The 57,347-nt window shown below is 72.4% G+C and carries 48 protein-coding genes (1 of these 48 running past the window's edge); 25 read left to right on the forward strand and 23 right to left on the reverse strand.

Annotation, left to right across the window (positions count from 1 at the left end):
* Positions 1 to 21: 21 nt before the first annotated feature.
* On the reverse strand, positions 22 to 1,266 hold the full coding sequence (locus tag AAG827_RS04715; protein WP_341924671.1) for an acyl-CoA desaturase: 1,245 nt from the start codon (positions 1,264 to 1,266) through the stop codon (positions 22 to 24).
* A gap of 45 nt (positions 1,267 to 1,311) precedes the next feature.
* On the reverse strand, positions 1,312 to 2,439 hold the full coding sequence (locus tag AAG827_RS04720) for a ferredoxin reductase (protein ID WP_341924672.1): 1,128 nt from the start codon (positions 2,437 to 2,439) through the stop codon (positions 1,312 to 1,314).
* Between the two features lie 87 nt (positions 2,440 to 2,526).
* Here AAG827_RS04720 and AAG827_RS04725 point away from each other — a divergent pair, with 87 nt between their 5' ends.
* Positions 2,527 to 3,717 (forward strand): helix-turn-helix domain-containing protein, encoded by a 1,191-nt coding sequence (locus tag AAG827_RS04725; protein WP_341924673.1) that lies wholly within the window; start codon positions 2,527 to 2,529, stop codon positions 3,715 to 3,717.
* A gap of 37 nt (positions 3,718 to 3,754) precedes the next feature.
* Positions 3,755 to 4,726 carry an SGNH/GDSL hydrolase family protein gene (locus AAG827_RS04730; RefSeq protein ID WP_341924674.1) on the forward strand — a complete coding sequence of 324 codons (972 nt, stop codon included), beginning with the start codon at positions 3,755 to 3,757 and terminating at the stop codon, positions 4,724 to 4,726.
* A 28-nt stretch (positions 4,727 to 4,754) separates the two neighbouring features.
* Here the strand turns inward: AAG827_RS04730 and AAG827_RS04735 are convergent, their stop codons facing one another.
* Positions 4,755 to 6,251, reverse strand: a complete 1,497-nt coding sequence (locus AAG827_RS04735; protein WP_341924675.1) for an amidohydrolase — start codon at positions 6,249 to 6,251, stop codon at positions 4,755 to 4,757.
* Between the two features lie 59 nt (positions 6,252 to 6,310).
* Here AAG827_RS04735 and AAG827_RS04740 point away from each other — a divergent pair, with 59 nt between their 5' ends.
* On the forward strand, positions 6,311 to 6,961 hold the full coding sequence (locus AAG827_RS04740; protein ID WP_341924676.1) for a hypothetical protein: 651 nt from the start codon (positions 6,311 to 6,313) through the stop codon (positions 6,959 to 6,961).
* 24 nt (positions 6,962 to 6,985) lie between these two features.
* Here the strand turns inward: AAG827_RS04740 and AAG827_RS04745 are convergent, their stop codons facing one another.
* Positions 6,986 to 8,458, reverse strand: coding sequence for a serine/threonine-protein kinase (locus AAG827_RS04745; RefSeq protein ID WP_341924677.1), 1,473 nt, complete (start codon positions 8,456 to 8,458; stop codon positions 6,986 to 6,988).
* A gap of 57 nt (positions 8,459 to 8,515) precedes the next feature.
* On the opposite strand from AAG827_RS04745, the gene AAG827_RS04750 reads away from it, so the two are divergent.
* Genes AAG827_RS04750 through AAG827_RS04760 form a run of 3 tightly spaced genes read left to right on the forward strand, consistent with a single transcriptional unit; the run spans position 8,516 to position 11,574 of the window.
* Positions 8,516 to 9,076 carry an RNA polymerase sigma factor gene (locus AAG827_RS04750; RefSeq protein WP_341924678.1) on the forward strand — a complete coding sequence of 187 codons (561 nt, stop codon included), beginning with the start codon at positions 8,516 to 8,518 and terminating at the stop codon, positions 9,074 to 9,076.
* A 20-nt stretch (positions 9,077 to 9,096) separates the two neighbouring features.
* A complete protein-coding gene (locus AAG827_RS04755) occupies positions 9,097 to 10,542 on the forward strand; it encodes a M1 family metallopeptidase (RefSeq protein WP_341924679.1) in 1,446 nt (481 codons plus the stop codon).
* A 36-nt stretch (positions 10,543 to 10,578) separates the two neighbouring features.
* Entirely contained in the window at positions 10,579 to 11,574 is a 996-nt protein-coding gene (locus AAG827_RS04760; RefSeq protein ID WP_341924680.1) for an NAD-dependent epimerase/dehydratase family protein, read from the forward strand.
* Here the strand turns inward: AAG827_RS04760 and AAG827_RS04765 are convergent.
* Entirely contained in the window at positions 11,549 to 13,066 is a 1,518-nt protein-coding gene (locus AAG827_RS04765; RefSeq protein WP_341924682.1) for an OFA family MFS transporter, read from the reverse strand. The genes AAG827_RS04760 and AAG827_RS04765 overlap by 26 nt on opposite strands.
* 133 nt (positions 13,067 to 13,199) lie before the next feature.
* Here AAG827_RS04765 and AAG827_RS04770 point away from each other — a divergent pair, with 133 nt between their 5' ends.
* Positions 13,200 to 14,012, forward strand: coding sequence for an SDR family oxidoreductase (locus AAG827_RS04770; RefSeq protein WP_341924683.1), 813 nt, complete (start codon positions 13,200 to 13,202; stop codon positions 14,010 to 14,012).
* A gap of 95 nt (positions 14,013 to 14,107) precedes the next feature.
* Here AAG827_RS04770 and AAG827_RS04775 read toward each other — a convergent pair whose 3' ends face one another.
* Genes AAG827_RS04775 through pdhA form a run of 3 tightly spaced genes read right to left on the reverse strand, consistent with a single transcriptional unit; the run spans position 14,108 to position 17,701 of the window.
* Complete coding sequence (locus AAG827_RS04775; RefSeq protein WP_341924684.1) at positions 14,108 to 15,565, reverse strand: dihydrolipoamide acetyltransferase family protein; 1,458 nt, start codon at positions 15,563 to 15,565, stop codon at positions 14,108 to 14,110.
* 13 nt (positions 15,566 to 15,578) lie between these two features.
* A complete protein-coding gene (locus tag AAG827_RS04780) occupies positions 15,579 to 16,562 on the reverse strand; it encodes an alpha-ketoacid dehydrogenase subunit beta (RefSeq protein WP_341924685.1) in 984 nt (327 codons plus the stop codon).
* Positions 16,562 to 17,701: a pyruvate dehydrogenase (acetyl-transferring) E1 component subunit alpha gene (pdhA, locus tag AAG827_RS04785; RefSeq protein ID WP_309647071.1), complete on the reverse strand. Its 1,140-nt coding sequence runs from the start codon at positions 17,699 to 17,701 to the stop codon at positions 16,562 to 16,564. Before pdhA ends, AAG827_RS04780 begins: the two co-directional genes overlap by 1 nt.
* A 233-nt stretch (positions 17,702 to 17,934) precedes the next feature.
* Between pdhA and AAG827_RS04790 the strand changes: the two genes are divergently transcribed.
* Positions 17,935 to 18,384 (forward strand): SRPBCC family protein, encoded by a 450-nt coding sequence (locus AAG827_RS04790; RefSeq protein ID WP_341924686.1) that lies wholly within the window; start codon positions 17,935 to 17,937, stop codon positions 18,382 to 18,384.
* A 19-nt stretch (positions 18,385 to 18,403) separates the two neighbouring features.
* Here the strand turns inward: AAG827_RS04790 and AAG827_RS04795 are convergent, their stop codons facing one another.
* Positions 18,404 to 19,324: a cation diffusion facilitator family transporter gene (locus AAG827_RS04795; protein WP_341924688.1), complete on the reverse strand. Its 921-nt coding sequence runs from the start codon at positions 19,322 to 19,324 to the stop codon at positions 18,404 to 18,406.
* Between the two features lie 154 nt (positions 19,325 to 19,478).
* Here AAG827_RS04795 and AAG827_RS04800 point away from each other — a divergent pair, with 154 nt between their 5' ends.
* Complete coding sequence (locus tag AAG827_RS04800) at positions 19,479 to 20,765, forward strand: family 43 glycosylhydrolase (RefSeq protein WP_341924690.1); 1,287 nt, start codon at positions 19,479 to 19,481, stop codon at positions 20,763 to 20,765.
* Here AAG827_RS04800 and AAG827_RS04805 read toward each other — a convergent pair whose 3' ends face one another.
* Genes AAG827_RS04805 through AAG827_RS04840 form a run of 8 tightly spaced genes read right to left on the reverse strand, consistent with a single transcriptional unit; the run spans position 20,766 to position 31,871 of the window.
* Positions 20,766 to 21,731 (reverse strand): glutathione S-transferase C-terminal domain-containing protein, encoded by a 966-nt coding sequence (locus AAG827_RS04805; RefSeq protein WP_341924691.1) that lies wholly within the window; start codon positions 21,729 to 21,731, stop codon positions 20,766 to 20,768.
* A gap of 25 nt (positions 21,732 to 21,756) precedes the next feature.
* Entirely contained in the window at positions 21,757 to 22,746 is a 990-nt protein-coding gene (locus AAG827_RS04810) for a putative zinc-binding metallopeptidase (protein WP_341924692.1), read from the reverse strand.
* 58 nt (positions 22,747 to 22,804) lie between these two features.
* A complete protein-coding gene (locus tag AAG827_RS04815) occupies positions 22,805 to 23,695 on the reverse strand; it encodes a transglutaminase family protein (protein ID WP_341924694.1) in 891 nt (296 codons plus the stop codon).
* Positions 23,692 to 26,205, reverse strand: a complete 2,514-nt coding sequence (locus AAG827_RS04820) for a circularly permuted type 2 ATP-grasp protein (protein WP_341924696.1) — start codon at positions 26,203 to 26,205, stop codon at positions 23,692 to 23,694. The genes AAG827_RS04815 and AAG827_RS04820 overlap by 4 nt, the downstream gene beginning before the upstream one ends.
* Positions 26,206 to 26,234: 29 nt before the next feature.
* Positions 26,235 to 29,564: a transglutaminase family protein gene (locus AAG827_RS04825; protein ID WP_341924697.1), complete on the reverse strand. Its 3,330-nt coding sequence runs from the start codon at positions 29,562 to 29,564 to the stop codon at positions 26,235 to 26,237.
* Between the two features lie 46 nt (positions 29,565 to 29,610).
* Complete coding sequence (hisC, locus tag AAG827_RS04830) at positions 29,611 to 30,696, reverse strand: histidinol-phosphate transaminase (RefSeq protein ID WP_341924698.1); 1,086 nt, start codon at positions 30,694 to 30,696, stop codon at positions 29,611 to 29,613.
* 10 nt (positions 30,697 to 30,706) lie between these two features.
* Positions 30,707 to 31,255 carry a VanZ family protein gene (locus AAG827_RS04835; protein WP_341924699.1) on the reverse strand — a complete coding sequence of 183 codons (549 nt, stop codon included), beginning with the start codon at positions 31,253 to 31,255 and terminating at the stop codon, positions 30,707 to 30,709.
* Positions 31,256 to 31,265: 10 nt separating this feature from the next.
* Positions 31,266 to 31,871, reverse strand: a complete 606-nt coding sequence (locus tag AAG827_RS04840; protein WP_341924701.1) for a TetR/AcrR family transcriptional regulator — start codon at positions 31,869 to 31,871, stop codon at positions 31,266 to 31,268.
* Positions 31,872 to 31,930: 59 nt separating this feature from the next.
* Between AAG827_RS04840 and AAG827_RS04845 the strand changes: the two genes are divergently transcribed.
* Positions 31,931 to 33,328 (forward strand): carotenoid oxygenase family protein, encoded by a 1,398-nt coding sequence (locus AAG827_RS04845; protein ID WP_341924702.1) that lies wholly within the window; start codon positions 31,931 to 31,933, stop codon positions 33,326 to 33,328.
* 217 nt (positions 33,329 to 33,545) lie between these two features.
* Here the strand turns inward: AAG827_RS04845 and AAG827_RS04850 are convergent, their stop codons facing one another.
* Positions 33,546 to 34,454, reverse strand: a complete 909-nt coding sequence (locus tag AAG827_RS04850; protein WP_341924703.1) for an arginine deiminase-related protein — start codon at positions 34,452 to 34,454, stop codon at positions 33,546 to 33,548.
* Positions 34,455 to 34,543: 89 nt separating this feature from the next.
* On the opposite strand from AAG827_RS04850, the gene AAG827_RS04855 reads away from it, so the two are divergent.
* The 8 genes from AAG827_RS04855 to AAG827_RS04890 all read left to right on the forward strand — a co-directional run bounded on the left by AAG827_RS04855 (position 34,544) and on the right by AAG827_RS04890 (position 41,060).
* A complete protein-coding gene (locus tag AAG827_RS04855) occupies positions 34,544 to 35,215 on the forward strand; it encodes a GntR family transcriptional regulator (RefSeq protein ID WP_341924704.1) in 672 nt (223 codons plus the stop codon).
* A gap of 16 nt (positions 35,216 to 35,231) precedes the next feature.
* Positions 35,232 to 35,630, forward strand: a complete 399-nt coding sequence (locus AAG827_RS04860) for a phage holin family protein (RefSeq protein ID WP_341924705.1) — start codon at positions 35,232 to 35,234, stop codon at positions 35,628 to 35,630.
* On the forward strand, positions 35,627 to 36,181 hold the full coding sequence (locus AAG827_RS04865; RefSeq protein ID WP_341924706.1) for a low molecular weight protein-tyrosine-phosphatase: 555 nt from the start codon (positions 35,627 to 35,629) through the stop codon (positions 36,179 to 36,181). Before AAG827_RS04860 ends, AAG827_RS04865 begins: the two co-directional genes overlap by 4 nt.
* Positions 36,178 to 37,044, forward strand: coding sequence for a fructosamine kinase family protein (locus AAG827_RS04870; RefSeq protein ID WP_341924707.1), 867 nt, complete (start codon positions 36,178 to 36,180; stop codon positions 37,042 to 37,044). Before AAG827_RS04865 ends, AAG827_RS04870 begins: the two co-directional genes overlap by 4 nt.
* A 62-nt stretch (positions 37,045 to 37,106) precedes the next feature.
* Positions 37,107 to 37,808, forward strand: a complete 702-nt coding sequence (locus AAG827_RS04875) for a response regulator transcription factor (RefSeq protein WP_341924708.1) — start codon at positions 37,107 to 37,109, stop codon at positions 37,806 to 37,808.
* Positions 37,805 to 39,265 carry a HAMP domain-containing sensor histidine kinase gene (locus AAG827_RS04880; protein WP_341924709.1) on the forward strand — a complete coding sequence of 487 codons (1,461 nt, stop codon included), beginning with the start codon at positions 37,805 to 37,807 and terminating at the stop codon, positions 39,263 to 39,265. Before AAG827_RS04875 ends, AAG827_RS04880 begins: the two co-directional genes overlap by 4 nt.
* Positions 39,258 to 39,818: a hypothetical protein gene (locus tag AAG827_RS04885; RefSeq protein WP_341924710.1), complete on the forward strand. Its 561-nt coding sequence runs from the start codon at positions 39,258 to 39,260 to the stop codon at positions 39,816 to 39,818. Before AAG827_RS04880 ends, AAG827_RS04885 begins: the two co-directional genes overlap by 8 nt.
* A 105-nt stretch (positions 39,819 to 39,923) precedes the next feature.
* Complete coding sequence (locus AAG827_RS04890; RefSeq protein WP_341924712.1) at positions 39,924 to 41,060, forward strand: hypothetical protein; 1,137 nt, start codon at positions 39,924 to 39,926, stop codon at positions 41,058 to 41,060.
* A 54-nt stretch (positions 41,061 to 41,114) separates the two neighbouring features.
* Here AAG827_RS04890 and AAG827_RS04895 read toward each other — a convergent pair whose 3' ends face one another.
* From AAG827_RS04895 to AAG827_RS04905, 3 genes are read right to left on the reverse strand one after another with little or no spacing between them, the layout of a single operon-like run.
* Positions 41,115 to 42,425 (reverse strand): anthranilate synthase component I family protein, encoded by a 1,311-nt coding sequence (locus tag AAG827_RS04895; protein ID WP_341924713.1) that lies wholly within the window; start codon positions 42,423 to 42,425, stop codon positions 41,115 to 41,117.
* Positions 42,426 to 42,435: 10 nt separating this feature from the next.
* The gene (locus tag AAG827_RS04900) at positions 42,436 to 43,017 is read right to left on the reverse strand and encodes an aminodeoxychorismate/anthranilate synthase component II (protein WP_341924714.1); all 582 of its coding nucleotides are present in this window, start codon (positions 43,015 to 43,017) and stop codon (positions 42,436 to 42,438) included.
* A complete protein-coding gene (locus AAG827_RS04905; protein ID WP_341924715.1) occupies positions 43,017 to 44,954 on the reverse strand; it encodes an anthranilate synthase family protein in 1,938 nt (645 codons plus the stop codon). The genes AAG827_RS04900 and AAG827_RS04905 overlap by 1 nt, the downstream gene beginning before the upstream one ends.
* A 140-nt stretch (positions 44,955 to 45,094) precedes the next feature.
* On the opposite strand from AAG827_RS04905, the gene AAG827_RS04910 reads away from it, so the two are divergent.
* Both AAG827_RS04910 and AAG827_RS04915 read left to right on the forward strand, forming a co-directional pair.
* Positions 45,095 to 47,626, forward strand: a complete 2,532-nt coding sequence (locus AAG827_RS04910) for a helix-turn-helix transcriptional regulator (RefSeq protein WP_341924716.1) — start codon at positions 45,095 to 45,097, stop codon at positions 47,624 to 47,626.
* Positions 47,627 to 47,678: 52 nt separating this feature from the next.
* Positions 47,679 to 48,098 carry a hypothetical protein gene (locus AAG827_RS04915; protein WP_341924717.1) on the forward strand — a complete coding sequence of 140 codons (420 nt, stop codon included), beginning with the start codon at positions 47,679 to 47,681 and terminating at the stop codon, positions 48,096 to 48,098.
* 4 nt (positions 48,099 to 48,102) lie between these two features.
* Here the strand turns inward: AAG827_RS04915 and AAG827_RS04920 are convergent, their stop codons facing one another.
* Positions 48,103 to 50,301 carry a UvrD-helicase domain-containing protein gene (locus AAG827_RS04920; RefSeq protein ID WP_341924718.1) on the reverse strand — a complete coding sequence of 733 codons (2,199 nt, stop codon included), beginning with the start codon at positions 50,299 to 50,301 and terminating at the stop codon, positions 48,103 to 48,105.
* A gap of 395 nt (positions 50,302 to 50,696) precedes the next feature.
* The gene (locus tag AAG827_RS04925; RefSeq protein WP_341924719.1) at positions 50,697 to 51,488 is read right to left on the reverse strand and encodes an enoyl-CoA hydratase family protein; all 792 of its coding nucleotides are present in this window, start codon (positions 51,486 to 51,488) and stop codon (positions 50,697 to 50,699) included.
* 55 nt (positions 51,489 to 51,543) lie between these two features.
* Between AAG827_RS04925 and AAG827_RS04930 the strand changes: the two genes are divergently transcribed.
* The 5 genes from AAG827_RS04930 to AAG827_RS04950 form a co-directional block, all read left to right on the forward strand.
* The gene (locus tag AAG827_RS04930) at positions 51,544 to 53,193 is read left to right on the forward strand and encodes a molybdopterin-dependent oxidoreductase (RefSeq protein WP_341924720.1); all 1,650 of its coding nucleotides are present in this window, start codon (positions 51,544 to 51,546) and stop codon (positions 53,191 to 53,193) included.
* Between the two features lie 116 nt (positions 53,194 to 53,309).
* Positions 53,310 to 53,975: a fasciclin domain-containing protein gene (locus tag AAG827_RS04935; RefSeq protein ID WP_341924721.1), complete on the forward strand. Its 666-nt coding sequence runs from the start codon at positions 53,310 to 53,312 to the stop codon at positions 53,973 to 53,975.
* Between the two features lie 40 nt (positions 53,976 to 54,015).
* Entirely contained in the window at positions 54,016 to 54,618 is a 603-nt protein-coding gene (gene sigK / locus AAG827_RS04940) for an ECF RNA polymerase sigma factor SigK (RefSeq protein ID WP_341924722.1), read from the forward strand.
* Positions 54,615 to 55,337, forward strand: a complete 723-nt coding sequence (locus tag AAG827_RS04945) for an anti-sigma factor (RefSeq protein WP_341924724.1) — start codon at positions 54,615 to 54,617, stop codon at positions 55,335 to 55,337. The genes sigK and AAG827_RS04945 overlap by 4 nt, the downstream gene beginning before the upstream one ends.
* A 3-nt stretch (positions 55,338 to 55,340) precedes the next feature.
* A protein-coding gene (locus tag AAG827_RS04950; protein WP_341924725.1) for a DUF1365 family protein crosses the window boundary here: on the forward strand, positions 55,341 to 57,347 show its 5' portion. Its footprint extends 45 nt past the window's final position; the window shows 2,007 of its 2,052 coding nt (coding positions 1-2,007); the start codon lies at positions 55,341 to 55,343; the stop codon falls past the right edge of the window.

Here is a 57,347-nt window from a genome sequence, read left to right on the forward strand (position 1 = left end):
CCCCGACTCGGCGTACGTCTGTCAGACGGCTGCGGCGATCTTCGCGCGCCGCGCCTGCTGGGTCAGCCGGGCCTGGGCGGCGCGACGGACCTTGGGGCCCTTGGTGGTCATGGCCCAGAGCAGCTTGAGCTGCTGAGGAGCGTTCTTGACCGTGGTCTGCGACAGGAAGTCGTTGGGCAGCGAGAGCCGGACGACCTTGTGCCAGGCGCTCGCGACCTGCTGCGGCAGCGGGGCCATGTGGTAGCTCAGGCCGTAGCGCTGGAAGACGTCCTGCACCTGCGGGGCGATCTCGGCGTAGCGGTTGCTGGGCAGGTCGGGGAAGAGGTGGTGCTCGATCTGGTGCGACAGGTTGCCGGTCATGAAGTGCATGGCCTTGGAGCCGGAGATGTTGGCCGAGCCGAGCATCTGGCGGAGGTACCAGTCGCCGCGGGTCTCGCCCTCGATCGAGGTGCGCTCAAAGGTCTCGACGCCCTCGGGGAAGTGGCCGCACATGATGACCGAGTGGGTCCACAGGTTGCGGACCAGGTTGGCGGTGAAGTTGGCCGCCAGGGTCGGCAGCAGCGAGCCGGTCGGCAGCGACATCAGCGGGTGGACGACGTAGTCCTTGGTCGCCTGGGCGCGGATCTTCTTGAGGGTCTGCTGGTAACGGGCCTTGAACTCCGGGCTCTGGCGACGCTTCTCGCTGGCGAGGTTCTTGCCGAGCTCGAGGTCGTAGGCCGCGATGCCGTACTCGAAGAAGCAGGCGTTGATGAAGTTCCACAGCGGCTGGGCGAGGTACATCGGGATCCAGCGCTGGTCCTCGTCGACGCGCATGATGCCGTAGCCGAGGTCGTTGTCCTTGCCGACGACGTTGGTGTAGGTGTGGTGGAGCTCGTTGTGCGAGTGCTTCCACTGCTCGGCCGGGGAGGCGTTGTCCCACTCCCAGGTGGTCGAGTGGATCTTGGGGTCACGCATCCAGTCCCACTGGCCGTGCATGACGTTGTGCCCGATCTCCATGTTCTCGATGATCTTGGCGACGCTCAGGCCCGCGGTGCCGAGCACCCAGGCCGGCGGGAAGACGCTGGCCAGCAGGACCGCGCGGCTGGCGAGCTCGAGCTTGCGCTGGGCGTCGATGACCTTGCGGATGTAGGCCGCGTCGGCCTCGCCGCGGGTGTCGAGGATCGACTGGCGGATCGCGTCGAGCTCGACGCCGATGCGCTCGATCTCCTCGGGCGTCAGGTGGGCCACCGGGTTCGTGGACTCGGACTTCTTCTGGATGACGGTCATGTCGATCTCCTCAGCGTTCGATCGGGTGGGTAGTCGATCGGGATGTCAGTGGTCGATGTGGCACGCGCCGGCAGCGGCGCTGATGCAGGTCTGGATGGCGACGCCGTCGCCGGGGGCGGCAACGGTGATCGCACCGTTGCGCAGGTCGCGCACGGCGCCCTCGCGCAGCGGGAGGACGCAGCCGAAGCAGACGCCCATGCGGCAGCCGCTGGGCATCAGGACGCCGCCTGCCTCGGCGGCGTCGAGGATCGGGGTGGTGCCGTCGCCCTCGACGGTGATGCCGGACTTCGCGAAGGTGACCGAGCCGCCGCCCTGCCCATCCTCGGCGGTGGCGACGACGGCGGTGCGGAAGCGCTCGATGTTGATCGGCAGCCCGCGCTCGGTGTGGTGCGCCTCGAGGGCGTCGAGCAGGCCCACCGGGCCGCAGGCGTACGTCGTGCGGCCGGCGAGGTCGGGCACGATCTGGTCGAGGTCGGCGACGTCGAGCATCCCGTCGGTGTCGGTGTGCAGCTCGATCAGGCGCAGCCGGCCCTCGGCGGCGTAGCGACGCAGCTCCTCGCCGAAGATCACCTCGGAGCGCGACAGCGCCGAGTGCAGCAGCACGATGTCGGTGGGCAGCGGGGCCGCCTTGGAGAAGAGGTTGCGCAGCATGCCGATCACCGGCGTGACGCCCGAGCCGGCGGTGACGAGGAGCAGCTTGTCGGGCATCGGGTCGCTGAGCACGAAGTCGCCCTCGGCCTGGCCGAGGTGGAGCAGCTGGCCGACCTTGGCGTCGCGGACCAGGTGGTGGGACACCTTGCCGTCCGGGATCGCCTTGACGGTGATCGAGATGCAGCGGTCGGCGCGGGGGCCGTGGGTGAGCGAGTAGGTGCGCCAGAGGCGGACCCCGTCGACGTCGGCACCGACGCGGAGGTACTGCCCGGGCACGTGGCCGGCCCAGTCCTTGCCCGGCTTGATCAGGATCGTCGCGGAGTCGGCGGTCTCGGCGGTGACCGAGACGATGCGGCCGCGCAGGTCGGCACCCGAGCGCAGCGGGTCGAAGATGTCGAGGACGTCGGCCGGCACCAGGGGGGTCACGGCCGCCTCGGCGACGCGCAGCAGGCGGTCCCGCAGCGAGCGGGAGCGGGGCGCGTCGGGGCCACCGGAGGTGCGCATCAGGGCAACGGAGGTCATGACACTTACTCTCCTGCATGACTGGGGGTAAAGTCCTGACCACATGACGTGAACATCCGCGTCACATTTGTTCGCAGGAGACAAAAAGTGCCGCCACGTCCTCGCCAGCCGGTGGAGCGCAAGACCGCCGGCCGCGGGCTGCTGATCCCCGTCGATGCGGTCGCCGAGATCCGCGCCCACCTGCCGGCGGTCGCCGACGAGGTCGTGGCCGCGATCATCGCCGAGGTCCCGAGCTATGAGGACGCCTTCAGCGGTCCCATGGGCGAGACCATCCGCAACGCGGTGCAGATCGCGCTCGGCGGCTTCCTCTCCCTGGCCAGCGGCCGGCGCGGAGCCGACCCGCGCACGCCGGCCGCGCCGGCGGTCGAGGGCGCCTACCAGCTCGGCCGCGGCGAGGCCCGCAGCGGGCGCACGACCGACGCCCTCCTCTCGGCGTACCGGATCGGGGCTCGCGTCTCCTGGCGCGAGATGTCGATGCACGCCGTGCAGAGCGGGCTGTCGGCCGAGACGCTGGTCTCCTTCGCCGAGCTGGTCTTCGCCTACATCGACGAGCTGTCCGCCGCCAGCGTCGCGGGCCACACCGACGAGCTCGCCACCTCGGGCCGCGTGCGGCAGCGCCTGCTCGAGCGGATCTCGCACCACCTGCTCGCCGGCTCGCCCCAGGAGACGGTGCGCAGCGCCGCCGAGCGTGCCGGGTGGCCGACGCCGACGACCCTGACCGCGGTCATCCTGACCGAGTCGCAGGTGCGCCCCGTGCTGGCCGAGGTCTCCCCGCAGACCCTCCAGGCCGAGGGGCCCGACCTCGACGACGGCGCCCTCCTCCTCGTGCCGGACGCGCACGGTCGTCGCCGCGCCGCGCTCCTGCGCACGCTGGAGGGGCGCGGCGCCGTGGCCGGGCCGGCGCGGCCGTGGCTGGAGGCACGGGCGTCCTACGAGCGGGCGCTGCGCACGCGCACGCTGGGTCTCGACGGGGACACCGACACCCATCTGGTGCAGCTGGTCCTCACCGCCGACGCCGACGCGCTGGCCGACCTCCGCACCCAGGCCCTGCTCCCCCTCGCCGGGCTGCGACCGGCGGTCGCGGAGAAGCTCTCCGAGACCCTGCGCGCCTGGCTGCTGCACCAGGGCCGCCGCGAGGACGTCGCCGAGGCGCTCTTCGTGCACCCGCAGACCGTGCGCTACCGGATGGGCCAGCTGCGCGAGCTCTACGGCGAGCGCCTCGACGACCCCGAGACCGTGCTGGCCCTCACGGTGGCCCTCGGCACCCTCGATCGCTGATTCGGGACCGCTGGCCCCGTCTCGTACCGTTGAGAGCATGCTGTCGTCCCGCGCCCTACGAGCGCGCCTGCTCGCAGGTGCCCTCCTTCCCGTCGTGCTCCTGCTCTCCTCCTGCCAGAGCGGTGACGCCTCCCCGGGGACCGAGGAGACGCAGCAGTCGAGCCCGTCGGCCGGGGTGACACCCTCGGAGGGCACCACGGAGGGGACCCCCTCGGAGGAGCCCAGCGAGACGCCCGCCGAGAACCTGTACGTCGCCCTCGGCGACTCCTTCGTCTCCGCCCCGCTGGTGCCGACGACCGACATGAGCACGGGCTGCCTGCGCTCGAGCAACAACTACCCCAACCAGGTCGTCGACGAGCTCGACGACTACGACCTCGTCGACGTCAGCTGCTCGGGCGCCACCAGCACCTCGATGATCGGCGTGCAGATCACCGGCGACACCCAGCAGCTCCCCCAGTTCGACTCGTTGACGCCCGAGACCGACCTGGTCACGCTCGGCATCGGCGGCAACGACTTCAACCTCTTCTCGGGGCTGATGTTCGCCTGCCTCCAGGCCGCCCAGCAGGACCCGGAGGGCTCCCCCTGCAAGGACGCCAACACCGCCGGTGGGCGCGACAAGCTCCTCGAGAGCGCCCGCAAGATCCAGGACCGCGTCGAGGCCATCACCCTCGGCATCCAGGACCGCGCCCCCGAGGCCCGGGTGATCGTCGTCAACTACCCGCAGTTCGTGCCGTCGAAGGGCACCTGCCCCGACCGGCTGCCCCTGGCCACGGGCGACTACCCCTACGCACTGTCGATCAACAAGGCGCTCTCCGACGCGGTCAGCGCCGGGGGCGAGGCCGGAGGCGCGGACGTGATCGACGCCTACACCGCCAGCAAGGGCCACGACATCTGCTCCGACGAGCCGTGGGTCAACGGCATCGAGACGCAGGCCAACGCCGCCCTCGCGCTGCACCCGTTCCTCGCCGAGCAGACCGCCGTCGCCGAGATGATCCTCGAGATCCTCTGAGTCTGGGAGGCTGGGAGGCTGGTCCGGCTCAGAGCGCGTCGTACTGGACGTGGCCGGCCACGACGGTGAGCGCGACCGGCATGCTGCGCAGCGCGCGGGCGACGTCGAGGCTGTCCTCGCCGGGAGCGAGCGGGTCGCGGTCGAGCAGCACCAGGTCGGCGCGGGAGCCGACGCCGACGGTCGGCTGACCGTCGACGGAGGCGCGCAGGGCCTCCTGCGGGGTCAGCGCCTGCTCGGCGTGCCAGGGCTCGCGCTCGTCGTCGCCGCGGTGCACCGCGGCCGCCATCGCCAGCCACGGGTCGAGGGGCGCGACGGGGGCGTCCGAGCCGAGCACGAGCGGCACCCCCTCGTCGAGCATCCAGCGGAAGGCGAAGCAGCGGTCGGTCCACGCCGGCCAGATCTGCTCGGTGAGGTCGCGGTCATCGAGGAGGTGGGCCGGCTGCACGCTGGCGCGGACGGCGACGCCGGCCATCCGGCGTACGTCGGCACGGGTGATGAGCTGGGCGTGCTCGATCGTGCCGTGGGCACCGGTCGCGGCATAGACGTCGAGCGCGTCGCGCACCGCCGCGTCGCCGATCGCGTGGGTCGCGACCTCGAGCCCGTTGCCCCAGGCGCGCTCCACGAGGCGGTGCAGCTCCTCGCGGGTCTGGTTGGCCGCCCCCATCTCGCCGCCGGCATAGCTCTCGCAGCACCAGGCCGTGCGGGTGTTGAGCGAGCCGTCGCTGATGATCTTGAGCGGACCCATCGTCAGGCGGTCGTCGCCGACGAAGAGGCGGTCGCCGGTGCGCAGGCCCATCTCGATGACCTCCTCGAGGCGATCGGCATACATCGCGACGCGGACCCGCAGGATGTCGCAGCCCTCGGTCCAGCGCGCGATCCAGTCGTGGGGCCCGCCGCCGAACTCGAAGTCGACCGTGCCGACGACGCCCTTCTCGGCCGCGCGGTGCAGCGCGTTGCGATAGCCGGCGGGCGAGATCCCGTCGTTGCCGACCAGCCCGGGGAGGCCGTCGTAGGCCGCGAACCACTCGTTCTCGTAGATGTTGTCGTCGCGCACCTCGAGCCCCAGCGCCCGCTGCGCCCAGCTGCTCAGCCAGGCGTGGTGGGCGTCGCCCGCGATCAGCACCACGGGCACGAGCCCCGCGACCCGGTCGAGCTCGTCGACGGTCGGCTGGCGGTCCCACACGGCGGGGCGGTGGCCGAAGCCCACCAGCGGTTGCCCCGGGTGCTCGGCCAGCCACGCGGCGACCAGGTCCAGGGCCGCCTCGGGCGAGTCCGTGCCGCTGAGGTCGAGCCGGGTCGACGTCAGCGCCCACTGGCCGAGGTGGGTGTGCTGGTCCCACAGACCCGGGATCAGCCAGCGCCCGGCCGCGTCGACCTCCTCGACGCCCTCGGGTCGCGGGAGGTCCTGCCCGACGGCGACCACGACGCCGTCCTCGAGCAGGACGTCGACCGGGTGGTCCGGGGTCTGCTGGGTGGGGGTCACGGTCGGGGTCACGGGGACCAGGCGAGCGGCGCGGATCAGCATTCCCACCACGCTAGCGGCTGGCCGCGCGCCGTCGTACGCCGGCAGTTACGGTGCTGGCTATGAACGTGCGGTTGCTCGGGGTCGCGCTGGTGCTCGCCCTGGTCGGGCTCGCCGGCGGCTGGGCGATCGGCCGTGGCGGCGAGGAGACCCCGGCCGTGATCCGCGCCGCCGACCCGGTGACCGGTGAGTCGCCCACCTTCCCCAGCGACCCCGTGGTCGACGTCCTGCCCGACCCGGACACCCGGGCGCTCGAACCGGCGCTGGACCTGCACGACGAGCGGATGGGCTCGAAGACCTTCGGGGTGCGGGTGCCGGTGCCCGACGGGTGGGTGCGCAACGACCGGCTGCTCGAGGAGACTTCCTGGGCGACCGCAGGTGCCCCGCTCAACACGTTCCTCCTGCGGGTCAAGATCATCAGCGGGCAGCGCCTCACCGTCGCCCAGGCGTTGGCCGACCGCCGCGACACCCTGGAGTCGGTGGTGACCGCCTTCGAGCTCGAGTCGCAGACGACCGACACCTTCGTCGCGTCCTACGTCTACGACAACTACCGCCGCCTCACCATGGAGCGCTTCCTCTCACTCGACGGGAGCCCCAGCACGGAGGACCAGGCCTACGTCACGATCGTCGCCATCGGCCGCGAGCGCGACCGGGTCGGCCTCACCGACCTGCTCGAGCGGGTCAGCGCCGGCGCGACGAGATCGACCACCTAGAGGGGAGCCGACGACGTCGTCGCTTCACAGACCGTGGGTCTCCACGCTGTCGAGCACCCGGTTGGCGGTGGCGCGGTCGGCGCTGCGGACCTGCACCCACAGCAGCCGGTTGGCGGCGACCTGCACCACACGCTCGACGGTCACCCCGCCGGGGCAGTCGGCGTGCACGATCGTCGTCGACGGGTCGCCGACCGCCTCGCTGACCGGGCCCTCGGTCTCCTCGCACTCGGGGTGCTGGGGCAGCAGCGTCGGCAGTGCCTCGCCCGGGAAGAGCCCGAGGAAGACGCCCTGGGCGCGTGAGCCCACCGCGGTCCAGGTCGCGCTGGTGCCGACCGACAGGGCCGGGTAGGCGCCGTCGGGGTCGTTGGGCGGCGCCCAGCCACCGTCGGCGACCGCGCCCTCCCACGCGTCGGGCACCGTCACCGACACCGTGCCGGAGGCGTCGCTGACCTCGACGTCGGCCGGCGTGCCCTGCTGGCCGAGCACCAGCCCCGCGCCCGCACCGACCGCGAGGGCGAGGGCGCCCACGAGCACGGCCGGCCAGCGTCGGCGAGCGCTCGGCGTCTGCTGGGACGACTCCTGGCCCACGGGACGGGTCGGCATCGGGACCGGCGAGGGCCGCACCCCCGGCATCGTGAGCTGCGGGTCGAGGGGCAGCCACGGCTCGGCGATCTGCCCCTCGGGGGCGACGTCGTCGCCGAAGGCGTCGGCCAGCGCGGCGGCGAAGTCGGTGACCGACGCGAACCTGTCGTCGCGCTCGAGCGCCAGGGCTCGTCGTACGACGTGGTCGACGGCGTCGGGCACCGGGCGCTCCGGCGTCGACAGGGGCGCCACCTCGCCCGGCGAGGCGGCGGCGGTCAGGTCGGCGTGCGTGTAGGGCGGGCGGCCGGTGATCAGCAGGTAGGCGAGGACGCCCAGGGAGTACTGGTCGGCGCGGGCGTCGAGCGGCTCGGCCTGGGCCTGCTCGGGCGCGACGAAGGACGGTGTGCCGGCGATCATCGTCAGCCGCGACGACACGTCGAGCGCCTTGCCGAGGCCCAGGTCCCCCACCATCGCGCGCAGGTCGTGGTCGACGGTGCGGAAGAGGACGTTGGCCGGCTTGACGTCGCGGTGCAGGATGTCGCGGTCGTGGAGCGCCTGGAGGCCCGCGGCCACCTGCCGCACCACCTCCAGCGCCTGCCGGGTGGTGAGCCCCTCGACCTCGAGCCGGTCGGCGAGCGTGCCCTGGTCGGCGTAGGTCATGACCAGGTAGGGCCGCCCGTCCTCGAGGGTGCCGGCGTCGTAGACCGTCACCACGTGCGGCGACTCGACACGGCGCAGGTAGCGGCCCTCCTCGAGGAAGCGCTGCATGACGTGGTGGTCCTCGGTCCAGTTGTCGGCCAGGACCTTCACCGCGACCGGCGAGTCGAGCTGCTCGTCGTAGGCCAGCCACACCGTGGCGAACCCGCCCGCGCCGATGCGCCGTCTGACGACGTAACGACCGATCCGGCTGGGCATGGACACTGCTGCATTATGTTCGACTCATCCGGGGGCGGCATGGGTAGGAGGGTGGGCATGACGACCGAGGGGCTCACGCCCGACGAGACCGACGAGTTGGCACGCCGTGCGCGTGACGGCGATCGTGACGCGCTCGAGGCCCTGCTGAGCGCCGTGCGACCCCGCACGCTCAACGTCTGCCGTGGCGTCCTGCCGCACTCCTCCGACGCCGAGGACGCCTGCCAGGAGGCGCTGCTCAACGTCGCGACCAAGATCGGTCAGTGGGGCGGGCGCGGGCGCTTCACCACCTGGCTGCACGTCGTCGCGGTCAACTCCGCGCGCACGACCTACCGCCGGCTGAAGAACCAGGCCGTCGCCACCGACACCCCGCAGCTCGAGCGACCCGACCCCCGCACCACCAGCGTCATCGCGGGCACCCGCCTCGACCTGCTCGAGGCGATGGAGACGATCGAGCGCGACCACCCGCAGCTCGTCGAGCCGGTGCTGCTGCGCGACGTCTACGGCATGTCCTACGAGGAGATCGCCCAGCAGGTCGGCGCCCCCCTCGGCACGATCAAGGCCCAGATCCACCACGGTCGCAAGCTGGTCCGACCCCTGCTGCGTGGCGGCACCCCGTGAGACGGCCCGTGAGGCGCCACGTGAGGCGCTCGCTGACCGCGCTCGCCTGCGCCGGCGCGCTCGTCGTCGCCGGGTGCAGCGGCGACGCCGAGCCGGCGTCCTCGCCCCCGGTGGAGAGCTCGGCGAGCCCCGAGGAGGCCACCCCCGACTTCGACGTCGCGCTGAGCGAGCCGGTGGAGGACTCGGTCTACCCCGACGTCGGCGACCCGTCGGTCGACGCGCTGCACTACGACCTCGACCTGACGTGGGACCCCGAGGCGCGCGTGCTGACCGGCGAGCAGGAGCTGACCTTCCGCGCGACCACCACGGGCGGGACCTTCCAGCTCGACCTGGGCGAGCCGCTCGAGGTCACGGAGGTGACGCTCGACGACGAGCCGGTCGACTTCGAGCACGTCGGCAAGGACCTCGTCGTGACCGCGCCGGTGACGGCCGACCAGCGCTACGTGCTCGGCGTCGACTACGCCGGCACCCCCGAAGCCGTGCCCGCACCGACCATGCGCGGCGACTTCAGCGACACCGGCTTCACGATCACCGACACCGGCGAGACCTGGACGATGCAGGAGCCGTTCGGCGCCTACACCTGGTATGCCGTCAACGACCAGCCAGCCGACAAGGCGCTCTACGAGTTCGAGCTGTCCGTGCCCTCGCCCTGGGTGGGGGTGGCCAACGGTGGGCTGACCGAGCGGGTCGACGAGGACGGTCTCACCACGACGACCTGGCACCTGGCCGAGCCGGCGGCGTCCTACCTCACGACCGTCGCCTTCGGTGACTTCGAGATGACCGAGGACGTCTCGCCCAGCGGCGTCCCGATCACCTACTGGGTCCAGCCCGACGCGCCCGCCTACGTGCTGCCCGGGCTGCGCACCACTCCGGCCGCGATCGCGTGGCTGGAGGAGAAGCTCGGGCCCTACCCCTTCGACACGTTCGGCACGGTGGTGGTCGACTCCGAGAGCGGCATGGAGACCCAGACCATGGTGACGCTGGGCGACACCGACTACACGACCTCGCCCGCGGTGGTGCTGCACGAGCTCGCGCACCACTGGTACGGCGACACGGTCACGCCCGACGACTGGCGCGACGTCTGGATGAACGAAGGCATGGCGATGTACCTCCAGGGCATGTGGCAGGCCGACCAGGACCGCCGTCCCGTCGACGAGGTCATGGACGAGTGGGCGCGCTTCGAGGACGAGGAGCGGGCCATCGCCGGGCCGCCCGCGGCCTACGACCCGCAGTCCTTCGGCTCCGGCAACATCTACTACGGCCCGGCGCTGATGTGGCACGAGCTGCGCCAGAAGATCGGGGACGACGAGTTCTTCCGCATCATGCGGGCCTGGCCCGAGGAGCGCACCAACGGCAGTGCCGGCCGCGACGACTACCTGCCGTGGCTCGAGGAGCAGACCGGCGAGGAGCTGTCGGCGTTCTTCGACGCCTGGTTGCTGGGGAAGCGCACTCCTCCTCGGAGCTGATCCGTCCGGCCGACCGGCTGGCCTAGGTTGGGTGCCATGCGGATCCTGGTGCTCGGCGGCACGGCCTTCCTCTCCCACGCGACCGCGGCCGAGGCCGCACGACGGGGCCACGACGTCGTCTGTGCCGCCCGCGGCACCTCGGGGTCGGTGCCCGAGGGCGCACGGCTGGTGGTGTGGGACCGCGACCTGCCGGTGCCGCCCGCAGAGCTGCTCGAGGAGCCCTTCGACGCGGTCGTCGACGTGGCGCGCCACCCGTCGCGGGTGCGGTCGGCCGTGGCCGCCTTCCCCGGCGCCCACTGGGTCTTCGTCTCCACGATCAACGTCTATCCCGACGAGTCCACACCGGGCCTGACCCCCGCGACGAGCGCGCTGCGCGAGGCGCTCCACGACGACGTCGACCTCGGCGTCGACCCCGAGGCCTACGGCCCGATGAAGGTCGCGTGCGAGTCGATCGTCCGCCACGGGACGTCCGGCGCGATGGTCGTGCGTCCCGGCCTGATCGTCGGCCCGGGCGACCCGACCGGTCGGTTCACCTACTGGCCCGCGCGGCTCGCCGACGCCGCGACCGGGGAGCCCGTGCTGGCGCCCGGGTCGGCCGACGACAGCGTGCAGGTGATCGACGTGCGCGACCTCGCCACCTGGATCGTCGACAGCGTGGAGGGCGGTCGGACCGGGGACTTCGACGGCGTCGGGCCGGTCACCCCGATCGGCGAGCTGCTGGCCGCGGTGGCCGCCGGGGTCGGCGCCGAGCCGTCGTGGACGTGGGTCGGCCAGGACGTCCTCGCCGCGGAGGGCGTGGAGCCGTGGTCGGGACCGGGCTCGCTGCCGCTCTGGCTCCCGCGCCCGTCGTACGACGGCATGCTGGCGCACGACCCGACGCCGTCGTTCGCGGCGGGGCTGGTGACGCGGCCGGTCGAGGAGACTGCCCGCGACACGCTCACGTGGCTGCGCGCCACCCCGGACGCCGTGGTGTCCGGGATGACGCGCGAGCGGGAGACCGAGCTGCTCAGCCGAACAGCGCAGACCCCTTGACCACCGTCTCGTAGACGCCCCACAGCAGCGGGACGCCGACCAGCAGCCACGCGATCGGCAGCAGGACCGACGTGGGTGCGGGGGCGTCGTGCCCGGCAACGTCGCCGTGCTCGTCGACCGACGTCGACGTGGCGGCAGCGACCTTCTCCGGCTCGTGGAACCTGTCGGCGACCGGGCGGACGAGCAGGTTGGCGAGCAGGCCGACGACGAGCACGCCGACCATGGTGAACAGCGCCGGGCGGTAGTCGGCCGCGACCAGCTGCGCCGGGTCGCCCTGGCGGTCGAGGATGCCGTTGACGATCAGCGGCCCGGCGACGCCGGCCGCGGACCACGCGGTCAGGAGCCGGCCGTGGATCGCGCCGACCTGGAAGGGACCGAAGAGGTCACGCAGGTAGGCCGGGATCGTGGCGAAGCCGCCGCCGTAGAAGCTGATGATCAGCCCGGCCAGGATCACGAAGACGACCGTGCTGGTCGTGCCGACCGTCGCGAGCAGGAGGTAGAGCCCGATGCCCGCACCGAGGTAGAGCACGTAGATCGGCTTGCGGCCGATGACGTCGGACGTCGAGGACCACACGAAGCGGCCGGCCATGTTGAAGAGCGACAGCACGCCCACGAAACCGGCGGCCGCTGCCACCGTGACCGTGGAGGCGTCGCCGTCGCGGAAGAAGCCCTGGATCATCGGGGAGGCCTGCTCGAGGATGCCGATGCCGGCGGTCACGTTGCAGAAGAGGACCACCCAGAGCAGCCAGAACTGCGGGGTCTTGACGGCGTTGGCCGCCGAGACGCTCGCCGTGGTGACGAGCGCCTTGGTCTTGACCTTGCTCGCGTCGAAGCCGGCCGGCTTCCAGTCCGCGGGCGGCACGCGCACGAGCCAGGCGCCGAACAGCATCACCACCACGTAGATCAGGCCGAGGGTGACGAACAGCTTGGCGACGGAGCTGCCGGCCGCGAGGCCGTCCGAGCCGACGCCGTACAGGTCGAGGAGCTTGGCCGACAGCGGGCTCGCGATCATCGCGCCACCGCCGAAGCCCATGATCGCCATGCCGGTCGCGAGGCCCGGACGGTCGGGGAACCACTTGATGAGCGTGGAGACCGGGGCGATGTAACCCAGGCCGAGGCCGATGCCGCCGATGACGCCGTAGCCGAGGTAGAGCAGCCAGATCTGCTCGGTCGCGATGCCGGCGGCGCCGACCATGAAGCCGGTCGCCCAGCAGGTGGCGGAGGCGACCATCGCCCGGCGCGGGCCGCCGGTGTCGACCCAGGTGCCGAAGACGGCCGCGCTGAGGCCCAGCATCACGATCGCGATGGAGAACACCGCGCCGACCGCGGTCAGCGAGGTGTCGAAGTGGGCGACGAGGGCGTCCTTGTAGACGCTCGTCGCGTAGACCTGGCCGATGCACAGGTGCACGGCGAGGGCGGCCGGCGGGATGAGCCAGCGGTTGAAGCCGGTGCCGGCGACCGTGCGTTCGCGGTCGAGGACGGTGAGTGACATGCGTTTCCCCCTCGAGGGGTTCGGTTCCGAGTGATCCGTCACACCGATTACCCGTTCGTGACCACTTTCAACCACCCCCGTCCGGCAGCCGCGCCGGCACAGGCGGAACTAGAACGCGTTACAGTCCCCGACCATGAAGACGTACGTCGTGAGCGGAGCAGCATCGGGCATCGGGGCGGCGACGACCGCGCTGCTGCGCGAGCAGGGCCACCGGGTGATCACCGTCGACCTCCACGACGCCGACGTGACCGCCGACCTGTCGACCGCGGCGGGGCGCAATGCGGCGGTCGCCGGCGTGCAGGCGCTGACCGACGTGGTGCACGGCGTGGTGCCGTGCGCGGGGATCGCCGGGCTGACCGGGGTCGACTCGGCGCTGCTGGTGAGCGTCAACTACTTCGGGGCGCTGGGTCTCGTGCGCGGGCTCCGGCCGCAGCTGGCTGCCGCGTCAGCAACGGGCGGCGCCGCGGTGGTGCTGCTGGCGTCCAACTCGATCACCGGCATGCCGGGCTGGAACGCCGAGGTCGCCGCGCTCTGCCTCAAGGACGACGAGCAGGGCGCCCGCGAGGCTGCCGCCAAGGTCGACTCGGTGATGGTCTATCCCTCCTCCAAGGCCGCGCTGGCCTGGTGGGCACGCCGCGAGGGCGTGACACCCGAGTGGATCGGCGCGGGCATCCGCATCAACGCCGTGGCACCCGGGCTGATCGAGACGCCGATGACCCAGCAGCTGCGCGACGACCCGACGTTCGGCCCGTTCGCCGACAGCTATCCCACGGCCCTGGGGCGTCCGGGCCGGCCGGAGGAGGTCGCGGCGACGATCTGCTTCCTGCTCTCCGACGCCTCCAGCCTGGTGGTCGGTGTCTGCCTCTTCGTCGACGGCGGCACCGACGCGATCCTGCACCCGATCGCCCCCGAGGGCTGGGAGATCGGTCCGCTCGACCTCACCTGACGCCGCGACGGCGCGCTCGGTCTCCCCGGGCTGGGGATGCCCCGCGCTCACGTCCACGCAGGGCCTCCTACCCCCGGCCCGGGGAGGGTCACGCCTCAGAACAGCAGCGCGGAGGCCGGGTCCTCGAGGATGCCCGCGACGTCGGAGAGGAAGCGCGAGCCCTTCTCGCCGTCGATGTGACGGTGGTCGAAGGACAGCGCCAGCGTCGTGACCTGGCGTACGACGATCTCGTCGACCCCGTCGGTCGTGACGACCCACGGCTGCTTCTTGATCGCGCCGAAGCACAGGATCGCCGACTCGCCCGGGTTGATGATCGGCGTGCCCGCGTCGACGCCGAAGACGCCGACGTTGGTGATCGTGAACGTCCCGCCGCTCATCTCGGCCGGCTGCGTCCGGCCCTCCCGGGCGGTGGCGGTGAGCTGGTTGAGCTCGCCGGCCAGCTCGAGCAGCGTCAGGTCCTGGGCGTCCTTGACGTTGGGCACGACCAGCCCCCGCGGCGTCGCGGCCGCGATGCCGAGGTTGACGTAGTGCTTGAGGACGACCTCCTGGGCCGACTCGTCCCAGAACGAGTTGATCTCCGGCGTACGGCGCATCGCCAGCATCACCGCACGGGCCAGCACCAGCAGCGGGGAGACCTTGACCTCGCGGAACTCGCGGCGCGCCTTGAGCCGCTCCACCAGCTCCGTCGTGCGGGTGACGTCGAGCGTGACCCACTCGGTCACGTGCGGCGCGGAGAACGCCGAGCCCACCATCGCGCCCGCCATCATCTTGCGGACGCCCTTGATGGGCTCCCTGGTCTCGCGCTGCCCCGACTGGACCGACGGACGGCTGGGCTCGACCACCGAGGGGCCTGCGTCGGACGACGCGGCGCCCTCGACGTCGGCGCGGGTGACGGTGCCGCCGGGGCCGGTAGCGGTGAGCAGGGCGAGGTCGACGCCGAGGTCCTTGGCCAGCTTGCGGACGGGCGGCTTGGCGAGCACGCGCACCTCGCCGTTGGACAGCGCCCGGACCGGCACGAACTCGGAGACCGGCTCGGGCTCGACCGCGGGGACGGCGGGCACGGCCGGCTCGTCGGCCGGTGCGACGTCCTGCGACTGGGCGCCGCCGGGGGCGAACGCACCCTGGACCTGCATCTGGGTGTTGGCGGCGGCCTCGGAGGACGGCGTCACCGATCCCTTGCGGGCGCGCCGCTGGGGGCCGCGCTCGGCCTTGTTGCGACCGACCAGGCTCTCGCCCTCGACCCGGCCGCTGGCGGCGGGGTTGGAGAGGTCGATCTCCATCTCGCCAGCGGCAGGACCGGCAGCAGCCCCGGCAGGGGCAGGGGCGCCGATCGCGATGATCGGCGTGCCGACCGAGACGGTGTCACCCTCGGCGACCATCAGGGCGGTGACCTCGCCGGCGAAGGGCGAGGGCAGCTCGACGAGCGACTTGGCGGTCTCGATCTCGACGACGATGTCGTTGATGGCGACGACGTCGCCGACCTTGACCTTCCAGGTGACGATCTCGGCCTCGATCAGGCCCTCGCCGACGTCGGGCAGGAGGAACTCACTCATGTCGGTGCCTCTCTCAGAACTCGAAGGAGCGGTCGACGGCGTCCAGCACCCGGTCGAGGTCGGGGAGGAAGTCCTCCTCGATCCGCGACGGCGGGTAGGGCGTGTCGAAACCACCGACGCGGAGCACCGGCGCCTCGAGGGAGTAGAAGCACTCCTCGGTGATGCGCGCGGAGATCTCGGCGCCCAGGCCCAGGTTGACGTGGGCCTCGTGGGTGACGACCGCACGGCCGGTGCGGCGCACGGACTCGAGCACGGGCGCCATGTCGAGCGGCGAGAGCGTGCGCAGGTCGATGACCTCGATCGAGCGGCCCTCGGTCGCAGCGGCCTCGGCGACCTTCATGGCCGTCTTGACCATCGGGCCGTAGGACAGCAGCGTCAGGTCGGTGCCCTTCTTGACCACCCGTGAGGTGAAGAGCGGCTCGGGCGAGGCGGACTCGTCGAGCTCGGCCTTGTCTGCGTGATATTGCCGCTTGGGCTCGAGGAAGATGACCGGGTCGTCGCAGGCGATGGCCTGCTGGATCATCCAGTAGCCGTCGACCGGGTTGGAGCACGCGACGACCTTGAGGCCGGGGGTGTGGGCGAACTGCGCCTCGGGCGACTCCGAGTGGTGCTCGACCGCGCCGATGCCGCCACCGAAGGGGATCCGGATGACGATCGGCATCTTGACCCGGCCCTGGGAGCGGAAGTGGATCTTGGCGACCTGGCAGACGATCTGGTCGTAGGCGGGGTAGACGAACCCGTCGAACTGGATCTCGACCACGGGTCGGTAGCCGCGCATCGCCATGCCGACCGCGGTGCCGACGATGCCGGACTCGGCGAGCGGGGAGTCGATGACGCGGTCCTCGCCGAAGTCCTTCTGCAGGCCGTCGGTGATGCGGAAGACACCGCCGAGCTTGCCGACGTCCTCGCCCATGAGCAGGACCTTGGGGTCGTCCTCCATCGCCTTGCGCAGCCCCATGTTGAGGCCCTTGGCGAGGGTGATCTTCTGCGTGGCCATCAGTGGTGCCCCCCAGCGGCAGAGCCCTCGAAGGAGTCGAGGTAGGTCGCGAAGCCGTCGCGCTGCGCCTGCAGCTCGGGCGTCATCTCGGCGTAGACGTGGTCGAACATGCTGAGCGGCTGCGGGTCGGGCATCGCCTTGCAGCCCTCGCGCAGCGTGTGGCCGAGCTCGTCGGCCTCCGCCTGGATGGTGGCGAGGAAGTCGTTCTCCACGAGCCCGTTGCGGCGCAGGTAGACCTCCAGCCGGGCGATCGGGTCCTTGAGCTTCCAGCTCTCGACGTCGTCGGAGAGGCGGTAGCGGGTCGGGTCGTCGGTGGTCGTGTGGGCACCCATCCGGTAGGTGTAGGCCTCGACGAACGTCGGGCCCTGGCCGTCGCGGGCACGCTGCAGCGCCGCCTGCGTGACGGCGTACGTCGCGAGGACGTCGTTGCCATCGACGCGGACGCCGGGGAAGCCGAAGCCCAGCGCGCGCTGGTAGAGCGGGATGCGGGTCTGGCGCTCGATGGGCTCGGAGATCGCCCACTGGTTGTTCTGGCAGAAGAAGACGACCGGCGCGTTGTAGGACGCGGCGAAGATGAACGCCTCGTTGACGTCGCCCTGCGAGGACGCGCCGTCGCCGAAGTGGGCGATGACGGCCGCGTCGCGGTCGGGGTCGCCGGTGCCGACGACGCCGTCGCGCTGCATGCCCATCGCATAGCCGGTGGCGTGCAGGGTCTGGGCGCCGATGACGATCGTGTAGAGCGCGAAGTTGTGGGCGTCGGGCTCCCAGCCGCCCTGGTCGACGCCGCGGAAGAGGCCGAGCAGGCGCAGCGGGTCGACGCCCTTGCACCAGGCGACGCCGTGCTCGCGGTAGGTCGGGAAGACGTAGTCCTGCGGTCGCAGCGCGCGGCCGGCGCCGATCTGGGCGGCCTCCTGGCCCAGCAGCTGGGCCCAGATGCCGAGCTCGCCGTGGCGCTGGAGGGCGGTCGCCTCGGTGTCGATGCGCCGGGTCAGCACCATGTCGCGGTAGAAGCCGCGCAGCTCCTCGGCGGAGAAGTCGCGGTCGAACTCCGGGTGGTGGACCCGCTCGCCCTCGGGCGTGAGGAGCTGGATGAGCTCCGGCCCACCGTCCTGCTGCGAGGGTCCGAAGACCTCCGCCAGGTCGGGGCCGAAGCCGGAAGACTGCTGGGTCACGTGGGACTCCTTCTCCTCGCCCGGGGCACGGGGTGGCCGTCGTCCGGGTGGTTGGTCCGGCGCGGGTCGCGATGGGTGGGGCGACCTGTGACCGGGGACACATTCCTGTGCGGCCCAAGTTACCGGGCGTCCGGTCCGTGCCGCCAATCCGACGGACTTGGGGGGCCGACAGGCTTCGAGTGCACCACTACGCTCACCCCATGTCGATCCGCACCCGCACGGCCAGCATCACGACCAGCGCTCCGGCGGAGGTCGTCTTCGCGATCCTCACGGACCCGACCCAGCACCCCCGCATCGACGGCTCGGGCACCGTCAAGGCCAGCCGCGGCAGCGGTCAGCGCCTCGAGCTCGGCTCGACCTTCGGCATGGACATGAAGATGGGCGCGGCCTACAAGATCGGCAACACCGTCGTCGAGTTCGAGCAGGACCGGCTCATCGCCTGGCGGCACAAGGGCCTGCACCGCTGGCGCTACGAGCTCACCCCGACCGCCGACGGCGGCACGGAGATCACCGAGACCTGGGACCTGACCCGCTACGGCCCCGCGGCCGTGGGCTTCAACCTGGCGCTCGGCAAGAAGACCCAGGCCGCGATCGAGGCGACCCTGGTCAAGCTCAAGGCGGCCGCCGAGGCCGACGCCGCCAAGGCCTGACGCACCCCGGGACCCCGCGTCAGTGCAGCTCGCCGAGGTCCTCGTGGGCCTCGTGGGAGAGCGGCTCGACCTGGAAGGTCGCGTGCCGCACCTCGAAGTGCTCGGCGACGCACACGCACAGGTCGTCGAGGATCGCGCCGACCCCGCGCTCGGCCAGGGCCTCGTCGGTGACGGTGACGTGGGCCGAGAGGCTGGGGATGCCGCTGGTGATGGTCCAGGCGTGGAGGTCGTGGACGTCCACGACGCCCGGCACGCCGGCGAGGTGCGCGCGCACGTCGGCCAGGTCGAGCCCGGCCGGGGCGATCTCGAGCAGGACGACCGCCGCGTCCCTCAGCAGCACCAGCGAGCGCGGCAGGATCATCACCGCGATCACCAGCGAGGCCACCGCGTCGGCGCGGTCCCAGCCGGTGGTGAGGATGACGACGCCGGCGATGACGACGAGGACCGAGCCGAGCAGGTCGGCGGAGACCTCGTTGGCGGCCCCGCGCAGGTTGAGCGAGCCGGTCTCCGAGCGGCTCAGGATCGCCATCGACACGGCGTTGGCCAGCAGGCCGACCACCGCGAAGCCGATCATCGCGCCCGCCTCGACCTCCGCCGGGTCGGCCAGCCGGGTGATGCCGGCGTAGCCGATGTAGGCGCAGACCCCCAGCAGCACCAGGGCGTTGAGCATCGCGGCGAGGATCTCGGCACGGTGGTAGCCGAACGTCGAGCGAGGTCCGCCCGGCAGCCCGGCGACGTACGACGCCCCGAGCGCGAGCACCACGGCGCCGGCGTCGGTGGCCATGTGCCCCGCGTCGGCGAGGAGCGCGAGCGACCCGGTGAGCCAGGCACCGACCAGCTCCACGACCAGCACCGTGCTCGTGACGACGAGGACCTGGCGCAGCCGGCGACGGTCGGAGGCCCGACCTGCCGCATGGCCATGACCATGCCCGTGGTTCATCGTTGATCTCCTCGGTGACGTGGCTTCATTGTCCCCGACCGCTGCCGATGGATCACGAAGGCATCACGGAACGGGCACTCCCGGGACGTCCCCGCTCCAGCTGGTCGACCCTGTGCTCCACTCTGTGCTCCCCCGGTGAGGAAGGACCCCGTCGGTGTCCCCTGCTCGACCCCTGTCTCGACGCCTGTCGCAGTCCGTCGCGTTGGCGCTGCTGACCGCCCTGACCGCCACCCTGCTGACCCTCGGCACCACGTCGTCGACCGCGTCGACCGCAGCGACCGCGTCCAGCTCGGCCAGCGCCGGGAGCGGACAGGGGCGCGGCCTGACGCTGCGTCTGGCCTTCCCGCGTCACCCGCTGGCCAGCCGGGTCACCCAGGGACACCCGGGCCGCAAGGGCCAGCCGCTCTTCCGCCACACCGAGATGCCGGACCCGACCGGCTTCGCCTACCAGGGCCGCTACGTCGCGATCGGCACAGGCTCGCTGGCGCCGCGCTCGATCGCGACCTCGGTCGCCGGGCCGTGGCGGGACCGCGGGAGCGCCCTCAAGCGGCTGCCCCGGTGGGCGACCGGTCGCAACATCTGGGCCTCCGACATCGTGCAGGTGAAGAAGCACAAGTTCCTGCTCTACTTCGCCGCGCCCGCCGGTGGTCTCGGCCCGCTGGGGCGCTGCATCGGGGTGGCCGTGGCCAGCAGCCCGCTGAAGAAGTTCCGTCCCAAGCGACGCCCCATCACCTGCCCGCGCGCGGCCCACACCCCGCTGGCGAGCGACAAGATCCGACCGCCGAGCCCCTCGAAGGAGGCAGCCGGCGTCATCGACCCCGAGGGCTACCAGGCCCGCAACGGGGCGCGCTACCTGCTCTACCGCACCCAGGGCACACCCTCCTCGATCCGGATGGTGCGCCTCACCCGGGACGGCCTGCGCGCCCGCAAGGGCGGCCGGGCCCGCGTGCTCGCCTTCGCCCGCGGCGTCATCGAGAACCCCGTGCTCGTCCAGCAGCGCAAGGGCTGGGTGCTGATCACCTCCCAGGGCTACTACGGCGACTGCAACTACCGCACGACCTGGCGTCGGGCACCCACGCTCCAGGGCCTCAAGAAGGTCCGCTCCCGCGCCCTCGTGACCCGCGCCAGCACCCGGCTGTGCGGGCCCGGCGGCGCGGACGTGGTGCACGGGTCGCTGCTCTTCTTCCACGCCTGGACCTGTCGAGAGCGGGCGTGCCCGCACAGCGACCTCCAGCGCGCCCCGCGCTACGGCGCCCAGCGCTCGCTCTTCGCCGCCAAGCTGCGCTGGGACCGGCGCGGTCGCCCGCACCTGGGACGCTTCGTGAAGCCGTCGAAGGGCACGAAGCAGCGCCCGCCGGGCCACCAGCAGCCCGCCCCGGAGCCTGAGCCCGACGACCCCGGGCCGCTCCTCCCGCTGCCCCTGGGGCTGCGGGAGGGGTGATCAGCCCCGGCCGTGGGCCGTGAGCCACACGGCCGGGTCGGGCCCGGCCGGCACGATCCCGGAGGGGTTGATGTCGGTGTGCACCAGGTAGTAGTGCTGCTTGATCTGCTCGAAGTCGGTGTTGTCCCCGAAGCCCGGCGTCTGGAAGAGGTCGCGCGCGTAGCCCCACAGGTGGGGCATCTCGGTCAGCTTCACCCGGTTGCACTTGAAATGGCCGTGGTAGACGGCGTCGAAGCGGGCCAGCGTCGTGAAGAGCCGCACGTCGGCCTCGGTGATCGCCTCGCCCATCAGGTAGCGCCGGTCGGCCAGCCGGTCCTCGAGCCAGTCCATGGTCGCCCAGAGCCGGTCGTACGCCGCCTCGTAGGCGTCCTGCGACCCCGCGAAGCCGCAGCGGTAGACGCCGTTGTTGACCTCGGTGAAGACCCGCTGCATGACCTCGTCCATCTCCTCGCGGAGGTGCTCGGGCCACAGGTCGGGGGCGCCGTCGCGGTGGTGCTCGCGCCACTCGAAGAAGAAGTCGTGGGTGATCCAGGGGAAGTCGTTGGTGACCAGCTCGCCGCTGCTCTCCTCCACGATCGCCGGCACCGTGATGCCGCGCTCGTAGCCGGGGAAGCGCTTGACGTAGGCCTCCTGCAGCCGCTCGATGCCGAGCACGGGGTCGCGCCCGCCGGGGTCGAGGTCGAAGGTCCAGCTGCGGGCGTCGTGGGTCGGCCCGGGGGTGCCCAGCGAGATGACGTCCTGGAGCCCCAGCAGGTCGCGCACGATGATCGCGCGGTTGGCCCAGGGGCACGCCTTGGCGGCCACGAGCCGGTAGCGGCCGGGCTCCACGGGCCACAGCTGCCCGTCGACGGGTCCGCGCTCGGGACGCCGTGCGTCCTGGGTGATCCGGTCCGCGACGTAGTTGGTGTCGCGCTCGAACTCGCCCTGCTCGACGTACGTCTGCTGCTCGGTGCCCTCGTCGCTCATGTCCTCAACCCTAGTCAGGCGGTCGTCAGGCCGGCTTGGCGAGCGAGGCCACGAAGTCGAGCTTCTCGAGGACGGGCGCCGGGATCACGAAGGGGTAGAGGTCCTCCTTGCCCATCGACCGGTTGATCTGGTTGAGCGCCGTCGACAGCGGGATCCAGACGCCGGTGACGACGTCGCGGAAGGTCGAGAACGCGGCGACCCCGCCGACGGTCGCGAGGCCGAACTCACGGGCCGTCTCGATCGCGTCGGCGATGTGGAGGTAGTGCGCCCACGTCTCGGCGAAGTCCTCGAAGGGGTGCATCGTGGCGTAGGTCGAGATGTAGGACTGCTCCCAGCCCTCGGGCGGGCCCTCGGCGTAGTGCCGGTCGATCTCGGCCTGGTAGTCCTTCGACTCGTCGCCGAAGAGCTCGCGGCAGCGCTCGAGCCGCTCGTCCCCACGCACGAGCTGCCACTCGTAGTAGTGGCCGACCTCGTGGCGGAAGTGGCCCAGCATGGTGCGGTAGGGCTCGGCGAGCTGGGCGCGCACCTTCTCGCGGTAGACCGCGTCGCTCTCGGCGAGGTCGATGGTGATGACGCCGTCCTCGTGGCCGATCACGACGTTCTCCTCGACGCTGGAGAGCAGGTCGAAGGTCAGCCCCTCGTCGGGGTCGGTGTCCTTGCCGACCACCGGGAAGCCCAGCGCCTCCAGCTCGATGATCAGGTGCCGCTTGGCCGCCTCGGCGAGCGGGTAGTTCTCCAGCCCGACCAGGTCGTCGTCGGAGGGACGGGTGCGGGTCAGGTCGCAGCTGAAGCACTGGCCGCCCTCGAGCGGCGCCAGCCAGGTGCAGCCGGAGAGGTTGAGGTTGGCGCACACGTGCCAGACCAGCCCGGAGGGGTCGACGTAGCGCCCGTTCTCGTCGAGCGGGACGATCGAGCGCTCGGTCCGGGAGTAGCCCAGCGCGGTCCCGCAGGACACGCACACGGAGTTCTCGACATAGAGCTGGTTGTCGCACACGCGGCAGCGGAAGGCCTTCACCAGAGAAGCGTGACACGTCCCGCTCGTCGCGGGCTCACCCCGTCAGTGGAGAGCCGGCTCAGCCGAGGGGCTCCACGTCGACGGCGACCCTGAGCGTCGACTTCCTGGCCTCGGTGAAGATCACGCCCTTGACCGGCGGCACGTCGCCGTAGTCGCGGCCCCAGGCGACCGTGACGTAGCGGTCACCGACCCACTGGTCGTTGGTCGGGTCGAAGGCCAGCCACTGGTCGACGCCGTCCTCGTCGAGCCCCAGCCACACCGCCACCCAGGCGTGGGAGGCGTCCGCACCGACCACCCGCTCCTGGCCCGGCGCCGGCTCGGTGGCGAGGTAGCCGCTGACGTAGCGGCCGGCCAGGCCGTGGGTGCGCAGGCAGGCCAGCGTCAGGTGGGCGAAGTCCTGGCAGACCCCGGCCCGCTTGTCGAGGATGTCGTCGACCGTCGAGGTCACCGTCGTCGCCGTCGGGTCGTAGTCGACGTCGGCGTGGATGCGGTGCATGAGGTCGGCGACCGCCTCGCCCACGGGCCGGCCCCGCGTGAAGGACTCCGCGGCGTAGGCCTTCGCGGCGGCGACCTGCTCGACCTGGGCCGAGGCCAGCGCGAAGTCGGTGACGCTCCAGGCACCCGGCAACCCCGGGTCCACCAGCGGTCGCAGCCGCTCCCAGGGGGTGTCCAGCGCGTGGCCCGGCACCGGCGATACCTCGACGCTCACCTCGCTGGTGGCCTCGATCACCAGCACGTCGTGGGGCTCGGTCACCTGGAAGTAGGTGACGGTGTTGCCGTGGTAGTCGACGTCGTGGGCCAGGTCGCCGGGCGTCGGCGCCACCACCACGTCGTACGACGACACGTGCTGCCACGGGAGCTCTCGCGGCACCAGGTGGGCGATGCCGAGGCTGTCGCTGACGTGGTCGTCGTAGGTGTAGGTGGTGCTGTGCCGCACGCGGTACCTCACGGGACCGACCTCACGGGAGCCTCGAGGGAGTCGACGAGCGCGATCGAGCCGAGCGAGCGCGGGGCCGGGCCGGTCGCGAAGTGCACCTCGGCGACCGCGTCGGCGAGACGCCCGAGCTGGGCGGCGTAGGAGGCGAGGAACGCCTCCAGGTTGGGTCGACCGACGCCGCCGATCGCGACGAGCGTCGCGATGTCGGTCTCCTCGAGCGTGGTGCGCAGGTCGGCGACCAGCCGCTCGGGACGCGTCGAGCCGGTGGAGGCGGGGAGCGCGGTGAGGTGCGCGGCGATCTCGGCGAGCCCGAAGGCCAGGGAGCGCGGGTTGTCGAGGTCGGTGAGCAGGAGCTCGAGCACCCCGCCGGTGCGGACGTAGCCGCGGTAGCGCCGGCGGTGGGTCACCGAGCTCTCGGACGCGACGAGCACCGCGTTGAGGACGTCGCGGTCGACGTCGATGCCCCGGCGCACGGTCGCGGTCTCGTCGAGCAGGTGGCAGACCTGGACCGCGCGCTCGAGGTGCCGCCCGATGCCGATCATGTGCCAGCCGGGGTCGCGGATCATGCTGGCGGTGACGCCCTGGAGCGACAGGATGCCGGTGAGCATCCGGCCCGCCGACTCGGCGACCTGGTGGCTGTGGCCCGACTCCTCGAGGGCGTGGGCGGCCCGGTCGGTGGCACCGAAGACGCGCCAGGTGTCCTGGGAGAGCTGGTCGCGCACCCCCGCGAGGGCGTCGCGCAGGCCCGCCAGCGCCTGGGCGGCCGACCCGGGCCGCTGGGCGTCGAGGAGCAGGGAGCGGAACTCCGCGTCGAGGTCCTCGTGGACGGTGCCACCCAGGCGGCGTACGGCCTGCATGAGGACGGCGAGGCTGGCACCGCCGGTCGTGCGGGGCCGGGTGCCGAAGTCCTCGGCCAGCGCGTGCGCGGCGAGCACCAGCCGGATCATGTCCTCGGCGCGCTCGGCGTAGCGGCCGAACCAGAAGAGGTCCTCGAGGATGCGCGGGACGGTGCCGGTCGAGGCCCGCACATTGGTCATCGGCAGCACCTCGGCCAACCCCTGGTCGGGGTCGGTGGGCTCGGCCTTGAGCACCCAGACGTCCTTGCTGGACGCGGACACGTCGCCCTCGTAGACGGCGGCGAGACCGCCCACCAGCGGTCGGTAGGCCGAGCCGTAGCGCAGCGTGAACGTGCGCAGCGTCAGGGGTCGAGGCACCACGTCACCGGAGAGGTGGCCGGTGGAGCGCCAGGTCGGGGCCTGGGAGAGCGGCAGCCGCTCCTGGCCGACGTAGCGGTGCGGCTCGTCGAGGAGGCGCTCGCGGACGCTCGCCGGGTCGAGACCGACCAGCGCGTTGGCCGGTCCGTCGATGGCGCGGATCGTGAGGCGGTCCTGACGGTCGAGCACGTGGCTGAGCGAGTCGGGGTCGCCGCACCACCAGGTCGGCACGGCCGCGAGACGGAGCGGCTCCCCGAGCAGCGCCTGGCTGATCGCCGGCATGTAGGGCAGCAGCCCGGGGTTCTCCAGGACACCGGAGCCGAGGCCGTTGACGACGCGCACCCGGCCCCGGCGCACGGCCTCGACCAGGCCGGCGACGCCGAGCTGGGAGTCGCCGCGGAGCTCGAGCGGGTCGCTCCAGGCCGCGTCGACCCGGCGCAGGATCACGTCGACCCGCTCCAGACGACCGCTGTGGCGCCCGTGCGTCGCGCGCATCTGGACCCACCCGTCCCGCACGACCAGGTCGCTGCCCTGGACCAGCGGGAAGCCGAGCGTCGAGGCGATGAAGGCCTGGTCGTAGGCCGTCTCGGAGTGGGTGCCGGGCGAGAGGACGACGACGCGGGGGTCGGCCAGCTCGCTCTGCGCCGACTGGATCAGCGCCGAGCGGAGGGCCCAGAAGTAGGGCTCCATCCGGTGCAGGCCGGCCTCGCGGTAGAGCTCGGGCATCACCCGGGAGATCACGCGACGGTTCTCCATCGCGTAGCCGATGCCCGAGGGCGCCTGGGCGCGGTCGGCGATGACGCGCCACTGGCCCTGCGCGTCGCGGCCGAGGTCGGTGGCGGAGAGGACCAGCGGTCGCGGGTCGATGGCGCTGCGCCGGGCGACGACGCGGGTGAACCCCGCGTGGCCCAGCACCACGGAGGCCGGGACGACGCCCTCGGAGAGCAGCCGCTGATCGCCGTAGAGGTCGACGAGGATCGCGTTGAGGAGCTCGGCGCGTTGGGCGAGACCGACCTCGAGCGGCGTCCACGCCGCCGCGTCGATGACCAGCGGCACCGCGTCGAGCCGCCACGGCCCGGAGCGACCACCGGGTCGCGAGTAGGTCACGCCGTCGTCGGCGAGGAAGCGCACGATGTCCTCGTCGACCCGGCGCAGGTCACGGTGGTCGAGCGCGACGGCGATCTCGGCCAGGCCCTTCCACGCGGGGCGGAGGCCGCCGTCGGGCGCGACGACCTCGTCGTAGCGCGGCGCCTGGTCGCCCAGGACGGGCTGCGTGAGCGCGGCTGCGTAGTCACGCAGCGCGGTCACGGCGCGGTCACCGCAGGCTCATCGGGGGCTCATCGGGGCACGCGCCTCAGGTCGAGCGTGTGGGGGTACTCCGCGGAGGCGGCCCGCCGGGCCAGCTCCTGGAGCGCTCCGACGTCGATCCGACCGGCGGTGTGCCCGCGCGGCTCGAAGCGGCTGGCCCGCCGCGCCTCGGCCGCGTTGGCGTTGACCGGCGGGTGGTCATAGGAGCGGCCACCGGGGTGGACCACGTGGTAGGTCGCGCCCCCCAGGCTCGTCGCCGAGGCGATGTCGACGACCTCGACGTGCAGCGGCGCCTGGACCGGGATCGAGGGGTGCAGGGCCGACCACGGCTGCCAGGCGCGGAAGCGCACGCCGGCGTAGAAGTCGCCCGCGGCGGTCTCGGTCAGAGGCACGGGGACACCCTGGCACGTGACGAGGTGACGGTGGGGGTCGATCCCGCGGGCCGACACCTGGATCCGCTCGACCGAGGAGTCGACGTAACGGGCGGTGCCGCCGGCGGTCGCCTCCTCCCCCAGCACGTGCCACGGCTCGATGGCCTGGCGCAGCTCGAGCTCGACCGGGCCCGAGCCGGTCGGGACCAGGGTCTGGCCGATGCGCGGGAAGCGGAACTCGGTGAACGGGTCGAGCCACGACTCCTCGAAGTCGATGCCGTGCGCGCGCAGGTCGGCCGCGACCTCGGCGATGTCGGCGATGGCGCCCTGGGGCAGCAGGAAGTCCTCGTGGAGTCGGGTGCCCCAGCGCACCAGCGGCGCGGTGAGCGGCTTCTCCCAGAACATCGCGACCAGCGAGCGCACCAGCAGCGACTGGAGCAGCGCCATCTGCTCGTGGGGCGGCATCTCGAAGCCGCGCAGCTCGAGCAGCCCGAGCCGCCCGCGCGATGAGTCGGGGCTGTACATCTTGTCGACGCAGAACTCCGCGCGGTGCGTGTTGCCGGTCAGGTCGGTCAGCAGGTGCCGCAGCGCGCGGTCGACCAGCCACGGCCGCACCTCGCCCGGCTCGCCGTCCTCGTGCGGTCCCGACTGCTCGGCCACCAGGTGGGCGATCTCCGCGAAGGCGATCTCCATCTCGTACGTCGCCTCGGGCCGGCCCTCGTCGAAGCGCGGCGCCTGGCTCGTGGGACCGATGAAGCGCCCGGAGAAGAGGTAGGACAGCGACGGGTGCCGCTGCCAGTAGGTGATCAGGCTGACCAGCAGGTCGGGCCGGCGCAGCAGCGGCGAGTCGACGGGCTGGTGCCCGCCCAGCGTCAGGTGGTTGCCGCCGCCGGTGCCGGTGTGGAGGCCGTCGAGGTCGAACTTCTCCGTCGTCAGCCGCGCCTGGCGTGCCTCGGCGTAGAGGGTCTCGAGCAGCGCGCGCTGCTCGGCCCAGCTCTTCGTGGGCTGCACGTTGACCTCGATGACGCCGGGGTCGGGCGTGACGACCAGCTGGGTCAGGCGCGGGTCGGGCGGCGGGCCGTAGCCCTCCAGCACGATCGGGCAGCCGACCTTGCGGGTCGCGACCTCGACCAGGCGCAGCAGGTCGGCGTAGTCCTCGAGGCGCTCGGTCGGCGGCAGGAAGACGTGCACGACGCCGTCGCGCGCCTCGAAGGCCAGCGCCGTCGTCGGCACCTCCTCGGGGTCGACGATCGTGACGACGGGGACCTTGGGCTCCAGTGGCGGTCCCGCCTCGAGGTAGGACGGCTCGCCGGTGAAGCCGGGCTCCTTCCAGGCGATCGCGTCCAGCGGCAGCCGCAGGCCCACCGCACTGGTGCCGGGGCTCAGCACGAGGCGGCCACGCCGGAAGCGCCAGGCGGGGCTCGTCCACTCCTCGCCCGTGACGATCGGCAGCACCCACCCGGTGGGCACGGTGACGTCGGCGTCGAGCCGCGCGACCAGCTCGGTGGTCAGCTGGTCGGGCTGCTCCGGCTTGTCGCCGTGCGGCTGGCCGACGTGGTCGGCCAGCGCGGCGAACGGGTCCTCGAAGGCGGCGAGGAGCTGCTCGTCGGGCAGGCCGAGCACCTTTGTCACCCGGCGCGCGAGCGCCTCGGCAGCCTCTCGTTGGTCGAGCGTCCCCTCCCGTTGGTCGAGCGTCCCCTCCCGTTGGTCGAGCTTGTCGAGACCCTCGTCCCACGGGTCGGCGAACAGGCTCGGGTCCTGCCACAGCGGGACCCCGTCGGTGCGCCACTGGAGCGCGATGTTCCAGCGCGGGAGGGGCTCACCGGGATACCACTTGCCCTGGCCCCGGTGGACGACCCCGCCCTCGGCGTAGATCGTGCGCAGCCGCTCGGCCAGCGTCGTGGCGAGCGCGCGCTTCTCGGGCCCGTCGGCCTCGCTGCTCCACTGCGGGGTGGTCGCGTCGTCGAGCGAGACGAAGGTGGGCTCGCCGCCCATCGTGAGCCGCACGTCGCCGGCGCGCAGGCGCTCGTCGACGGCCTCGCCGAGCGCGTCGATGCGCGCCCACTGCTCGTCGGTGTAGGGCTTGGTGACACGCGGGTCCTCGTGGATCCGGCGCACCTCGTTGTGGAAGGAGAAGGTCACCTCGACCGGGTCGGTGGCGCCCTCGATGGGCGCCGCGCTGCTCGGGTGCGGCGTCGCGGACAGCGGGATGTGGCCCTCACCGGCGAAGAGGCTGGAGGTCGGGTCCATGCCGACCCAGCCGGCTCCGGGCAGGAAGACCTCGGCCCAGGCGTGCAGGTCGGTGAAGTCCTGGGTCGGGCCGCTCGGACCGTCGAGCGCCTCCTGGTCTGCGGTGAGCTGCACGAGGTAGCCCGAGACGAAGCGCGCCGCGAGACCGTGCTGCCGCAGGAGGCTGACCAGCAGCCAGGCGCTGTCACGGCACGAGCCGATCCGTCGGCTCAGCGTCTCGTCGGGGCTCTGCACCCCGGCCTCCATGCGCACCGAGTAGGCCACGTCGCGGTGGACCGCGGCGTTGAGGTCGGCCAGGAAGTCGACCGTCGGGCGTCCGTCGGCCGGCATCGGCGGGAGTCCTTCTCGCCACAGCGCGACGTCGTCGCTGTCCTCGACCGGACGCAGGTAGGGGGTCAGGTCGGCCGCCAGGGTCGCGTCGTAGGCGAACGGGAAGCGCTCGGCGTAGTCCTCGATGAAGAAATCGAAGGGGTTGATCACCATCAGGTCGGCGACCAGGCCGACGGTGATGTCGAGGGTCGACACCTTCTCGGGGAAGACCACGCGGGCCAGCCAGTTGCCGAAGGGGTCCTGCTGCCAGTTGAGGAAGTGGTGGGCCGGCTTGATGTCGAGCGAGTAGGCCTCGATCGGCGTGCGCGTGTGCGGCGCCGGCCTGAGCCGGACCACGTGGGGCGCGACGTTCACCGGCTCGGCGAAGTCGTAGGTGGTGCGGTGCTCGAGCGCGACCTTGATCGACATGTCCCTACCCTGCCCTCCTCGTGTTGCCGGGCGGTAACCCGAGGTCTCAGGAGCCGGCGTGGGCCCGCGCGACCTCGAGCAGCCGGTCGTTGCCCTCGGGCTCCCCGATCGAGACGCGACAGCCCTCCCCGGCAAAGGGTCGTACGACGATCCCCGCGGCGTCGCAGGCGGCCGCGAAGTCGGCGGTGCGTTCGCCGAGGGCGAGCCAGACGAAGTTGCCCTGGGGCTCGGGGACGGACCAGCCGGCCACGGCCAGGCCGGCGACGACCCGCGCCCGCTCCACGGTCAGCGCCTCCACCCGCTCGAGCAGCGCGTCCTCGGCGGCGAGCGAGGCGATGGCGGCGGCCTGGGCGACGTGGGAGACCCCGAAAGGCAGCGAGACCGCCCGCAGGGCAGCGGCCACCGGCGCGGACGCGACGGCGTAGCCGACCCGGAAGCCGGCCAGGCCGTAGGCCTTGGAGAAGGTGCGGAAGAGCACGACGTTGGGGTGGGCGCGGTAGGTCGCGATCCCGTCGACGGCGTCGTCCATGCGCACGAACTCGAGGTAGGCCTCGTCGACGACGACCACCACGTGCGCGGGCACCCGCGCCAGGAAGGCGGTGAGCTCGGACTGCGTGACCGAGGGGCCGGTCGGGTTGTTGGGCGTGCAGACCATGACGACCTTGGTGCGGTCGGTGACGGCAGCGGCCATCGCGTCGAGGTCGTGGCGGCCGTCCGCCGTGAGCGGCACCTGCACCGAGGTGGCGCCCGCGGTCGTCACGGCGATCGGGTAGGCCTCGAAGGAGCGCCACGCGTAGACGACCTCGTCGCCGGGGTCGCAGAACGCCGCGAGCAGCTGGTAGACGAGCGCCACCGAGCCCGTCGCGGCCGCCAGGTCGGAGACCGGGACGTCCAGGCGGGCGGCGAGGGCGTCGTAGAGCGCGGTGCTGCCCATGTCGGGATAGCGGTTCATCACCGCGGCCGCCTCCGTCGCCGCGGTGACGACGCCGGGCAGCGGCGGGTAGGGGTTCTCGTTGGAGGAGAGCTTGTAGGTCGTCACGCCGGGCCGCGGGGTGGGCGGCTTGCCGGGGACGTAGGTGGGGATCGCGGACACGTGCGCGCGCGGCTGTGGCATCGGCTGGGGGTGGGCCATGCCCGTCAGGCTAGCGACGCAGTCGCCAGGGGCGTACGACGACCGCGAGCACCAGCCCCACCAGCACGCCGATCACCGCCCCGGTCACGTTGTCGATGATGTCGGTGACGTCGCAGGCCCGATCGATGCGGGCGAGCTCGAGCTGGGTGAGCTCGATGCCGGCGGAGTAGCCCGCGAGCAGCACCAGCCCGAGCGGGACCAGGACCCAGCCGATCCGCCACCGCGCCGCCGTCAGGACGAGCAGCACCCCCGGCGGGACGAACACGACGGTGTTGAGCAGCCGCTGTCCCCCCGAGAAGATCCAGAAGCCGTCGGGAGCGGGACCGCCGATGTCGAAGGAGCACGTGTCGAGCCGCCCCTCGGCCGGCACGATCCCGGGCGCCCCGCTGGCGGGGATCAGGGTGATGATCGCGATGACCACCAGCGACCACAGCAGCGCGGCGAGCGTCCAGGCCGTGAAGCCCAGCCGGCGCCGCAGGACCAGGGCGAGCACGACGCACACGGCTGCGGACAGAGCCGTCCCGAGGAGCATGACCTCGATGCCGCCGACCGGGAACACCGGACCGACGCTACCGATCGGGACCGTGGCCCCGCACGGAGAGTCCCTGCACGAGGTGGCCGAGCATCGGCCAGAGCAGCTGCTGCTCGGGGTCGTCGACCACGGCGTTGAAGCCGGAGAGCTCGAGCATCACGTAGCCGTGGAGCGCGCTCCACAGCTGTCCGGCCACGGCGGCCGGGTCGTCCTCGCGCAGCGCACCCGCCGCCATCGCGCGACGGGTCACGTCGACGAGCTGTCCGAACGCCGCCAGCCCGACGTCGAGCTCGTCGTCGCGCAGCCGGTAGCCGCCCAGCGAGGCCGAGCCGAACATCACCGCGTAGACGTGCGGGTGCTCCAGCGCGTTGGCGCGATAGGCACCGGCCACGCGCAGCAGGTCGTCGACCACGTCGTCGCTCGGCGTCACGGCGGCCACCCGGTCGAAGAGCCGGGCGAAGCCGTCGGCCACGATCTCGCGCACCAGCGCGGGCATCCCGCCGAAGTGGGTGTAGACCGCCATCGTCGAGGTCCCGGCCTCGCGCGCCAGCCGCCGGGTGGACAGGGCGGAGGGCCCCTCCTCCCCGAGCAGCCGAGCGGCCGCCTCGAGCAGGGCACGTCGTACGTCGGTCTCCTCCGGCACCTTGCCAGCCTCTCATAACGGCGTTATCGTCGCTGATAACACTGTTATTGGGAGACGCCGTGAACCGCTACCTGCAGGACAACTTCGCGCCGGTCACCGACGAGGTGACCGCCTTCGACCTCCCGGTCACCGGCACGATCCCCGACCACCTCGACGGTCGCTACCTGCGGATCGGCCCCAACCCGCGTCTCGACGGTCCGGGGGCCGTCGACCCCGAGGGCTACCACTGGTTCATCGGCGCGGGCATGGCTCACGGGCTGCGCATCGCCGACGGTGCCGCGCGGTGGTACCGCAACCGCTGGGTCCGCCCCGAGGGCGACGACTTCGCCCCCAACACCAACCTCCTCCAGCACGGCGGACGCACGATGGCACTCGTGGAGGCCGGGGCGCCGCCGTACGAGCTGACCGACGAGCTCGACACCGTCGGGCGCTGCGGCTTCGCCGGCGACCTGGCCGCGGGCTACACCGCCCACCCGCACGAGGACCCGACGACCGGCGAGCTGCACGCGGTCTCCTACAGCTGGACGCGCGGCAACCGCGTGGACTACTCCGTGCTCGACACCGCCGGGCGACTGCGTCGCCAGGTGGAGGTCGAGGTCCAGGGCGGCCCGATGATGCACGACTTCGCGCTGACCGAGCACTACGTCGTGATCTACGACCTGCCGGTCACCTTCGACATCGACATGGTCGCGGGGAAGATGCCGCGCCCGCTGCGGCTGCCGGCACGCCTCGCCCTCAACCGCGTCATCGGCCGCAACCCGCTGCCGGACGCGCTGGTCGGCGCGATGGCCCGCGGTGGCGGCGCCCCGAGCCAGCTGCCCTACTCGTGGGACGACGACTACCCCGCCCGCATCGGGTTGCTGCCGCGCGAGGGCACCGGCGCCGACGTGCGCTGGTTCGAGATCGACCCCTGCTACGTCTTCCACACCCTCAACGCCTACGAGGACGGCGACGAGGTCGTCATCGACGCGGTGCGCCACGAGCGGATGTTCGCCACGGAGTTCACCGGGCCCTACGAGGGCGTCTCGTCGCTCGTGCGCTTCACCGTCGACACCGTCGCCGGCAAGGTCCGCGAGCACCGCTACGACGAGCACGCCCAGGAGTTTCCGCGCTACGACGAGCGGCTCACCGGCCAGCGACACCGCTTCGGCTGGTCGGTCGGCCTCGACGGGCCGGCGCCCGGCGACAGCGTGCTCAAGCACGACGTGGTCGGCGGCACGACGCTGGCGCGACGCCTCGGGGCCGGCAAGGAGGTCGGCGAGTTCTGCTTCGTCCCCCACGCCGACGACGCGGCCGAGGACAGCGGCGTCGTCATGGGCTACGTCCACGACCGTGCGACCGGTCTCAGCGACCTGGTGCTGCTCGACGCCGAGACGCTCGAGGACGTCGCCGCGGTGCATCTGCCCGTGCGCGTGCCCGCCGGCTTCCACGGCAACTGGGCGCCGACCACCTCCTGAGGCACCCACCGCTCCGGAGACACCTCCCCGACGCTAGTGAGAAGGGGCCACGTGGACCCCTCTCACAAGCGTCCAGCGGGACCCCCGACCGAGTCGTTACAGCGACGGGCAGGTCGCGCCCGATCGTGATGTCGACGGGGCTGGTCAGGCAGCGGATCGACCCGCCGCCCTTGTGGAAGTCGCCGGCTTCCACGGCAACTGGGCGCCGACCGAGTCGTCACAGCGGCGGGAGCACCACCTCCCCACGCTCGAGCGCCGGCAGGTCGCGCCCGATCGTGACATCGACGGGGTTGGTCAGGCAGCGGATCGACCCACCGCCCTTGTGGAACTCGCCGACGTCCACGACCACGACGTCGAAGCCCCAGCCCTCGAGCCGGGCGCGCACGCGGTCGGGGCAGGCCGGCATCACGACCGTGCGACCGACGACGACCGAGTTGGCGGCGAAGGTCGTCAGCGCCTCCTCCTCGGTCAGCACCAGCGGCTCGGGCACGAGGTCCATGAGCGCCCGCGCCGAGGCTGCGTCGAGGGCCGCGGGGCACACGATCGCGCGGCGCTCGTCGAGGGGGCAGAAGGCCAGGTCGAGGTGATACATCCCCGGGTGCGTGATCCGCAGGCCGCGGACCCGGACGCCCAGGTCTCCGGCGAGGTGCTTGAGCGCCAGCTCCTCGGTGCGCGGACCGTAGCCGACGACCAGCGCGTCACCGAAGGCGAAGGCGTCGCCCGCCTCGAGGTGCGCGCCGACGCCGTCGCTGCCGACGTACGACGTCGTGAAGCCGTGCCCCGCGAACCAGTCGGCCGCGGAGCCGGTCTCCATCCGGCGCTGGGCGTAGCGCATGTGGCTCATCACCACGTGCCGCCGATCCCGACCTCCGGGACCGGGGCGGACGAGCCCGAGACCGAGGTTCATCGCGTAGACCATGTCGGGGGCGTCCTCGCGCTGCGGCAGGACGTCGACGCGGGCGCCGAGGTCGCGCAACGTGGCGACCATCGTCTGCCACTGCTCCATCGCGAGCGCGGGGTCGGGCTGGACCGCGGGATCCATGAACGGGTTGATCGCGTAGTCCACGCGGAAGTGGGTCGGCTCGACGGCGACGTAGTGACGACCCCAGGCCAGCTGCTCGACCATGGCGCTCCCTCTCGATTGTCAGACAACCTGACAAAGCCAGTGTGGGGCAGGCCCGGCGACCTGGCAAGCAGATGCGCCACAATGGGCACATGCCCGAGGCCTTCGCGACCCTGCACCTGGAGCACTCCTCCACGGTCGACCGCGCGGCCGAGGAGCTGCGCCGCGCGATCTTCGACGGCGAGCTCGAGTCGGGCACCCCGTTGCGCGAGGTCGCGCTGGCCTCCTCGCTGGGCGTCTCCCGCCCCACCGTGCGCGAGGCGCTCACCGTCCTGGTCGCCGAGGGCCTGGCCACCCGCGAGCCGCACCGCGGCGTGAGCGTGTCCGCGCCCGAGGCGAGCTCGGTGCGCGACGTCTGCGCGGCGCGGTGGGTGCTCGAGGGCGCCGGAGTGCGTCGGTGGCGCGAGGCCGACGAGACCCACCGGCAGGCCGTCCGCACCACGTTGACGGCCTACACCTCGGCGGTGCGCGAGGGCGGCTCCTACCAGGAGCTCAACGAGCGCCACCTGGCCTTCCACGTGTCCCTCGTGGGCCTGACCGGCAGCCCGCGGCTGGTGGCGATGGCCGACGAGCTGGTCGTGGAGCTCAAGCTGGCGCTGGCGCAGGTCGAGCGCCTGCGTCGCAACGCCCACGACGAGGCCGACACCCACGCCGCCCTCGTCCAGCTGCTCGAGGACGACGACATCGACGGCGCCTCCGCCTTCCTCGAGAAGCACCTCGAGGACGCGGCCGCGGAGATCATCGAGGCGCTCGGCCTGTCCTGACTGCCACACTGGCCCCGTGCGCTTCCTGACCTGGCTCCTGACCACCGCGATCGCCCTTGCGACCGCCGCCTGGCTGATCGACGGCATCCGCTTCAGCGGACCCTCCAGCGGCAGCGCCGAGCTGCAGGAGAAGCTGCTCCCGCTGATCCTGGTGTCGCTGATCCTCGGCGTCGTCACGTCGTTCGTGAAGCCGGTGCTGACGATCCTCAGCTTCCCCTTCGTGATCCTCACGCTGGGGCTCTTCCTGCTGGTCATCAATGCCTCGATGCTGCTGCTCACCGGCTGGCTGGCCGACAAGCTCGACATCGGCTTCGACGTCACCGGCTTCTGGCCGGCGCTCGGCGGCGCGGTCGTCATCACCATCACCACCTGGATCGTCGACTCGGTCATCGGGCCCGACGAGCGGCGCCGATGACGGGTCTGCCCCCGGCTCGCGCGCCGGGCCGCTATGCCGTCGCGCTGGTCTGCCTGGGCAACATCTGTCGCTCGCCGATGGCCGACGTCGTGCTCTCCGACCGGGTCGCCGCGGCGGGCCTCGCCGACCGGGTCACCGTCGAGAGCTGCGGCACCGGCGACTGGCACCTCGGCGGCCGGATGGACCACCGCGCCGCCGCGACCCTCACCACGGCGGGCTACGACGCCTCGCGCCACCGCGCCCAGCAGCTCGACGGCTCCTGGGCCGAGCGCTTCGACGTGCTGCTCGCCATGGACGAGAGCAACCTCGCCGGCATCCGCTCGGTCACCGCTGGCGTCGAGGGGGCCGGCGAGCGGGCGATGCTCTTCCGCGCCTTCGACCCGGTCGACCCCGGGGGCGAGGTGCCCGATCCGTACTACGGTGGGGACAGCGGCTTCGAGGAGGTCCTGACCATGGTCGAGCGCACCACCGACGCGATCGTGGCCGCCCTGGTCGTCGAGCTGGCCCTCGAGCTGGGCTCCACCGACGCCCGCGGGAGCGACCGGGCATGACCCGCCAGCCGTGGGTGGCCCGTCGGGCCGAGGAGCTCCTCGGTTCGTCGGTCGTGGCCACGGCACCGGTCGCCGGGGGTGACGTCTCGACCGCCACCAAGCTGCGGCTCTCCGACGGCACCACGGCGATCGTCAAGACGCTGCCGCACTCCCCCGAGCGCTTCTTCGAGACCGAGGCCGCCGGGCTCGCGTGGCTCGCCGAGACCACCGAGGCGGGCGGCGTGCGTGTCCCCGAGGTGCTCGCCGTCGACCCGGAGTGCCTGATCCTGCGGTGGGTCGAGTCCGGCAAGAACGGTGTCGAGACGGCCGCCGCCTTCGGCCGGGCCCTCGCGGTGACGCACGCGGCCGGGGCCCCGTCGTACGGCGCCGCGGCCGACGGCTTCATCGGCCGCCTCCCGCTGCCCAACCGCACCGCGGCGACGTGGGCGGAGTTCTATGCCGTGCGCCGCGTGCTGCCCTACCTCAAGCTGGCCCGCGACCGCGGCGCGATCACCGACGGCCAGGCGGCCGTGGTCGAGGCGCTGGTGGGCCGGCTCACCGACCTGCTGCCCGCGGAGCCGCCGGCACGGCTGCACGGCGACCTGTGGAACGGCAACGTGCTGTGGGGACACGACGGGCACGTGTGGGTCATCGACCCGGCGCCGTACGCCGGTCACCGCGAGGTCGACCTGGCGATGCTCTCGCTCTTCGGGCTGCCGCACCTGCCGCGCGTGCTCGAGGCCTACGACGAGGCGAGCCCGCTCGCCGACGGCTGGGAGGACCGCGTCGGTCTGCACCAGGTCTTCCCGCTGCTGGTGCACGCCTGCCTCTTCGGTGGTGGCTACGGCGCCCGAGCCGCCGAGACCGCCGCGCGCTACGTCTGAGGCGTCCTGTCCGGGCCGCCAGCTCTCAGGACGCGCTCAGGCGTTCCTGGCACAGTGGGCTCGTGTCCACCAGTGCCGTGAAGCCCCGCGTCCTCGTCGTCGACGACGACAAGGCGGTGCGTGAGTCGCTGCGCCGCTCGCTCGAGTTCAACGGCTACGACGTGCACCTCGCCGCTGACGGCGCGGAGGCCCTCGCCGGCATCGGCACGCTCAATCCCGACGTGGTCGTGATGGACGTGATGATGCCCCGCCTCGACGGCATCGAGACGACCCGCGCGCTGCGCACCGCCGGCAACGACGTCCCGATCCTGGTGCTCACCGCCCGCGACGCGGTCGGCGACCGGGTCGAGGGGCTCGACGCCGGCGCCGACGACTACCTCACCAAGCCCTTCGCTCTCCAGGAGCTCCTCGCCCGGCTGCGCGCGCTGCTGCGTCGTGTCGTGCCCGCCGAGGACGCCCCCGAGGAGACCCTGACCTTCTCCGACCTGTCGATGAACGTCGCGACCCGCGAGATCGTCCGCGGCGAGCGGCGCATCGAGCTGACACGCACGGAGTTCACCCTGCTCGAGATGTTCCTCCGGCGACCGCGGCGGGTGCTCGAGCGTTCCTTCATCCTCGAGGAGGTCTGGGGCTACGACTTCCCGACGACCGCCAACTCGCTGGAGGTCTACGTCGGCTACCTGCGCCGCAAGACCGAGGCCGAGGGCGAGACGCGGCTGATCCACACCGTCCGGGGTGTCGGCTACGTCCTGAAGGAGTCATGAGCACTCCCTCGCCGGTCGAGCCGTCCCGGCGGTGGCGCTACCGCCGCTCGCTGGCCAGCCGGGTCACCCTGCTCACGACCATGGCGGTGGGACTGACCGTGGCGTTCCTCGCGGCCGGCGCCTACGTGACGGTGCGCATGCAGCTCCAGTCGACGCTCGACGACACGCTCTACGAGCGGGCCTACCAGACCACCGAGGCCCCGACGATCCTCAACCAGCGCACGGGTGACCAGGTGCCGGCCTGGGCACTGGTGGCGACCGACCTGCGCATCGCGCTGGTCTACCAGGACGGCACCGTCTACCGACCCGAGCAGCTCGACGACCCGCCCACGCTGGGCAACCCCGAGCTCGACGTCGCGCAGGGCGACACCGAGTCGAGCATCCGCACCGTGCTGGGCGGCCCGGTCGCCTACCGCGTGGTGACGGTGCCCTACGGCGACGGCCAGGCGCTGGTGATCGCCCAGTCGCTCGAGTCCCAGCAGCGGGTGCTGACCAAGCTCGGCATCGTGATGCTGATCTTCGGCCTGCTCGGCGTCGCGGCCGCCGGCGCGGCCGGCTTCGGCGTGGCGCGCAACGGCCTGCGCCCCGTGCGGCGGCTGACCAGCTCGGTCGAGCACATCGCCCGCACCGAGGACCTCACCCCGCTGCCGGTCGAGGGCGACGACGAGATCGCCCGCCTCGCCACCGCGTTCAACGCGATGCTCACCGCCCTCTCGGCCTCACGCGACCGGCAGCGACAGCTGGTCGCCGACGCCGGCCACGAGCTGCGGACGCCACTGACCTCGCTGCGCACCAACGTCGACCTGCTCACACAGGCCTCGGCACCGGGTGGCCCCGACCTGCCCCCCGAGGCACGGGCCGAGCTGCTCGAGGACATCCGCGCCCAGATCGAGGAGCTGACCACCCTGATCGGCGACCTCATGGAGCTCTCCCGCGACGAGCCGCTGGCGCCCGTCGTCGAGCCGGTGGACCTGACCGAGATCGTCGACCACGCGGTCACCCGCGTGCGGCTGCGCGCCCCCTCCGCCACCTTCGACGTCGACGCCGGGGCCTGGTGGGTCGAGGGCGACGCCAACGCGCTGGAGCGTGCCGTGACCAACCTCCTGGATAACGCCGCCAAGTGGAGCCCGCCGGACGGCACGGTCACGGTGCGCCTCAGCGCCGGACTGCTCACCGTCGACGACGAGGGCCCCGGCATCGCCGAGGCCGACCGCCCCCACGTCTTCGACCGCTTCTGGCGCTCCGACGAGTCACGCACCATGCCCGGCTCGGGCCTCGGGCTCTCCATCGTCCGCCAGGTCGCCGACCGGCACTCCGGCACGGTGTCGGCCGCTGCGTCACCGGCCGGTGGCGCCCGACTCTCGCTGTGGCTGCCCGGCAGTCCCGTCGTCGTGCCCCGCGCCACCCCGGCCGGCCCCGCCGGCGCCCCCGCCACCCGAGAGGTCGTCCATGGCTGAGCGCCACCTGCCCCTGCGCCGCCTCGGCTCGCTGCTCGTCGGCCTCGGTCTCGCCACGACCCTGGCGGCCTGCGGCGGCGAGGCACCGGCGACCGACCCCGCGGCCGCCGTACCCACCACCCCGCTGTGGAACCCCTGCGACGGCCTCACCGCCGAGGGCGTCGGCGAGGTGCTCGGCGCCGACGTCACCATGGACGCCGGTCGGCCCGCGGCACCGCGGTGCGCCTTCGCGCCGGCCGAGGAGGGCGGGGCGGCGATCGACGCCAACTACGTGCTCTTCCCGGCCGGGCTCGACGAGGCCTGGGACACCATGGGTCAGCTCGACGGCGCGGTCACCAACCCGACGATCCCCCTGGCCGACGACGCGCGGATGGTCGTCAACGTCGACGGCGGCTCCCTGCTCATCACCGGCTTCGTGCAGAACGACGACCTGATCCAGGTCGTCAACCTCGTCGACCCGGCGCCCTACGACCGGGCGGTCGACCTGCGCGCCGTGCGCCAGGTCATGACCGACCTGTCGGCGCACGCCGAGGACTCCGCGTTCAGCGGCTGACCTCCTGCCGAGTCGGCGCGATGGTGCACGTCGTACGCCGAGTCGGCGCGATGGGGAATTCCTACTCATCGACCCGGGCTGCGTCTGCCTCCTAGGTTGCGGGCCATGCGCCCTCTCCCTCTCCGCACCACGGCAGCAGCCGCCCTCGCCGCACTGCCGATCAGCCTGCTCGCCACACTTCCGAGCACGGCGGTCATCGCCAGCGACACCGTCCAGTTCACCGACTGCGAGGTGCTGAAGGAGAGCGTGCGCCTCCCCGGCGAGAGCACGTGGACCCCCACCGTCACGTTGGACCACCCCTCGCCGGTGCCGGCGGCGAGCGCCCAGACCATCGAGGTCGTGCTCTCCGACCTGCCCGGGGGGACCTTCCCCGAGGACTACCCGCAGGAGGTGGACCTGCGGGTGCTCCTCGAGTTCGAGGACGGGCAGGGTTCCGTGCTCACCTACGAAGCCACGCGCCCTCTCGCCTCGTTCGACGCCTCCCAGCCCCTGATGGTCGGCGAGTTCGAGACCGACCTGACCTACTCCGCCTCGGGTGTCTACGACTTCAAGCCCAAGAGCGTCAACCTCGAGCTCTTCGGCGTGCAGGACCCCGACACCTTCGACTTCATCGAGTTCGACTACGTCTGCGACCAGGTCGTCGACGACGACCCGATCAGCCAGATCCGGGTCTACGACCCCGCCGCCGCCGCGTCGATCAGCCTCAACCGCCTCACCGCCCGCCAGGGCGACACCGTGGCCGTCTCCGGCAAGGACTTCCCCCGCGAGTCGGTCGAGGACCCCGACAAGGACGTCTCCGTGTTCGTCGGCACCCTCCTCGCCGGCTCCTTCGACGTCGACGACATCGGCTCCTTCGCCGGCGTCGTGCGCATCCCGGAGTTCGCCAAGCCCGGTGCCGCCGTGACCCTGCGCGCCTCCGACCCCGCCGAGTCCGCCACGTCCACGCTCGGGATCAGCGTCAAGGCCGGCAGCGTCAAGGTCAGCAGGACCGTGGTGAAGCCCGGCAGCAAGCTCACGGTCACCGGCGCGAAGTTCAAGCCCGGGGAGACCGTGCGGATCGTGCTCACCAAGGCGGGCCCCGGCAAGGGCACCAAGCGCTACGCCGTCGGCGCCAAGGTCGGCGCCACCGGCAGCTTCGCCAAGACCGTGACGCTCAAGAAGGCCGCCAAGGGATCCTGGCGGGTCACCGTGACCGGTCCCGGCAGCTTCCGCAAGGCCGGCACCGGCTTCCGGGTGCGCTGAGCACGGCTTGCCGAGTCGGCGCGATGTTGCTGCAACATTGCGCCGACTCGGCGCTCAGTCGAAGACCGCGAGGAGCCGCTCGGCCTTGACCCGTGACTCCTCGTGCTCCAGCCCAACCTCGGACTGCACGGTGATGCCGCCGCCGGTGCCGAGCTCGTAGCGACCGTCGCCCGCGGTCGTGAGCGAGCGGATGACCACACCGAGGTCGGCGCGGCCGTCGGCGCAGACCCAGCCGAAGGCTCCGGAGTAGACGCCCCGCGGGGTGTCCTCGACGGCCTCGATGACCTGCATCGTGCGGAGCTTGGGCGCGCCGGTCATCGACCCGGCGGGGAAGAGCGCGCGCAGCGCGTCGATGGTGCCCACCTCGTCGGCCAGCCGCCCGCGCACGGTCGAGACCAGCTGGTGCACGGTCTCGTAGGACTCCACCGCCATCAGCTCCGGCACCTCCACGCTGCCGGGCTGGCACACCATCGCGAGGTCGTTGCGCAGCAGGTCGACGATCATCAGGTTCTCCGACGTGAAACGCGGGTCGGTCGCGAGCGAGTGCCGCTCGCGCTCGTCGTCCTCCGGCGTCGAGCCACGCGCCGTGGTGCCCTTGATCGGCTTGGTCTCGAGCGTGCGGTCCGCCGTCACCAGGGCGTAGCGCTCCGGCGACGAGCTCAGCAGCCAGGCCCGCGCGTCGGCGACGTCGTGCTGGAGGAATCCGGCGTACGGCGCGGGGTTGAGCTCGCGCAGGCGCAGGTAGGCGGTCACGGGGTCGAGGTCGCTGAGGGTCGCGAGCCGGTAGGTCAGGTTGACCTCGTAGGTGTTGCCGGCGTGGAGCTCCTCCTGGACGCGCGCGAACGCGGCGGCGTAGGGGGCGGGTGGCGGGTCGGGTGGGCCGGTCGTGCCGGTCGTGTGCCGGAGACCGCGCTGCGGCGCTGCCTGCGGCACACGACCCGCGCCGGCCCCCGCACCCACCACCCCGTCAGCCGCGTGCTCGAACAGCCGCACGTGTCGCGCCCGCATCCACACCGCGTCGGGCAGCACCCCCGAGCCGGGGGCGGCGAGCGCAGCGGGCAGGTCGGGCCGGCAGGCGTAGCCGAGGTAGCCGAACCACTGGTCGCGCGGACCGCCCGCGGCCAGCTCGGCGGCCAGGACCGCGAAGACGTCGTCGCCGACCACGGTCGACCGACCACCCTCGTGACGGCTCACCGTCCGCGAGGACGCGTCGTAGGAGATCGACACGTCGTCAGGCTCGAGCCAGCCGATGAGCGAGCGTCGGCCGGACCACTCGCGCGCCCCACCGCCGTCGAGCCAGAAGCAGCGCGGGTGCGCCGCGGCCACCTCGCGGAAGAAGGCGACGGGGTCACCGGCGCCCGTCACGACAGGCCCCTCACGACAGCCCCAGGAAGTTGGCCACGAGCAGGGCACCGTGCTCGGAGAGCACCGACTCGGGGTGGAACTGCACGCCCACGAGCGGCAGCTCGCGGTGCTCGACCCCCATCGTCAGCCCGGTCAGACCGTCCACCGCCGTCACGCGCAGGCACGACGGCAGCTCCACCGCGGCGAGCGAGTGGTAGCGCACCGCCTGGAAACCGTCGGGCACGCCCGTGAACACCCCGGTGCCGTCGTGGTCGACCCGCGCCACGACGCCGTGCCCGGGGGGCACCCGCTCGACGCGCCCGCCGTACGACGTCACGAGGCCCTGCATGCCCAGGCAGACCCCGAGCACGGGGCGGCTGCCCGCGAGCAGGACCGAGCGTCCCACCGCGAAGTCCGCCTCCACGTCGGGCCGACCCGGTCCGGGCGAGAGCACGACGTGGGAGTGCTCGAGCACGCTGTCGGCCGACACCTCGTCGTGCTGCACCACCCGTGGCAGGACCCCGGTCACGCCGGCGACCAGGTGCACCAGGTTGTAGGTGTAGGAGTCGTGGTGGTCGACCACGACGACGTCCGGGGCCGGGGTCGTGACCACTACTCCGGCGCCGGACCGCCGAGCAGCAGGTCGACGACGAGCTCGTGCAGCACGTCGTAGCCGCGCTCGGTGAGGATCGACTCGGCGTGGAACTGGATGCCGCGGTAGTGCGGGCCCGTCAGCACGTTGATGTCGCCGGTCTCCTCGTCGGCGTCGACGGTGACCCCGTCGGGCAGACCGCCGCCGTCAGGAGCGACGCGACCGACGAAGGTGTTGTAGAAGCCGACCCGCTCGGTGCGCCCGTTGACGACCACGGGCGACTGGGTGCCCTGGAAGACGATGTCCTTGTAGGCCAGCGGGAGCCCGAGCACGTGGCACAGCGTCTGGTGGCCCAGGCACACCGCGAGGAACGGCTGCTCGGCGGCGAGCAGCTCGGCGACAGCCGCACGCATCCGGGCGATCTTGGGGTCGTCGCCGTCGCGCGGGTCACCGGGGCCGGGGCCGACGATCACCAGGTCGTGCCCGTCCAGGCAGCCGGCGACGTAGTCCTCGTGCCGCACCACGGTGCTGGTCAGCCCGAGCACACCGAGCACGTGGCGCAGCATGTTCACGAAGTCGTCCTCGCCGTCGAGGATGACGACGCTCCTGCCCGCCAGACGACGGTCCGGCGGGGAGCCGGCCTGGTCGGTCAGCCAGAAGGAGCTGAGCCGGCGGTTGCGCTTGTTGAGCGAGAGCAGCACGTCCTCGTCGTTGACGAGCTCGGCGATCTTGACGTCGGGCACGGGTGCGGGAGGCACCAGGCCGAAGGCGCGCAGGATGCCGGCGGCCTTGGCGTGCGTCTCCGCGACCTCGTACGCCGGGTCGGAGTCACGCACGAGCGTGGCACCGGCGGTCACCTTGAGGCGCCCGTCGAGCGACACGTCGGCGGAGCGGATGACGATGGGGCTGTCGACCACGGGCCCGCCCTCGGGGTCGCGACCGAGGATCGCCAGCGCAGCGCCGTAGTAGCCACGCCCCTCGGTCTCGTAGCGCTTGATCAACCGGCACGCGTTCTCCACGGGGCTGCCCGTCACCGTCGCGGCGTACATCGTGTCGCGCAGGACCTCGCGCACGTCGCGGTCGGTGCGGCCGGCGAGGAGGTACTCGGTGTGCACCAGGTGCGTCATCGGCTTGAGGAACGGCCCGAGCACCTGGCCACCCTCGTGGCAGATGTCGCACATCATCTTCAGCTCCTCGTCGACGACCATGAAGAGCTCGTAGATCTCCTTCTCGTCGTCGAGGAAGTCCAGCAGCTGCGCCTTGGCCGTGCCGGCGGCGTCGCCGGAGCGGGGGATGCGGAAGGTGCCGCTGATCGGGTTCATCCGCACGTCGCCGCCGTGGATCGACACGTGGCGCTCGGGGCTCGCGCCGACGAGGTAGCGGTCGCCGGTGAAGAACAGGTAGGTCCAGTAGGCGCCGCGCTCGCTCTCGAGCAGCCGCTTGAGCACGGTCAGCGCGGTGGCGGCGCTCCAGTCGGCGACCTGGGCGCGGTAGTGCCGCCCGATCACCAGGTTGGCGCCCTCGCCCTGGCCGATCTCGTCCTCGATGATCGCCTTGACCAGCACGGCGTACTGCTCGTCGTCGGTCTCGAAGCCCCCGCGGTCGCTGAAGTCGACCGGCACGTCGTCGATCGCCTCGATGATCTCGGCGACGGAGAACTCCTGCTCGGTCTCGACGTCGACGACCACCAGCGGGGTGCCGTCGTCGTGGGCCTCGAAGCCGCGCTCCGCGACCTGGCGGAAGGGCACGGCGACCAGCCGGTCGGCGATGTGGCCCTCCTGCGGGGGGCCCTCCTCGAGCGGGACGTCGAGCAGCGACTCGACCACGCTGCGTCGACCGCCCACCAGGCCGACCGTGTCGCGGTCGCCGGCGCGCGTCGAGCGGCGGATGATCGCCCACGCCTCGTGCCCCTGGAGCGCAGCGATGGCGTCCCGGGCGGCAGAGGTCGTCTCAGGCATGGCGGCAGCCTAGTTGGACCGCGGCTCCATCCCGACGGGGTATCGGCTCCCGAACCGGTCTGGACCAGGGTCGCCGACGCACCGGGCGCCGACCGAGAGCGCGACCTCCCGTCAGTGACAGGTCGCTAATCTCCGAACCGATGCCCCCCGACACCCGCGATCTCCTCCATCGCCTGCACGGCCTCCTGCTGGAGCGGCGGTCGGTCGTCCTGCTGGGCCGTCCCGGCCTGGGGCGTACGTCGGTCCTGCGCGAGCTGGAGCGACTGATCGGCACCGCGGGCGCGACTGTCCACATGGTGCGGGGCACCGACGGCGACTCGGGAGTGGCGCTGGCGCCGTTCGCGCCGCTGGTGGAGTCCTACCTGCGCGAGCCGGGCACGGCCCTGCCCAGCGTCCTCGAGATCTACTCGGCGCTGCCGGCCGCGCTCGCGGAGGCGGGTGCGGTGGTGCTGGTGGACGACCTCGACCTCGTCGAGAAGGCGTCCTCGGTGCTCGTGGCCCAGCTGGCCCGGGCGGGGGTCCCGCTCGTCGTCGCCGTCCCCGACGAGCAGTCACTGCCCCGGTCGATCCGCGACGACCTCGCGGGCACCTGGGCCCGCGAGCAGCTGCACCCGCTGGGACCCGACGACGTGCTCGCCATGGCGGCACACCTGGCCGGCGACGAGCTGTCGGCCACGTCTGCGGCGCTGCTCGTCACGCACGCGATGGGCGTGCCCCGGCGGGTGGTGGAGATCCTGCGGGCCTGCTCGGCCACGACGACCCACACCGTGAGCGGTGTCGACCTGGGACCGCTCGCCGTGACGCCGGCCCTGCAGCAGCTGGTCGCCGACGACCTCGCCGGGCTGTCCGACCCCGCGGCGCACGCCCTGTCCCTGCTGGTGCTCTCCGGTCGGTTGCCTGCCGACGCCCTTCCGGCACCCGCCGCCGAGGAGCTGGCCGATCGCGGGCTGGTGGCCTGGTCCGACACCCAGGTCGAGCTCACCGATCCTCTCGTCGACGACGTGGTCTCGGCGGGCCTGGCCCCGCCGGCGCGGGCCCGGCTCAACGGCGAGGCCGCCGACCTGCTGCAGGGGCGCGAGGAGTGGCAGGGACTCGCCACCCTGCTGACGGCGCGGGCCGGACGCGAGGTCGACGCGCCCAGCCTGGTCGCGGCGGCCGAGCGTGCCCTGGCCGCCCACCGCTACGACGAGAGCCTCGAGCTGCTCGAGCGCAGTGGCGAGGACTCCGCCCTCCACCGGTTGCTGCGGGGCAGTGCGCTGTCGGCCACCGAGCTGCCCGAGGAGGCGGCCACCGCCCTCGACGAGGCCGCCGCGGCGGACGACCCGGCGCTGCGGGTCCGAGCCGGCCAGCAGCTCGGCCTGCTGCACGCCGTACGACGCAGCGACCCGGCCACCGCCGTCGAGCGGGTGCGGGAGGTCGCCGCCACGCTCGAGGAGCCCGCCCTGCGCCGCCTGCTGGAGATCGACCTGGTGAAGTGGCGACTCATGGCCGGACTCGACCCGGTCCCGGTGCCGGGGGTGCCGGATCCCCGCGACGACGTCGGCCAGGTCAACGCCGCGCTGATCGATGCGATGGTCGCCTCGCTCGACGGGGACCCGTCCGCGGCCCAGGCCCACGTGGACGCGGGTCTGGCCGCGACCGCCCGCACCGATGCCGGACCGGCCTTCGCCGCCGACCTGCTCCGGCTCTCCTCCTACCTCGCCCGGTGTTTCGACGGCCACCTCGCCGAGGCGGAGGAGATGGCGCTCGGCCATCGTGACCTGGCGGCGCGCACGGCCCACCCGTCGCTGGGGATGTGGGAGTACGCCACGGCCGAGCTGGCGCTGCACTCCGGCCGCTATGCCCGTGCAGCCGTCCTGTCGGCACGGGCGGTGCGGCACCTCGCCTGGCAGGACTTCACCGGGCTCCGGCCTGCGGCCACAGCACTCCGGGCGGCCGTCGCAGCACGCCAGGGCCGCTGGGCCCTGGTCGACGAGCTGCAGGAGCAGGTCACCGACGCGCACCGCGCCGACATCAAGGTGGAGCTGCACGTCGCCCGCATCGAGGCCGAGCGCCGCCTGCGGGTCGAGGACGCTGCCGGGGCCGCCGAGGTGCTGGCCCGGGCCGGGCGCCGCGCGGTCGAGCAGTCCCACCGCCACCTCGGTGTGATGGCGATCGACGAGGCGTTCGTGACCTGTCCCGCTGCGGCCGCCGCGGACGAGCTGGCGGCGCTGGCCCCGTCCTCGATCCTCGCCGGCGTGCTGGCGCGACGGGCCCGGGCGCTGGTCGACCACGACGTCGTCGCCCTGAGCGCCGCTGTCGACGAGCTCACCGGGGTCGGTCTGAGCGGCCGAGCGGCCCACGCCGCAGCGCTGGTCGGGCTGGCGCACGCCGACCGGGGGCAGCACGAGGCCGCCCGTCGTGCCCAACGCCGTCAGGTCCTCCTGCTGGCCTCGACCGAGGCCTCACCCTGGCCCTTGCGGTCGGGGCCCGTGATCCTCTCCGACCGGGAGCTCGAGGTCGCCCGGTTGGCCGCGCGACGCCTGCGCAGTCGCGAGATCGCGGAGGCCTGCGGCATCTCGGTGCGCACGGTCGACAACCACCTCGCCCGGATCTACCGCAAGCTCGGCATCACCGGTCGTGACGACCTCCCCGACGCGATGGCCGACCTGGACCGACCCGCGAGCGGCTGAGTAGGTCCTGCTCAACGACAGGCGACGACCCACCGGACCATCCTCGTCGACCATGACCTCCTCCCCGCGCACCCTTGTCCCCTCCGTCCTGCTCGGCCTCACCCTCGCCCTCACGCTGTCGGCCTGCGGGGACGACGAGCCCTCCTCGGTCCCCCGGTCGGACACGGGTTCCTCGTCCTCGACCGACGAGGAGCCCACCCAGGAGGATCTCGACGCCCTGTCGGAGGGCTTCGAGGACGCCACGTCCAACGCCGCCGTCGAGACCGTCGCGGACTCGGTGGTGAGCACCCTGGGCCTCACCGGTTGGAGTGTCGACGGCGACGAGATCACCTTCACCTCCGACGGATCGCAGGACGAGAGCGGCACCGACTGCCCCGTCATCGGCAGCGTGATGGCCGCCTTCGAGGAGGCCGCGGCGCTCACCGTCGTCGTGGACTACAGCGACGGCAGCGTCACGTGCGAGGGCCTCTGACCCCTCAGGAGACCGTGGTCAGCAGCTGGGTCGCGCGGGTGAGCACCACGTAGAGCGTGGCGCGACCGGTGGCCGACTCGTCCTCGATCTCCTGCGGTCGCACGACCACGATCCCGTCGAACTCCAGGCCCTTGGTGTCGAGCCCGGTGAGCACGACGACCCGGTCGACGCCCGAGGGCGGGACCGAGGAGTCGATGGACTCGCGGGCGTGGGGGGCGTCGTCGGCGAGCTCGGGCCAGGAGGCCAGCCAGGCGTTGACCTCGGAGCGTCGGGCGACGGGCACGACGATCCCGACGGTCCCGCCCACCTGACCGGCGATCTCGACCACGGCCGCGCGGGTGGCCGCCTCGAGGTCGGTGACCCCGGTGACGACCTGCGGCTCGACGCCGGTGGAGCGCACCGCGGTCGGCAGGTCGGCGTCGAGCCCGACGCGCTCGGCGTAGGCGGCGGCGTAGGCGTAGATCTCGGAGGAGTTGCGGTAGTTGGTCGAGAGGTGGAACTCGTGGAGCGCCTTGCCCTCGAGCGCCGCCGCCCGCGCCGTGCGCGACTCCTCGGGCACGGGCCACGAGGACTGGGCGGGGTCGCCGACGATGGTCCAGGACGCGGTGCGGCCGCGGCGGCCGACCATGCGCCACTGCATCGGGGTGAGGTCCTGCGCCTCGTCGATGAGGATGTGGGCGAAGGGGTCGTCCTCGATGCGGTAGGTCGGGGGCGCCCAGGCGCGGCCGGAGGGTGCGTACTCCCGGTCGGAGGCCGTGGTGAGCTCCTGGAGGTCGACCGCCCCCTCGATCAGCGCCATCGGGTCGTCGCGGTCGTCCTCGACCTTGGCGGGCACGTCACCGAGCGCGTAGCGCAGCTCGTCGAGCAGCGGCACGTCCTCGACCGACAGCGAGCCGTCGCCGCTCCACGACTTGGTGAGCAGACGCTGCTCCTCGGCGGTGATGACGCCCTCACCGACGCGGGACAGGAGCTCGGGGTCGCGCAGCCAGCCGAGCACGTCGGCGGCCGCGAGGGGCGGCCACCAGGCGACGGCGAAGTCGACGAAGTCGCGGTTGGACAGCATGTCGTCGTCAAAGGCCTCACGGCCGCGCTCGCGACCCCGCTCACCGCGCACCTGGCGCCACATCGCGTCGAGCAGCGTCGGGGCCACGCGCGGCAGCTGGCGGTTGCGACGACCCTGCGACATCAGGTTGCGGCGCACCCGGCCGAGCGTGCCGCGGTCGAGCACGATCGTGTCGTCGCGCCAGAACACGCGGAACTCCGTGGGGCTGCCCGGCGCCTGCTGGCGCGACGTGCGGCGCACGACCTCGGCCATCCGCTCGGAGCCCTTGACGTCGGCCACGGCCGGCTCGTCGTGGCGGCTGGCCTTGACCCCGTCGACGACCTCGCCGAGCGAGCGCAGTGCGACCGCGGTCTCACCGAGGCTGGGCAGGACCCGCTCGATGTAGCGCATGAAGACCCCGCTGGGGCCGATGATGAGCACGCCGCCGGCCTCGTAGCGACGGCGCTCGTTGTAGAGCAGGTAGGCCGCGCGGTGCAGCGCCACCACCGTCTTGCCCGTCCCCGGGCCGCCCGAGATCGCGGTGACGCCCTTGCTGGGGGCGCGGATCGCCTTGTCCTGCTCGGCCTGGATGGTCGCGACGATCGAGTGCATGGAGCGGTCGCGGGCCCGTGACAGCTGCGCCATCAGCGCACCCTCGCCGACGATCGGGAGCTCGACGCCCTGCGCCTCGAGCTCGGCGTGGGCGGCGGCATCGAGCAGCTCGTCCTCGACCCCGACGACCCGGGAGCCGCTCGCGCGCAGCACGCGCCGTCGTACGACGCTGTGCGGCTCGGCCGCCGTCGCCTGGTAGAACACCGCGGCGGCCGGGGCACGCCAGTCGATGAGCAGGGAGTCGCGGTCGGCATCGCGCAGGCCGATGCGGCCGATGTAGCGCGGGGCCGTGTCGACCTCGGCCTGGAGGTCGAGGCGGCCGAAGACCAGGCCCTCGTGGGCGGCGTCGAGCTGCGCGATGCGCTTGGCGGCCTGGAAGACCATCGCGTCGCGCTCGACGAGGCCACCCTCGTGGCCGAGCTTGCCGCGGTCGTGGCCCTCCAGGGCCAACCGCCGTGCGGCGGAGGCCGAGTCGTTCAGCTGGACGTAGACCCGGTCCACGAACTCCTGCTCGCGAGCGACCTCGCGCTCGACCAGCTCCTCAGACAACGCGTGCTTCCCCTCAACCCCGACGATCCCGTCGCTCGCCGGTGGACCCTCATCGTTGGGGGACCCGCCGTCCGAGCAAGTCCGCAAGCCTATAACGCCTGGCGCCCACGGCCACGATCTTCTCGCCACCGTCCGCGCGAGCGGCCCGGAAATGGCGGATGCCCCGCACTGGCGCGTCCCCCGATGCGCCTCGTGCGGGGCTTCCGTGTCCCCCCATGTCAGTTGGTCCCCCCGGGCCTTCCGACACCCACAACGCTACCGAGGTGAGCGCCACACCAGGCCCACGTCGCTGCCACGCTTCGGTAACAGGAAGGCTGCCGCGCTCCGCGCCGGTCGTGTGTCCACCAGCCCGCCGTGGGGACCGAGGGACGTGGAGACCGAGGGACCGACCTTGTTCATTTCTTGCGGTTGAGGAAGGCCACCATCGCCTCACGGGCCTCGTCGCTGCCGAAGAGGCGGGCGCTGAGCCGAGCCATGTCCTCGCCCTGCTCGTCGATGCGGGCGAGGAGCTCCCGGGCGAGGAGCGCCTTGGTCTCCCGCAGGCCCTGCGGGGCGCCGGTCGCGAGGGACGCGACGACCGATGCGACGGCGTCGTCGACCTCGGCCTCCGGCACCGCCCGGGTGACCAGACCCATCGACACCGCCTCGGCTGCGGTGAAGGGCTCGCCCGTCAGGCAGGTCAACGCAGCGGCCCGCGACGTCATGCGGGGCAGGACCGTGAGCGAGATGACCGCAGGGGCCAGGCCGAGCTTGACCTCGGTCAGGGCGAAGGTCGCCCCGTCGGCCGCCACCACGACGTCGGCGGCCGCGATGATGCCGATCCCACCGGCCCGCACCGGGCCGTGGAGGGCGGCCACCACCGGCTTGGGGTGGGCGACGATCAGGCGCTGCATCTCCACCAGGACCCGCGCTCCCTCCTCCATGCCGCCCTCGGAGGCCTCGGAGAGGTCGGCCCCGGAGCAGAACACCCGACCCGACGAGCGCAGCACCACGACGGTCACGTCGTCGTCCTCGGCACTCGCGCGCAGGTGCGCGAAGAGCTCGGTCACCAGCTGGCGCGAGAGCGCGTTGCGGTTGTGCGGGGAGTCGAGCGTGATGGTCGCGACCGCGTCGGAGACGACGCAGTGGACGAGCTCGGCGGGGGCGTCGGCAGGGGCGTCGGGCGCGTCGTCGGTGACGGGAGTCATGCAGGTCATCCTGCCGCAGTGCCATCCGGACGGGCCCTCGCTCCGAACTCCTCCCATGCACAAACGTCTGCTCTACGCCTCTTTCGGACTCCTGGCGACCCTGGTCGGCATGGCAACGGGCCACCTGGTGGCCTCGCTGCTCAACCCCGCTGCCTCGCCCGTCCTCGCCGTGGGGTCGACGGTCATCGACCTGACCCCCACGCCGATGAAGGAGTGGGCGATCCGGCAGTTCGGCAGCGCCGACAAGGCCATCCTGATCGGCTCGGTGCTCCTCGGCGTTCTCGTCTTCGCAGCGATCGCGGGCATCCTGGCCCGCCGCCGCTTCGCGCTCGGTGCCGGCCTGCTGGTCGTGCTCGTCGCCGTCGCCGGGACCGCCGCGATGACCCGCCCCGCCGCGGAGATCGTGGACCTGGTCCCCAGCATCCTGACCGCCGTCGCCGGCGTGGCCGCCCTCTTCTGGCTCGACCGCACGGCCAAGGCCGCCGCCACCGTGACCGGCACGACCCCCGCCGTCGGCAGCGCCCCCGACACGACCTCCAAGCGCCTGCCGCACCCCATGGCCTCGGCCACGGGCAGCGCCAAGGGCGAGTCCGACACGGTCTCCTCCGAGGGCCCGCAGCACGCCCTGACCCCCGAGCCCACGACCCCGACCCGTCGCGGCGTCCTGATCGCCATGGGTGTCCTGGCCGCCGCTGCCGCCGTCATGGGTGGAGCCGGCAAGCTGATCGGCAACCTGCGCAGCCGCCCCGAGGACATCACCCTCCCCGCCGCGGCCGACCCGGCAGCCCCGCTGCCGAAGGGCATCGACAACCAGGTCAAGGGCATCTCCAGCTTCGTCACGTCCAACAGCGACTTCTACCGCGTGGACACCCGCCTGGACACCCCGATCATCAGCGCCGACGACTGGACGCTGACCATCGACGGCGACGTCGACAACGAGATGACGTTCACCTTCGACGACCTGCTCGGCATGGACCTCATCGAGCGCGACATCACCATGACCTGCGTCTCCAACTCGGTGGGCGGTCCCTACGTCGGGTCCGCACGCTGGCTCGGCGTACGCCTCCAGGACCTGCTCGACCTGGCCGGCGTCGGCTCGAAGTCCGACCAGATCCTCTCCACCGACTTCGAGGGCATGACCATCTCCACGCCCCTCGACCTGGCCACCGACGGCCGCGACGCGATGATCGCGATCGGCATGAACGGCGAGGCGCTGCCCCGTGAGCACGGCTTCCCGGCCCGGATGATCATCCCCGGCCTCTACGGCTTCATCAGCGGCACGAAGTGGATCACCCGCCTCACGCTGACGACCTACGACGACGCGAAGGCCTACTGGACCGAGCGCGACTGGGACACCGACGCACCGATCAAGATCTCGGCGCGCATCGACACCCCCAACGCCCTCGACAGCCTCCCGGCCGGCGAGGTCGTGATCGGTGGCGTCGCCTGGGCCCAGCAGAAGGGCGGCGTCGACAAGATCGAGGTCCGCATCGACGGCGGCCCCTGGCAGCCGGCCGAGCTGGGCCCCAGCGGTGGCAACGACTACTGGCGCCAGTGGTTCTTCAAGTGGGACGCCAAGCCCGGCTCCCGCACGGTCGCCGCACGCGTGATCTCCGGCGACGGCGAGACCCAGACGGCCACCGCGGCCAACCCCTTCCCGGGCGGCTCCAGCGGCATCCAGTCGTTCCTCGTCACCGTCGAGTAGCACCCGGCCCGGACCAGTGGTCCAGGCCACACAAATAGGACCAACCGGCTCCAATCCGGCGGCCGGCCAGCACCGAACAACTCCTGTAAGTTCCCCAACGGAAGGCACCAAATCCCATGAAGCTCCAGACCCTTCGCCGCACCGGTGGCGTCGCCACCGCCGCGATCGCCCTCTCGCTGACCCTGGCCGCCTGTGGCTCCGAGGACGACACCGAGACCGCCACCAGCTCCGACGAGACGTCCGAGGCCGCTCCGGCCGAGGAGCCCGCCGAGGAGCCCGCCGAGGAGGCCAGCGCCGCTGACCAGACCTTCGGTGAGGGTTGCGCCGCTGTCCCGGCCGACGGTGCCGGCTCCTTCGACGGCATGGTCATGGACCCCGTCGCCACCGCCGCCAGCAACAACCCGCTGCTGTCGACGCTGGTCACCGCCGTGGGCGAGGCCGACCTCGTGGGCACCCTGAACGACGCCCCCGACCTGACCGTCTTCGCGCCGGTCAACGACGCCTTCGCCGCGATCCCCGAGGCGGACCTCAACGGCATCCTCGCCGACAAGGCCCTCCTCACCAAGATCCTGACGCACCACGTCGTGGGCGGCCAGCTCGACCCCGCCGCTGTCGTGGGCGAGCAGGAGACCCTCAACAAGGACACCGTCACCGTCGAGGGCGACGAGACCGGCATGACCGTCTCCGACGGCGCCGTGACCGCCAACGTCATCTGTGGCAACGTCCCCACCGCCAACGCGACGGTCTACATCATCGACGCCGTCCTGGCCGGCGCGAAGTAATCTCTTCCCTCCGTAGTCATCTGAGCGAGAGGATCTGACCATGGATCCCCTCAGGCCAGAAGCCGCTGGCGCCCCCTCGATCGGGGGGGCGCCGGTGGCGCCTGACCTCTCCGAGCTCCTCAAGCTCTCCGCCCGCGGGGACCAGGGAGCCTTCGCAGTGCTCTATGACGCCATGGCGGCGCGGGTCTACGGACTCGCGGTCCGCGTGGTGCGTGACCCGGCCCAGGCCGAGGAGGTCACGCAGGAAGCGTTCCTGGAGATCTGGCGCATGGCGTCTCGCTACGATGTGGAGCGAGGAAGTGCGACGGCCTGGATGCTCACGATCGTCCACCGCAAGGCGGTCGACCGGGTGCGATCCGCTGAGGCCGCCACCAGGCGGGACACGACGTACCACTCGCAGAACCAGGCGGTCGACCACGATTCGACCGCCGACGCAGCACACGCGTCGCTCGAAGCGCGACGGGTCCGAGCCGCGTTGCACAGCCTCACGGCGGTGCAGCGTGAGGCGCTCGAGCTCGCCTACTTCGGCGGCTACACGCACACGGAAGTGGCCACGATGCTCGACCTCCCGGTCGGCACGGCCAAGACACGCATACGCGACGGACTCATCCGTCTGCGCGACACGATGGGAGTAGGAGCATGAGCAGCGACATCCACGCGCTCTCGGGTGCCTACGCCGTCGACGCCCTCGACGACATCGAGCGGGCCCAGTTCGAGCGCCACCTGGCCGAGTGCGACACCTGCCGGTCGGAGGTCGACAGCCTCCTCGAGGCGTCGGGCGTCCTCGCCGAGGCCGTCTTCCTGGCACCCCCGGCCGCCCTGCGCGACCGCGTCCTGGCCGGCATCGAGACCGTCCGCCCCCTGCCTCCTGTGGTGGCGCCCGTCGTCTCCCTCGACACCGTGCGCCGCAAGCGCCGGTTCCCCGCGCTGGTCGCCGCCGCTGCGGTGGTCACCCTGATCGGAGCGGGCGTCGCCGTGACGCAGCCCTGGCAGGACGAGACCACCCAGATCACCCTGTCCGCCGCCGACCGCGTCCTCCAGGCGCCCGACGCCGAGACCTGGACCAAGAGCCCGGTCACGGGCGGGACCATCAAGGTCACCCGCTCGCGCAGCCTCAACCAGGCCGTCGTCGAGGCCAAGGGTCTCGCCACGCTGCCCGACGGCAAGACCTACGCCCTGTGGCTCCAGCACGACGGTGTGATGATCCCTGCCGGTCTCCTGTCCGGTGAGGGCTCCCTGCCGGTCGTCCTCGAGGGCGACCCCGGCTCCGCCGAGGCGACCGCGGTCAGCATCGAGCCGGCCAGTGGCTCGCTCCACCCGACGACGTTCCCCATCGCCACCTTCGAGTTCGAGCAGGTCTGACCCATGACCCCTGCCCCACGCCGCGTGGCGGTGGTGGGCTCCGGCGTCGCCGGGCTCACGGCTGCCTACGTCGCCTCCAAGACCGCGCACGTCACCCTCTTCGAGGCCGACGACCGGCTCGGCGGCCACGCCGACACCCACCGGGTGCCCGAGGCGACCGAGCACGGTGAGCGCGAGCTGCGCATCGATACCGGGTTCATCGTCCACAACGAGCGCACCTACCCGACCCTGCTCCGCATGTTCGCCGAGCTCGGCGTGGCCACGCAGCCCTCCGAGATGTCGATGTCGATCAGTGATGACGAGACCGGCCTCGAGTGGGCCGGAGCGCTCGGCCGCAAGGGCGTCATTCCCACGGCCGGCCACCTCGCCAACCCCCGCTACCTGCGGATGCTCACCGAGATCCCGCGCTTCCACCGCCGCGCCAAGGCCGTGCTCGCCGCCGCCGAGAGCGGCGCCGGTGCTGGCGCCGACACGACGCTGCGCGTCTTCCTCGACGAGGGCGGCTTCACCCCCTACTTCACGCGGCACTTCATGGAGCCGCTCGTCGCGGCCGTGTGGTCGTGCGACCCCGAGGTCTCGCTCGACTACCCCGCGCGCTACCTCTTCAGCTTCCTCCAGCACCACGGGATGCTCACGATCTTCGGCTCGCCGCAGTGGCGCACCGTCACCGGCGGCTCGCACTCCTACGTCGACCGCGTGGCGGCCGTCCTGCCCGACATCCGGCTGGGCGCCAAGGTCACCTCGGTCCTCGAGACGCCCGACGGCGTCGAGATCACCGACGGCAACGGCGAGGTGTCGTCGTACGACGCCGTGGTGATCGCCGCGCACCCCAGCCAGGCCCTCACCATGCTGGCCGAGCCCACCGATCTCCAGCGCGAGCTGCTGTCGGCGATGCCCTACGCCCCCAACACCGCGATCCTGCACACCGACACCTCTCTGCTGCCCGAGACCGCCAACACCTGGGCCTCGTGGAACTTCCGTCGACCGGCCCCCGGGCAGGGCGAGGACGGTGGCGACGGTGTGCTCGTGACCTACGACCTGACCCGGCTGCAGCGCCTCGACACCGACGTCCACTACCTCGTGACCCTCGGCGGCGAGCACCTGATCGACCCGGCCACGGTCATCGACCGCATGGAGTACGAGCACCCGCTCTACAACCCGACCTCCGTGGCCGCCCAGGCCCGCCTGCCCGAGATCGACACCGACCGGGTCGCCTTCGCCGGCGCCTACCACGGCTGGGGCTTCCACGAGGACGGCGCGCGCTCCGGCCTCGCGGCCGCCGAGCGCCTCGGCCTCACCTGGCCCGAGCAGGGCCAGCACGCCGACCGCACCCCGGTCCCGGCCCTGCCGGCCGGTGGCCAGGTCTACGAGACCACCATCTCCCACACCCGGCGGGCGCCGTTCAAGCGCTCCTTCGAGCACGCCTCGCACACCTGGCTCGTCGACCTCGACGCACTGCCCGACCACGGAGTCCTCGGTCGCTTCGAGGCGCGCGACCACCTCGGCTCGCCCGAGGCCAGCCTGCGCGCCAACGTCGAGGCCTTCCTCGCCCAGCACGACATCACCCTGGGTAACACAGGCGGCAGCGGCCGGATCCTCATGGCCGCCAACGCCCGCGCCTTCGGCTACTGCTTCAACCCGATCAGCGTCTTCTGGTGCTGGGACGCCCACGGCGCCCGCGTGGCCACCGTCGTCGAGGTGCACAACACCTACGGCGACCGCCACGCCTACCTCGTCCAGCCCGACGCCAACGGGCGCGCCACGACGGACAAGGCGATGTACGTCTCTCCCTTCCACGGCACCGACGGCCACTACGAGCTCGCCGTCCCCGTGCCGGGTCGCAGCCTGGACATCGCCGTGACGCTGCACAGCGACGACGGTGCCGTCTTCTCCGCCGCCCTCAAGGGGCGCCGCAGCGACCGACCCGCCTGGCGGGCCGCTCCCGCCGCCCTGCGTCACTCCGCGCTCATCCGAGCGCACGGCATCTGGCTCTGGCTCCGACGCCTGCCG

Origin of the sequence: Nocardioides psychrotolerans, assembly GCF_943371775.1 — a bacterium.
Classification (GTDB): Bacteria; Actinomycetota; Actinomycetes; order Propionibacteriales; family Nocardioidaceae; genus Nocardioides; species Nocardioides psychrotolerans_A.

Bases quoted from the DNA above. Each gene is read 5' to 3' on its own strand.
- AAG827_RS04945 (WP_341924724.1), top strand. From the start codon at position 54,615: ATGAGCAGCGACATCCACGCGCTCTCGGGTGCCTACGCCGTCGACGCC.
- AAG827_RS04750 (WP_341924678.1), top strand. From the start codon at position 8,516: ATGACGACCGAGGGGCTCACGCCCGACGAGACCGACGAGTTGGCACGC.
- AAG827_RS04890 (WP_341924712.1), top strand. From the start codon at position 39,924: ATGCGCCCTCTCCCTCTCCGCACCACGGCAGCAGCCGCCCTCGCCGCA.
- AAG827_RS04850 (WP_341924703.1), bottom strand. From the start codon at position 34,454: ATGGTCGAGCAGCTGGCCTGGGGTCGTCACTACGTCGCCGTCGAGCCG.
- AAG827_RS04880 (WP_341924709.1), top strand. From the start codon at position 37,805: ATGAGCACTCCCTCGCCGGTCGAGCCGTCCCGGCGGTGGCGCTACCGC.
- AAG827_RS04765 (WP_341924682.1), bottom strand. From the start codon at position 13,066: ATGTCACTCACCGTCCTCGACCGCGAACGCACGGTCGCCGGCACCGGC.
- AAG827_RS04885 (WP_341924710.1), top strand. From the start codon at position 39,258: ATGGCTGAGCGCCACCTGCCCCTGCGCCGCCTCGGCTCGCTGCTCGTC.
- AAG827_RS04740 (WP_341924676.1), top strand. From the start codon at position 6,311: ATGAACGTGCGGTTGCTCGGGGTCGCGCTGGTGCTCGCCCTGGTCGGG.
- AAG827_RS04775 (WP_341924684.1), bottom strand. From the start codon at position 15,565: ATGAGTGAGTTCCTCCTGCCCGACGTCGGCGAGGGCCTGATCGAGGCC.
- AAG827_RS04735 (WP_341924675.1), bottom strand. From the start codon at position 6,251: ATGCTGATCCGCGCCGCTCGCCTGGTCCCCGTGACCCCGACCGTGACC.
- AAG827_RS04865 (WP_341924706.1), top strand. From the start codon at position 35,627: ATGACGGGTCTGCCCCCGGCTCGCGCGCCGGGCCGCTATGCCGTCGCG.
- AAG827_RS04790 (WP_341924686.1), top strand. From the start codon at position 17,935: ATGTCGATCCGCACCCGCACGGCCAGCATCACGACCAGCGCTCCGGCG.
- AAG827_RS04930 (WP_341924720.1), top strand. From the start codon at position 51,544: ATGCACAAACGTCTGCTCTACGCCTCTTTCGGACTCCTGGCGACCCTG.
- AAG827_RS04925 (WP_341924719.1), bottom strand. From the start codon at position 51,488: ATGACTCCCGTCACCGACGACGCGCCCGACGCCCCTGCCGACGCCCCC.
- AAG827_RS04730 (WP_341924674.1), top strand. From the start codon at position 3,755: ATGCTGTCGTCCCGCGCCCTACGAGCGCGCCTGCTCGCAGGTGCCCTC.
- AAG827_RS04905 (WP_341924715.1), bottom strand. From the start codon at position 44,954: ATGCCTGAGACGACCTCTGCCGCCCGGGACGCCATCGCTGCGCTCCAG.
- AAG827_RS04915 (WP_341924717.1), top strand. From the start codon at position 47,679: ATGACCTCCTCCCCGCGCACCCTTGTCCCCTCCGTCCTGCTCGGCCTC.
- AAG827_RS04825 (WP_341924697.1), bottom strand. From the start codon at position 29,564: ATGTCGATCAAGGTCGCGCTCGAGCACCGCACCACCTACGACTTCGCC.
- AAG827_RS04760 (WP_341924680.1), top strand. From the start codon at position 10,579: ATGCGGATCCTGGTGCTCGGCGGCACGGCCTTCCTCTCCCACGCGACC.
- sigK (WP_341924722.1), top strand. From the start codon at position 54,016: ATGGATCCCCTCAGGCCAGAAGCCGCTGGCGCCCCCTCGATCGGGGGG.
- AAG827_RS04855 (WP_341924704.1), top strand. From the start codon at position 34,544: ATGCCCGAGGCCTTCGCGACCCTGCACCTGGAGCACTCCTCCACGGTC.
- AAG827_RS04715 (WP_341924671.1), bottom strand. From the start codon at position 1,266: ATGACCGTCATCCAGAAGAAGTCCGAGTCCACGAACCCGGTGGCCCAC.
- AAG827_RS04745 (WP_341924677.1), bottom strand. From the start codon at position 8,458: ATGCCCAGCCGGATCGGTCGTTACGTCGTCAGACGGCGCATCGGCGCG.
- AAG827_RS04770 (WP_341924683.1), top strand. From the start codon at position 13,200: ATGAAGACGTACGTCGTGAGCGGAGCAGCATCGGGCATCGGGGCGGCG.
- AAG827_RS04870 (WP_341924707.1), top strand. From the start codon at position 36,178: ATGACCCGCCAGCCGTGGGTGGCCCGTCGGGCCGAGGAGCTCCTCGGT.
- AAG827_RS04805 (WP_341924691.1), bottom strand. From the start codon at position 21,731: ATGAGCGACGAGGGCACCGAGCAGCAGACGTACGTCGAGCAGGGCGAG.
- AAG827_RS04935 (WP_341924721.1), top strand. From the start codon at position 53,310: ATGAAGCTCCAGACCCTTCGCCGCACCGGTGGCGTCGCCACCGCCGCG.
- hisC (WP_341924698.1), bottom strand. From the start codon at position 30,696: ATGGCCCACCCCCAGCCGATGCCACAGCCGCGCGCGCACGTGTCCGCG.
- AAG827_RS04910 (WP_341924716.1), top strand. From the start codon at position 45,095: ATGCCCCCCGACACCCGCGATCTCCTCCATCGCCTGCACGGCCTCCTG.
- AAG827_RS04720 (WP_341924672.1), bottom strand. From the start codon at position 2,439: ATGACCTCCGTTGCCCTGATGCGCACCTCCGGTGGCCCCGACGCGCCC.
- AAG827_RS04795 (WP_341924688.1), bottom strand. From the start codon at position 19,324: ATGAACCACGGGCATGGTCATGGCCATGCGGCAGGTCGGGCCTCCGAC.
- AAG827_RS04780 (WP_341924685.1), bottom strand. From the start codon at position 16,562: ATGGCCACGCAGAAGATCACCCTCGCCAAGGGCCTCAACATGGGGCTG.